38 protein-coding genes (1 of these 38 running past the window's edge) are annotated in these 43,795 nt (G+C 31.5%); 14 read left to right on the top strand and 24 right to left on the bottom strand.

What is annotated here, in order from left to right; all coding sequences use genetic code 11:
* Positions 1-134: 134 nt before the first annotated feature.
* The 8 genes from ACQY1Q_RS08440 to ACQY1Q_RS08405 are packed head-to-tail and all read right to left on the bottom strand — an operon-like array spanning position 135 to position 11,560.
* On the bottom strand, positions 135-1,904 hold the full coding sequence (locus tag ACQY1Q_RS08440; RefSeq protein WP_431004864.1) for a cytochrome c oxidase subunit I: 1,770 nt from the start codon (positions 1,902-1,904) through the stop codon (positions 135-137).
* A gap of 33 nt (positions 1,905-1,937) precedes the next feature.
* A complete protein-coding gene (locus ACQY1Q_RS08435) occupies positions 1,938-2,945 on the bottom strand; it encodes a cytochrome c oxidase subunit II (RefSeq protein ID WP_431004863.1) in 1,008 nt (335 codons plus the stop codon).
* Positions 2,946-2,979: 34 nt separating this feature from the next.
* A complete protein-coding gene (locus ACQY1Q_RS08430; protein WP_431004862.1) occupies positions 2,980-4,557 on the bottom strand; it encodes a quinol:cytochrome C oxidoreductase in 1,578 nt (525 codons plus the stop codon).
* Positions 4,558-4,581: 24 nt separating this feature from the next.
* Positions 4,582-5,127 (bottom strand): c-type cytochrome, encoded by a 546-nt coding sequence (locus tag ACQY1Q_RS08425; RefSeq protein ID WP_431004861.1) that lies wholly within the window; start codon positions 5,125-5,127, stop codon positions 4,582-4,584.
* A gap of 10 nt (positions 5,128-5,137) precedes the next feature.
* On the bottom strand, positions 5,138-5,665 hold the full coding sequence (locus ACQY1Q_RS08420) for a DUF3341 domain-containing protein (RefSeq protein ID WP_431004860.1): 528 nt from the start codon (positions 5,663-5,665) through the stop codon (positions 5,138-5,140).
* Positions 5,655-7,055 carry an NrfD/PsrC family molybdoenzyme membrane anchor subunit gene (nrfD, locus tag ACQY1Q_RS08415; protein WP_431004859.1) on the bottom strand — a complete coding sequence of 467 codons (1,401 nt, stop codon included), beginning with the start codon at positions 7,053-7,055 and terminating at the stop codon, positions 5,655-5,657. The genes ACQY1Q_RS08420 and nrfD overlap by 11 nt, the downstream gene beginning before the upstream one ends.
* Before the next feature lie 27 nt (positions 7,056-7,082).
* A complete protein-coding gene (locus ACQY1Q_RS08410) occupies positions 7,083-10,232 on the bottom strand; it encodes a TAT-variant-translocated molybdopterin oxidoreductase (RefSeq protein WP_431004858.1) in 3,150 nt (1,049 codons plus the stop codon).
* Positions 10,233-10,264: 32 nt separating this feature from the next.
* Positions 10,265-11,560, bottom strand: a complete 1,296-nt coding sequence (locus ACQY1Q_RS08405; protein ID WP_431004857.1) for a c-type cytochrome — start codon at positions 11,558-11,560, stop codon at positions 10,265-10,267.
* 215 nt (positions 11,561-11,775) lie between these two features.
* Here ACQY1Q_RS08405 and ACQY1Q_RS08400 point away from each other — a divergent pair, with 215 nt between their 5' ends.
* Complete coding sequence (locus tag ACQY1Q_RS08400) at positions 11,776-12,138, top strand: SPOR domain-containing protein (protein ID WP_431004856.1); 363 nt, start codon at positions 11,776-11,778, stop codon at positions 12,136-12,138.
* 28 nt (positions 12,139-12,166) lie between these two features.
* Here ACQY1Q_RS08400 and ACQY1Q_RS08395 read toward each other — a convergent pair whose 3' ends face one another.
* On the bottom strand, positions 12,167-12,694 hold the full coding sequence (locus ACQY1Q_RS08395; RefSeq protein WP_431004855.1) for a CvpA family protein: 528 nt from the start codon (positions 12,692-12,694) through the stop codon (positions 12,167-12,169).
* A gap of 101 nt (positions 12,695-12,795) precedes the next feature.
* Here ACQY1Q_RS08395 and ACQY1Q_RS08390 point away from each other — a divergent pair, with 101 nt between their 5' ends.
* The gene (locus ACQY1Q_RS08390; RefSeq protein WP_431004854.1) at positions 12,796-13,149 is read left to right on the top strand and encodes a hypothetical protein; all 354 of its coding nucleotides are present in this window, start codon (positions 12,796-12,798) and stop codon (positions 13,147-13,149) included.
* Positions 13,150-13,356: 207 nt separating this feature from the next.
* Complete coding sequence (locus tag ACQY1Q_RS08385) at positions 13,357-14,724, top strand: TlpA family protein disulfide reductase (RefSeq protein WP_431004853.1); 1,368 nt, start codon at positions 13,357-13,359, stop codon at positions 14,722-14,724.
* Positions 14,725-14,765: 41 nt separating this feature from the next.
* Here ACQY1Q_RS08385 and ACQY1Q_RS08380 read toward each other — a convergent pair whose 3' ends face one another.
* From ACQY1Q_RS08380 to ACQY1Q_RS08370, 3 genes are read right to left on the bottom strand one after another with little or no spacing between them, the layout of a single operon-like run.
* The gene (locus ACQY1Q_RS08380) at positions 14,766-15,125 is read right to left on the bottom strand and encodes a YraN family protein (protein ID WP_431004852.1); all 360 of its coding nucleotides are present in this window, start codon (positions 15,123-15,125) and stop codon (positions 14,766-14,768) included.
* A gap of 43 nt (positions 15,126-15,168) precedes the next feature.
* The gene (locus ACQY1Q_RS08375; protein WP_431004851.1) at positions 15,169-16,155 is read right to left on the bottom strand and encodes a S66 peptidase family protein; all 987 of its coding nucleotides are present in this window, start codon (positions 16,153-16,155) and stop codon (positions 15,169-15,171) included.
* Between the two features lie 3 nt (positions 16,156-16,158).
* Positions 16,159-16,602, bottom strand: coding sequence for a GNAT family N-acetyltransferase (locus tag ACQY1Q_RS08370; RefSeq protein WP_431004850.1), 444 nt, complete (start codon positions 16,600-16,602; stop codon positions 16,159-16,161).
* 164 nt (positions 16,603-16,766) lie between these two features.
* On the opposite strand from ACQY1Q_RS08370, the gene metG reads away from it, so the two are divergent.
* From metG to ACQY1Q_RS08355, 3 genes are read left to right on the top strand one after another with little or no spacing between them, the layout of a single operon-like run.
* Positions 16,767-18,821 (top strand): methionine--tRNA ligase, encoded by a 2,055-nt coding sequence (gene metG / locus ACQY1Q_RS08365; protein WP_431004849.1) that lies wholly within the window; start codon positions 16,767-16,769, stop codon positions 18,819-18,821.
* Complete coding sequence (locus ACQY1Q_RS08360) at positions 18,815-19,717, top strand: histone deacetylase family protein (protein WP_431004848.1); 903 nt, start codon at positions 18,815-18,817, stop codon at positions 19,715-19,717. The genes metG and ACQY1Q_RS08360 overlap by 7 nt, the downstream gene beginning before the upstream one ends.
* Positions 19,718-19,736: 19 nt before the next feature.
* Positions 19,737-21,314: a hypothetical protein gene (locus ACQY1Q_RS08355; protein ID WP_431004847.1), complete on the top strand. Its 1,578-nt coding sequence runs from the start codon at positions 19,737-19,739 to the stop codon at positions 21,312-21,314.
* Between the two features lie 388 nt (positions 21,315-21,702).
* On the opposite strand, the gene ACQY1Q_RS08350 is transcribed toward ACQY1Q_RS08355, so the two are convergent.
* Complete coding sequence (locus ACQY1Q_RS08350) at positions 21,703-22,323, bottom strand: 2OG-Fe(II) oxygenase (protein WP_431004846.1); 621 nt, start codon at positions 22,321-22,323, stop codon at positions 21,703-21,705.
* A gap of 92 nt (positions 22,324-22,415) precedes the next feature.
* Here ACQY1Q_RS08350 and ACQY1Q_RS08345 point away from each other — a divergent pair, with 92 nt between their 5' ends.
* Entirely contained in the window at positions 22,416-24,548 is a 2,133-nt protein-coding gene (locus ACQY1Q_RS08345) for a Tex family protein (RefSeq protein WP_431004845.1), read from the top strand.
* A gap of 138 nt (positions 24,549-24,686) precedes the next feature.
* Positions 24,687-26,759 carry a PAS domain S-box protein gene (locus ACQY1Q_RS08340; protein ID WP_431004844.1) on the top strand — a complete coding sequence of 691 codons (2,073 nt, stop codon included), beginning with the start codon at positions 24,687-24,689 and terminating at the stop codon, positions 26,757-26,759.
* Between the two features lie 23 nt (positions 26,760-26,782).
* Here ACQY1Q_RS08340 and ACQY1Q_RS08335 read toward each other — a convergent pair whose 3' ends face one another.
* From ACQY1Q_RS08335 to ACQY1Q_RS08310, 6 genes are all read right to left on the bottom strand, one after another.
* Positions 26,783-27,883 carry a slipin family protein gene (locus ACQY1Q_RS08335; RefSeq protein WP_431004843.1) on the bottom strand — a complete coding sequence of 367 codons (1,101 nt, stop codon included), beginning with the start codon at positions 27,881-27,883 and terminating at the stop codon, positions 26,783-26,785.
* Between the two features lie 927 nt (positions 27,884-28,810).
* The gene (locus ACQY1Q_RS08330) at positions 28,811-29,134 is read right to left on the bottom strand and encodes a hypothetical protein (protein WP_431004842.1); all 324 of its coding nucleotides are present in this window, start codon (positions 29,132-29,134) and stop codon (positions 28,811-28,813) included.
* Positions 29,131-29,661: a hypothetical protein gene (locus tag ACQY1Q_RS08325; RefSeq protein ID WP_431004841.1), complete on the bottom strand. Its 531-nt coding sequence runs from the start codon at positions 29,659-29,661 to the stop codon at positions 29,131-29,133. The genes ACQY1Q_RS08330 and ACQY1Q_RS08325 overlap by 4 nt, the downstream gene beginning before the upstream one ends.
* A 10-nt stretch (positions 29,662-29,671) precedes the next feature.
* The gene (prfH, locus tag ACQY1Q_RS08320; protein ID WP_431004840.1) at positions 29,672-30,364 is read right to left on the bottom strand and encodes a peptide chain release factor H; all 693 of its coding nucleotides are present in this window, start codon (positions 30,362-30,364) and stop codon (positions 29,672-29,674) included.
* A 129-nt stretch (positions 30,365-30,493) separates the two neighbouring features.
* Entirely contained in the window at positions 30,494-31,885 is a 1,392-nt protein-coding gene (locus ACQY1Q_RS08315) for an RtcB family protein (protein WP_431004839.1), read from the bottom strand.
* On the bottom strand, positions 31,870-32,556 hold the full coding sequence (locus tag ACQY1Q_RS08310) for a hypothetical protein (RefSeq protein ID WP_431004838.1): 687 nt from the start codon (positions 32,554-32,556) through the stop codon (positions 31,870-31,872). Before ACQY1Q_RS08310 ends, ACQY1Q_RS08315 begins: the two co-directional genes overlap by 16 nt.
* 978 nt (positions 32,557-33,534) lie before the next feature.
* On the opposite strand from ACQY1Q_RS08310, the gene ACQY1Q_RS08305 reads away from it, so the two are divergent.
* Positions 33,535-35,034 (top strand): hypothetical protein, encoded by a 1,500-nt coding sequence (locus tag ACQY1Q_RS08305; RefSeq protein ID WP_431004837.1) that lies wholly within the window; start codon positions 33,535-33,537, stop codon positions 35,032-35,034.
* Between the two features lie 85 nt (positions 35,035-35,119).
* Here ACQY1Q_RS08305 and ACQY1Q_RS08300 read toward each other — a convergent pair whose 3' ends face one another.
* The gene (locus ACQY1Q_RS08300) at positions 35,120-35,578 is read right to left on the bottom strand and encodes an LNS2 domain-containing protein (protein ID WP_431004836.1); all 459 of its coding nucleotides are present in this window, start codon (positions 35,576-35,578) and stop codon (positions 35,120-35,122) included.
* 154 nt (positions 35,579-35,732) lie between these two features.
* Here ACQY1Q_RS08300 and ACQY1Q_RS08295 point away from each other — a divergent pair, with 154 nt between their 5' ends.
* Positions 35,733-36,347: an HD domain-containing protein gene (locus ACQY1Q_RS08295; RefSeq protein WP_431004835.1), complete on the top strand. Its 615-nt coding sequence runs from the start codon at positions 35,733-35,735 to the stop codon at positions 36,345-36,347.
* Positions 36,348-37,373: a helix-turn-helix transcriptional regulator gene (locus tag ACQY1Q_RS08290; RefSeq protein ID WP_431004834.1), complete on the top strand. Its 1,026-nt coding sequence runs from the start codon at positions 36,348-36,350 to the stop codon at positions 37,371-37,373.
* An 86-nt stretch (positions 37,374-37,459) separates the two neighbouring features.
* Here the strand turns inward: ACQY1Q_RS08290 and ACQY1Q_RS08285 are convergent, their stop codons facing one another.
* The 3 genes from ACQY1Q_RS08285 to ACQY1Q_RS08275 form a co-directional block, all read right to left on the bottom strand.
* Positions 37,460-37,795 (bottom strand): single-stranded DNA-binding protein, encoded by a 336-nt coding sequence (locus ACQY1Q_RS08285; protein WP_431004833.1) that lies wholly within the window; start codon positions 37,793-37,795, stop codon positions 37,460-37,462.
* A 397-nt stretch (positions 37,796-38,192) separates the two neighbouring features.
* Positions 38,193-39,140 (bottom strand): KilA-N domain-containing protein, encoded by a 948-nt coding sequence (locus ACQY1Q_RS08280; protein ID WP_431004832.1) that lies wholly within the window; start codon positions 39,138-39,140, stop codon positions 38,193-38,195.
* Positions 39,133-40,050, bottom strand: coding sequence for an IS1595 family transposase (locus tag ACQY1Q_RS08275; protein WP_431004831.1), 918 nt, complete (start codon positions 40,048-40,050; stop codon positions 39,133-39,135). Before ACQY1Q_RS08275 ends, ACQY1Q_RS08280 begins: the two co-directional genes overlap by 8 nt.
* A gap of 396 nt (positions 40,051-40,446) precedes the next feature.
* On the opposite strand from ACQY1Q_RS08275, the gene ACQY1Q_RS08270 reads away from it, so the two are divergent.
* Together ACQY1Q_RS08270 and ACQY1Q_RS08265 are read left to right on the top strand one after the other, a co-directional pair.
* A complete protein-coding gene (locus ACQY1Q_RS08270; RefSeq protein ID WP_431004830.1) occupies positions 40,447-40,860 on the top strand; it encodes a lipocalin family protein in 414 nt (137 codons plus the stop codon).
* A gap of 299 nt (positions 40,861-41,159) precedes the next feature.
* Positions 41,160-41,513 carry a hypothetical protein gene (locus ACQY1Q_RS08265; RefSeq protein ID WP_431004829.1) on the top strand — a complete coding sequence of 118 codons (354 nt, stop codon included), beginning with the start codon at positions 41,160-41,162 and terminating at the stop codon, positions 41,511-41,513.
* Here ACQY1Q_RS08265 and ACQY1Q_RS08260 read toward each other — a convergent pair whose 3' ends face one another.
* Positions 41,514-41,981, bottom strand: a complete 468-nt coding sequence (locus ACQY1Q_RS08260) for a CBS domain-containing protein (RefSeq protein WP_431004828.1) — start codon at positions 41,979-41,981, stop codon at positions 41,514-41,516.
* A gap of 105 nt (positions 41,982-42,086) precedes the next feature.
* Between ACQY1Q_RS08260 and ACQY1Q_RS08255 the strand changes: the two genes are divergently transcribed.
* Positions 42,087-43,795 carry the 5' portion of a M20/M25/M40 family metallo-hydrolase gene (locus ACQY1Q_RS08255; protein ID WP_431004827.1) on the top strand. The gene runs 592 nt beyond the window's last position, so 1,709 of the gene's 2,301 nt are visible here — the first part of the coding sequence; its start codon is at positions 42,087-42,089; its stop codon lies beyond the right edge, outside the window.

Here is a 43,795-nt window from a genome sequence, read left to right as displayed (position 1 = left end):
TGTGTGCGCTTTTTCTTGTGTGGACTCGTATTCATAAAATAAGTCTAATTTGTGTCAACTTATTTTAGGACGGGACATAATGAAATAAAAAAGCCTTTCAAAAGAAAGGCTTTTTTACTTTTTAATTGATATTCTTAAGATGGTTCTTCACCAGCTAATAATGGTGTATTTTGTGGCACGAAATCTTTACCGTGAACATAATCACCATTTTCATTTGTTTTACTGTAATCATATGCCCATCTGTGAACTTCAGGAATAGCTCCTGGCCAGTTTCCGTGAATATGTTCAACCGGAGTAGTCCATTCAAGCGTATTAGAGTTCCATGGGTTTTGAGGAGCTTTTTGCCCTCTGTATATTGATATAAAATAGTTAGCTAAGAAAATTAACTGAGCAAAACCTCCAATGATAGCCATAACAGTCATGAAAACGTTAATATCAGCTAAATCATCAAACATTGGGAAGTTTGTATTTGTATAATAACGACGTGGTAAACCTGCTAATCCTATAAAGTGCATTGGGAAGAATACTCCGTAAGCAGAAATTATAGTAATCCAGAAGTGCCAGTAACCTAAAGTTTTATTCATCATTCTTCCATACATTTTAGGGAACCAATGATAAATTCCAGCGAACATTCCGAATAATGCAGATACTCCCATTACTAAGTGGAAGTGAGCTACCACAAAGTACGTATCGTGTACATTAATATCTAATGCAGAATCTCCTAAAACTAATCCTGTTAAACCTCCTGTTACGAATGTAGAAACTAATCCGATAGAGAATAACATGGCAGGGTTCATCTGTAAGTTACCTTTCCATAAGGTAGTAACATAGTTAAACGCTTTTACAGCTGAAGGAATTGCAATTAATACTGTTGTAAAGGTAAATACCGATCCTAAGAATGGGTTCATCCCAGATACGAACATATGGTGACCCCATACGATTGTAGATAAAAATGCAATTGCTATAATTGATCCAATCATCGCACGGTAACCGAAAATTGGTTTACGAGCATTTGTAGAAATAATTTCAGATGTTAATCCTAATGCAGGTAATAAAATGATATATACCTCAGGGTGTCCTAAGAACCAGAATAAGTGTTCAAATAATACCGGTGACCCACCTTGATAATGTAATACTTCTCCAGAAATAAAGATATCAGACAAGTAAAATGAAGTACCAAAACTTCTATCAAAAATTAATAATAATGCTGCTGATAATAATACAGGGAAAGAGATAACACCAATAATAGCTGTGATAAAAAATGCCCACATTGTTAATGGTAATCTTGTCATTTTCATCCCTTTTGTACGTAAGTTTAAAACGGTTACGATGTAGTTTAATGACCCTATTAAAGAAGAAGCAATAAATATAGCCATAGATACTAACCATAATGTCATACCTGTTCCTGAACCTGGAATTGCTTGTGGTAAAGCAGATAACGGAGGATAGATTGTCCATCCTGCAGAGGCTGGTCCTGCTTCAACAAATAATGAAATAACCATTACTATTGAAGATACGAAAAACAACCAGTATGATACCATGTTTAAGAAACCTGAAGCCATATCACGTGCTCCGATTTGTAATGGAATTAATAAGTTTGAAAAAGTACCACTTAATCCTGCAGTTAATACAAAGAATACCATAATAGTACCGTGTATTGTCACTAAGGCTAAGTACATATCCGGGTTCATTACTCCATCTGTTTGATGATGTCCTAAAAATGCTTCAATGATTGAAAAAGAAGTATCTGGCCAAGCAATTTGTAAACGGAATAACATTGACATGAATACTCCAATAATCCCCATAAACATCCCTGTTATTAAGAATTGTTTTGAGATCATTTTATGGTCTGTACTGAAAATGTATTTCGTTACAAATGTTTCTTTGTGATGATGATCTGACATAATCTATATCTTTATATCTATTTTAAAAATATCTTATTTAATAACTTGAGCTAACGTTTTTTGTTCTGATAACCATTTTTTGTAGTCAGCTTCTTCTACAACAGTAATTTTCATTTGCATGTTGTAGTGAGAGGCTCCACAAATTTTGTTACATAATAAAAGGTAATTAAACTCATATGGCTCTTCACCTTTAGCGGTTCTAATTTTGTTAATTCCATTAGTTTTTGCCATTACCTCAGGATTCTGACGCATTTCTTCCGTAGTAAATTTTGGAGTAAATGCAAATTGAGTAACCATACCAGGAACACAGTTCATTTGTGCTCTAAAGTGAGGCATGTAAGCAGAGTGTAATACGTCTTGCGAACGGAATTTGAATAATATCTTTCTTCCTTTCGGTAAATATAATTCTGTTACTTGTTTATCGTCTTGAGCATTAGGATCTGTCATATCAACCCCCATTGTGTTGATTCCTTTTATAAAGTTTACATTTCCTAAACCTAATTCATTATCTTCTCCTGCATATCTGGCATCCCATCTAAATTGTTGTGAATACACTTCAATTACAATTGGATTTTCATCATCACCAACATACATAACATTATTCCATTGCCATAATCCGTATCCGATTAACAATACAATAGTTACAGCAGGAATGGTAGTCCATAATAACTCTAATTTGTGACTATCTGCATAGAATAATGCTTTTCTATCTTTATTTCCTCTATACTTATATGAAAAGTAAAAGATTAAGAATTGCATTCCAAATTGAACTATCCCAATTAGCCAAAAAGTAATGTTAAATAAATTATCGTCATGTTCTCCTTCAACAGAAGCAGCTTCCGGTAATAAATACACATTCATGGCAATTAGACAGTATATCATCATGGCATAAAGTAAAACTAAAAACCCTAAAGCTATTTTACCTTGTGTTTCATTGTCTTTATCTGTAGCAATTACAGAACGGAAATTCATAATACGAGTTATCTGCCAAAAGCTAACTCCTATTGCAACTGCTATAAAAATGTAAAATAAAGCGAGCATAATATTTAAACTATTATTGTTTTTAAATTATTTATTAATGATGATTACTATCTTCTCCTCTGTGTTCGATATTATAGTAATGGTGTGTTTCACTTTCGTGTATGAAAGGATGTCCTTTTGGAAGTGAACTTGCATTAGCAAATGCACTAAAGGTTGCAAATATAAACAATCCGATAAAGAATAATATTGCACTTAACTCACCAATACCGAATCCCCATTGACCTCCAACAGTTCCAGGCATAATCATTACAAATAAATCTATGTAGTGACCAATTAAAATTACAATACCTCCTAAAATTACTAACCAAGGAATACTCTTAAAGTCACTATTGATTAATAATAATACCGGGAATACAAAGTTTAATACAACCATTCCTAAGAAAGGCAATTTATATTCGTTAAAACGTTGTGCAAAATAAGTTGTTTCTTCAGGCATATCAGCATACCAGATTAACATAAACTGAGCAAACCATAAGTACGTCCAGAATACAGAGAAACCAAACATGAATTTTGCTAAATCATGAATGTGGCTATCATTTACAAATGGTAAAGCTCCTTTAGAACGTAAGTAAATAGTTACTAAAGCTATTATTGTTAATGCAGACACTAATAATGTTGCTAATACATACCAACCAAATAATGTAGAGAACCAGTGTGGATCAATTCCCATAATCCAATCCCAAGACATCATTGATTCAGTAATCATAAAGAATACTACGAAACCAACACTGATGTTGTATAAATTTTTGTGTAATTTTAAATCTCCGTTATCTTGTTGAATAGATTTTCTTCTGATGATAAATCTGAACGTATTCCATCCTACAAGGTAAATTATACTTCTAATTGCCCATCCCGGAACATTCATAAACCATTTTTTACGATCAATTATAGGATCATAATTAGGACTTTGAGGATCAAATACTCCATCAGCCATCCAAGGGAATAAGTGGTTTTGGTGCATAACGGTTAAAACAATAAATACTATCATAACCACACTCACATAATGCAAGTTATTCGTGATTGCTTCCATCACTCTGAATAATACTACAGACCAACCTGCCTGTGCTACTCTTTGAGCTGCATAAAAAGCCATAACTAATAATGATACACCTAAGAAGAATAATAAAGCTACATAAAAGGCAGACCATGGTCTGTTTTGCATTTGATGAAACACATGTTCAGCATGAGCATCATCATGAGCATCGGCTGCTGTGTGACCTTCTGCTTTATGTTCAACAACTTCCGCTTTATGAACTTCTTCTTTGTTTGATGCTGTACTATCTGCAGTATGTACTGTCTCAGCATGTACAGTATCTTTTACTTCTTCTGCTTGTTGTGTTTCTTCATGAGTTTCAGCGTTAGCTTCTTCAACATGTTTTGTTGTTTCGTTATGCGCTTCTTCTTTATTAGCATCAACGTGTGCTTTAGATTCTTCATGAGATACTGCTGCTTCACCGTGCCCTCCATGATGTGAATCATGTTGTTTTGCTAATATTTCTTTTGCTTCTTCAAGAGTACTAGGAGTCGACATAAAATTGTAAACAGTACCTAATAACCCTACTACCATTAAAGCAAGCGCAAATATTTTTAATTTTCCTGTAAACTGATACATATCTTTAAACTATCTATTATAGACTTATTTTAATTCGCTTCTTAATTTTTCAACGTACTGAACAACTTGCCAACGCTCTTTGTATCTAAGCTGTGATGCATGAGACCCCATAAGGTTTTTACCATACATAATAACATGATAAATACTACCTTCTGTTAATTCTCTGTCTTTGTAATTTGGAATTCCGTTAAATTTCTCTCTTTGAGATAAAACTCCATTTCCGTCACCTTTAGTACCGTGACAAGCTGAACAATAAATAGTGTAAAGCTCTTTACCTTTAGTTAAATTCTCTTCGTTTTTTTCTAAAGGGCTCTTTAATTCTGCTTTTGCTTTTTCATATCCTTCATTAGTATCAGGAATATCATAAGCAACATCTCCATTTCTATTTACTGTACCAGCTACTGGTAATCTATTTACTTGTTTTCCTCCTGCAGAGGTAACTCCGTTGGCATCATAAGGAACTGAAACATACATATCTGGCATGTATTGTACTTGCGGAGTTCTTTTGTTATTACAAGAAACGATACTTGCAACTACTAATAAAGCTAAAACTATTTTTAAACTTTTCATACTTTCCTTATTAATGCTTTTCTACTACGTTTATTTCTACAGCTCCAGTGGTTTCTAACAATGCTTTTAACTCATCTTCATTTCCATGAACAGGAATTTCCATTAAGAAATGATCATCTGTTGTTCTTGGATCCGGGTTTTCTGCTTCTTTAAAAGGCCATAATCTACTACGCATATAAAATGTAATTACCATTAAGTGTGCAGCAAAGAAAACTGTTAATTCAAATAAAATCGGAACAAATGCCGGCATGTTTTCAGCCCATGAAAAACTTGGTTTACCACCAATATCTTGTGGCCAATCAGCAATCATAGTATACCATGTTAACCATATAGCAACTGCTGTACCTGTAATTCCGTATAAGAAAGCAGTAATAGCTAAACGTGTTGGTGCTAATCCCATTGCTTTGTCTAATCCGTGAACTGGAAAAGGACAAAATACTTCTTCAATATGATGATGTTCTGCTTTTACTTTCTTAACGGCATCCATTAAGATATCATCATCATTATATAATGCGTGAATTACTTTATTAGTGCTCATTGTTCTCTTCTCTTAATTTTTTATAATTCTCTCCTGAAGATTTCAAGATTGTTTTTACCTCGGCTTGTGCTATTACAGGGAATGTTCTTGCATATAATAAGAATAATACAAAGAAGAATCCTATAGTTCCAATAAAGATACCTACATCTACAAAAGTAGGCTCGAAACGCCACCAAGTAGAAGGTAATTGTCCTTTACTTAACACAATTGCAATGATATCAAAACGCTCAAACCACATACCTATGTTGATGGCTATAGACACTAAGAATGATACGATAAAACTTCTTCTTAATTTTTTAATCCATAAGATTTGAGGTATGATGATATTGAAAATCATTAACGACCAGAATGCCCATCCGTAAGCACCGGCTTCTGCACCGAATGATAAATAAGTGTAGTTTTCATAAGGAGATCCGGTATACCATGCAATAAAGAATTCAGTTGCATAGGCTACGGCTACAATTCCACCCGTTAAAATAATTACAATGTTCATATATTCAACATGTAAACGAGTAATGTAAGCCTCCATATTAGTTACTTTACGCATTACCCCTAATAAGGTTTGTACCATTGCGAATCCTGAGAAAATAGCTCCGGCAACGAAATAAGGAGGGAAAATTGTAGAGTGCCATCCCGGGTTTACAGAAGTAGCAAAGTCAAAAGATACAATGGTATGTACAGAAAGTACTAATGGTGTTGCTAAACCTGCTAACACTAATGATACTTCTTCAAAACGTTGCCAATCTTTTGCTCTACCAGACCATCCGAAAGATAATAATGCATAAATTTTCTTTTGGAAAGGTTTTACCGCTCTATCACGAATCATAGCAAAGTCAGGTAATAAACCAGTCCACCAGAACACTAATGAAACCGATAAATACGTTGAAATTGCAAACACGTCCCATAATAACGGAGAGTTAAAGTTAACCCATAACGATCCGAATTGGTTAGGAATTGGTAATACCCAATATCCGTTCCACGGACGTCCCATGTGGATAATTGGGAACAAACCTGCCTGGAATACTGCAAAGATAGTCATGGCTTCTGCAGAACGGTTAATTGCCATTCTCCATTTTTGACGGAATAACAACAATACCGCAGAGATTAAGGTTCCGGCGTGACCAATACCTACCCACCATACGAAATTGGTGATATCCCATGCCCAACCAATGTTTTTACTTAATCCCCATACACCAATACCTGTACCTACGGTGTAGAATATACATCCAAATCCCCATAACATTGCTGTTAAAGAAATATAGAATGCTATATACCAATTTTTATTTGCTTTGCCCTCGATAGGCCTAGCTATATCCTCAGTAATGTCGTGGTAACTTTTGTTCCCCAACACTAAAGGCTCTCTATAAGATGATTCGTAATGAGACGACATAATCTATATACTTAGTTTATTTTATTATTAAGCTTCGTTTGTATTTCTTACTTTCACTTGATACACTACATTTGGTTTTGTACCAATATAATCTAACACATGGAAAGCTCTTCTATCTTCTTTTAAATGTGCTACTGTATCTTCAGAATTGTTAACATCACCAAACACCATAGCTCCTGTTGAACAAGCTTGAGAACATGCTGTTTCAAATTCATTCTTTCTAACAGGTCTTCCTTCTCTCTTCGCTTTTAAGATAGTAGCTTGAGTCATTTGAATACACATAGAACATTTTTCCATAACTCCTCTTGAACGAACAACTACGTCTGGGTTTAACACCATTTTTCCGTATTCGTTGTTCATGTTGAAGTCAAACTCATTGTTCTCAGCGTAGTTAAACCAGTTGAAACGACGTACTCTATAAGGACAGTTGTTTGCACAATAACGAGTACCTACACAACGGTTGTATGCCATATGGTTTTGTCCTTGGCGACCGTGAGAGGTTGCTGCTACCGGACATACTGTTTCACATGGTGCATGATTACAGTGTTGACACATCATTGGCTGGAATGCTACTTGTGGATTCTCAGCAGAGTTTTCTAAGGCGTCAAACAAGTCTCCTTTGCTTAACTCTAATACTTTTTCAGTATATCTTCTTTCAACTTCTTGATTTGGTATACTTGGGTTTTGAGCTTTAAACTCTTCAATAGTCATTGCTACCCCTTCGTTATACTGCTTATCAACTACTGTAGAAGAATAATAACGATCAATACGTAACCAGTGCATATCTCGACCTACACGTACTTCATCTTTACCAACTACAGGTACATTGTTTTCAGCATGACATGCTATAACACACGCCCCACATCCTGTACATGAAGTTAAATCAATAGATAAGTTGAAGTGGTGTCCTAAACTTCTGTCATGGTCATCCCATAAATCTATCTTACTTCCTTCAACTTCTTGATGATCGTAAGAAACCATAAATGGTTTATTCCATGTATGCTTAGGGTCTAAGTTTTTATCATTTACTTCTTTTAAAGTAGCTTCTCTTAAAATATCATGACGTCCGGCTAATGTACTTTGTACTTGAATACAAGCAAATTTATGCCATCCAGATGCTTTTTCAATAGTTACATTGTATTGAATGTTATTATTGTTTTTATAGAAAGGATAAGCGTTTACCCCAACTTGCATCTCTTCTTTTAATCCTTGCTTTCTACCATATCCTAAAGCTAATCCTAATGATCCTTTAGCTTGACCCGGTTGTACAATAACAGGGATATTGTTAATAGTAACTCCGTTTACAGTTACGTTTGCATAGTTACCATCAATAGCACCGTTATCTTTTACAGGGTTTTCAAAACCTAACTCTTTGGCATCAGCCATAGACATAGTTAAGTAGTTATCCCAAGAAGCGCGAGTTATCGGATCAGGTAATTCTTGTAACCAAGGGTTATTAGCTTGTTTACCATCTCCTAATGCTGTTGATGAATATAAGTTTAATTCAAATCCTGATGAATTACTTGCAGCTCTAACTAATTGAACTGCTGAAGCATTTACATCAACTGTAGATTCAAATGCTACTGCTTCAGTTTCTTCAACTTCCGGTTTAAAGAATCCATCATGTAATGCTTGATTCCATGATTTACCTCCTAATACGTTAGTGTTCCAAAACTCTTTTAAAGTATCATAGAAGTTTGTTGTACTACCAGACCACTTTAATAAGATATCTTGTATTTGACGCGTATTAAATAAAGGTTGAATTGTAGGTTGCATTAAGCTATACACCCCTTTTACTGCCATTACATCTCCCCAACTTTCTAAGTTATGCGGAGCTGGTAATGTATATTGAGTAGCATTAGCTGTAGCATCATTTTGAGTTGATATAGCAACTGATAATGCTAATTTTTTCAATCCTGATTCAAAATCAGCTCCATTAGCTAAAGTATAAACAGGATTTACGTTATACGTGATTAAACCTTTAACGTTTCCTGCTTTAACATCTGCTACTAATTGAGTTACCTGAGCATCGTTTCCTTGACGAATTAAGCTAACAGCTTTAGTGTCTATAATCTCACTATTTAATGCTTTATTGATAGCTAAAGCAATTAACTGTGCATTTTTATCATTAATTCCGGTAACCACGACTCCTTTTGAACCCGCCTTCTTTAAATCAGATGCTAATTTTTTAACTTCAGCATCAAAAGGGGTTGCTTTAGAAGGAACGTTTGTTCCGGCAATAGCATTGTATAAGTTTAATAAAGCATATACTTGGTTAGATGGCTTAGCTACGATTCTTTTATCCGCACTAGCACCTGCCAAAGACATATTACTTTCTATTTGAACATGGTAAGACATTTTACCAGTTTCTGATCTACGACCATCTGCGTATGATTTTTCAAATCCTCCTTGCCAATCTCCAACGATATCAGCTCCGAAAGACACGATAACTTCAGCTTTACTAAAATCGTAATTTGGTAAAGCTCTTGTACCATACATAGCTTCAAAAGCATCTGCTGCTGCACTTTCTGAAATAGCATCATATACAACATGCTTTACGTTTGGATAAGCAGTAATAAAATCTGCAACAACTTTTTCTGTTGAAGGACTTGCTAATGTTCCTGTTAACAGAACCACTGGCGCGTTAGCTTCTTTAAGTTGATTTAATTTTGCAATAATTTCTTTATCTGCATCAGCCCAAGACAACTGAGTTTCTCCTTTTCTTGGTTCTTTTAAACGCAATCTATCATCATATAAAGATAAAACAGACGCTTGTGTACGTGCATTGGTAACCCCACCTGCCTCTTTGTTTGGCATGATTTGGATTGGACGCCCTTCGCGTGTTTTAACTAATACGTTTGCAAAATCAAAACCGTCAGCAATAGTAGTTGCATACCAATCTGCAACACCCACTACTATATCATTAGGTTGAACTACATAAGGAATTGATTTTCTTACCGGACCTTCACAAGCCGCTAATGATGCTGCTGCAGTTGTAAATCCAACATACTTTAAGAAATCTCTACGTGAAGTTGATGAAGCTTCTAATGTTTCTTTGTCACCTAAAAACTCATCTGTAGGTATTTCTTGAACAAACTCATTATTACGTAGCGTTTCAACAACAGAACTATCTTTTAGTTCTTCAACACTTTGCCAGTATTTTTTGTTTGAAGCCATTTATATACGTGTTTTTCTACTTTCTTAATTGATTAATAGTGGCATTTACCACACTCTTTTCCTCCTAACTGGGCAATTGTAACTTGCTCCACACCGTACTTCTTAGCTAAATCCTCATGAATTTTAGCATAGTACTCATTCCCTTTCAAGTCTACTTTAGTTGCCTTGTGACAGTCTATACACCAACCCATAGTCAACGGAGAGTATTGATATACTTCTTCCATTTCCTCTACAGGACCGTGACATTTTTGACAAGCTACACCTGCAACCGTTACGTGTTGAGAGTGATTGAAGTAAGCAAAATCCGGTAAATTATGAACTCTAACCCACTTTACTGGTTTAGTATTACCTGTATACGCTAATTTATCAGCATCCCATCCGGCAGCTTCATAAATTTTCGCAATCTCTTTATCTAAATCTTTCTTAGTATACACTTTATCATCCATCACTACTTTAGTATCCTCAGCTACTTCAGAAATATTCTTATGACAGTTCATACAAACATTTACTGATGGGATTCCTGATGTTTTACTATGCTTAGCTGCAGAGTGACAATACTGACAATCAATTTTATTATCTCCAGCATGAATTTTGTGTGAGAAAGCGATAGGTTGAATTGGTTGGTAACCCGTATCAACACCTACTTTAAATAAAGTTCCAAAAAGGAAGTAAGCAGCTACTAACGCCCCAAAAATCACAGACAACACATGTAAAAATGTATTTCTCTTAATACCTTCCCATAATTCAGCAGACTGACCTAATAACCCAGGAGTTTTAGGTGCTCCCTTTAATTCACTGATAGTCTTCAGTAAACTACCAATAATTAAGAAGGCAACAACAATAGCAGCCGCTAAAATATAGATTAACCATTTTGGCGCTTCTCCTTTAGTTGTAGTCACTACATCACCTGTAGTTGCTACAGCTCCGGCTGGTTTAACTTCTCCAACAGTTGTATAATAAAGAATATCGTCGATATTCTTATCTGATAACTGAGGGAAAGCAGTCATGTTTGAACCATTAAATTCTTCATAAATGGCATTTGCATCTTTATCACCAGACGCTCTTAAAGCAGCATTATCTCTAATCCAAGCTTTTAACCATTCATTTTCTCTTCTACTTTCAACACCACCTAAAGCTGGTCCCACAAGTTTTTTATCTAACTTATGACAAGAAGCACAAAGAGATTTGAATAATTTTTTTCCTTCCTCTTGACGAGCCTTATCAACATCTTGCGAATAGGCTGAAAAACTTAATAAAAAAACTAAAAAGAAAGCTAAACTCTGTAAGAGTGTTTGAGTTAATTTACTGTGATGTTTCACACTTTTCATACTATAAAATATAAGTTTTGTATCTATTTTGGTACAATTTTTTCTGTAAAAATGCTAGAAAACAGATTACAGAAAGTTGCACAAAAGTACTACTTCTGTCTAAATTGTGAAATGTTAAGAGTTTCCTAATTTGTAATTTATATTAATTCTAAATAGTATATTTAAACAATCTATTATTTAACAAGTCGTTACTTTTGTAAAAAGTCTATTATCACATGAAAAATAAGCAAAGAATATTATTTGTACTACTGGTATTAGTTATGGGGGTTTTTGCTTCAAATGCACAATCTAGCTACAACAATACTAAAGCTATTAAAAAACTAATTGAAAAGAAGAAAGAGTATAACAAAACAAACAAAACAGGTTATAGAATTCAGTTGTATAATGGTCTTGAAAAAACTGCTAAAAGTCTTAAATATAGGTTTCAACTTGAATTCCCAAATGTAGCAACTCACTTAGGGTATGATGCACCTGAATGGAAAATTCAAGTAGGCTATTACAAAACAAGGTTAGATGCAGACAGAGCGTTGAATGAAATTCGTGAAAAGTTCTCCGGTGCTATTGTGGTACCCATGTAATTATACAATTCAAAAAAGAAGAGCAGGTTTACACCTGCTCTTCTTTTTTGGTTTCTTCTTTTTTATTCTCTGTTTCATCTTTTATAATCGATGGAAATATTGTGGGAGCAATTTTTTTTACCGGCTTATATAGTATAGACTCTTCTAAACTTTCCTGACTTACAAAAGGAAAAACATTATTCATTTTACCAAAAAAGATAAAAAGCACACTTAAAATTAAGCCTATTTTTAAAGCTCCAAAAACACCTCCTAAAATTTTATTCAAAATACCCAATGCAGCAAAGTCTGCAATTTTTGTTAAAATTTTTCCTAGCAAAGCTATCACTACTATAATTACTACAAAAGTACCTGCAAAAGCAGCTAATGAAATATATTTTTCACTCCAACTAACACTATCTTTTAACCAATCTCCAATAAAATATGAAAAATGTATAGCTCCATATACTCCTGCAACTAAGGCTACAAGAGAAGCCACCTCAACAAAAAGTCCTTTCATTAAACCTCTTACAAAGCCAAACAAGAGTAAAGCAGCAATAATTATATCAAAAGTATTCATGGGCTAAATTTAATTTAAAAACTTAATAATTTAATTTATAACACCTATAAAAGTTTACACAAATATAAGTAACTCATTTGTATCTTTGCCTTTTTGATAAAATGAGCAAAAAGGAAGATTTAAAAATAAAATGGGATACTCTGGTAAGTAAATTATCTATACAATTTGCTGACGGAGATACGTTAGATGTTGATGCTATACTATATTTAATAGGTGTGCAAGAATTAGGTAAAGGTTATCAAACTTTTAAAAAAGATGAAAAAATCAACCTAATGCATATAGCTATTTGTAAACTCCTAGAACCATATGGTTACTACGAATTTGATTACTTTGACAACGATGGTTGGCCACATTATAAAGTTATAAATGAGCTTCCTCATTTAAAACCCGGAGAACAATCTGTACTTATCAAAGAAGCTATTGTTAGCTATTTTTCTAACCTTGATTTTTTTTAACGGGTTTATTTAACTCACATTAAATTGTTTCAATTATAAAGTAAAATATATTGTTTTTCAGATAAACTGTTATATATTTACTGGGTAATTTCGTTGTTTTTTAAACCATAAGTAACGTGAAATAACAACTTTGGTACACTTCTTGAAAAGAAGATGTTAAACAACATGTTTTAAACCCTTAATAATAACTTTATCAAAACACTTATGATGAAAAAATTACTAAGTTTAGTCGTTCTCATAACATCAATTGCCAACGCCCAATATTCAATTAAAGGAACTATGACTCCTCCTGAAAAAGGAGATTGGGTAATGCTTCACAAATTGCAGGGTGTAAAGCCAAAGTATATTTCAAACACTACTATTAAGTTTGACACGATAAGTGTAGGAGCTGATTCTCAAATTTTAGGAAAATTCGCTTTTGAATTACCTAACAATGCTGAGCCCGGAGTGTACAGAGCAACATATAGAAACAAAGGTTCCGGATTTGTTGATTTTATTTTCAATAAAGAAAATGTCGAATTTATTTTCAATCCAAAATATCCGGATCAATCCATTGTTTTTACAAGTTCAAGAGAAAACAAAGTATATAGTGAATACTTAGAAGCTGTTGCTAAACTTCAAAATAAAATAAACGCACAGCAGATGGAGTATTTAAAAAATCCATCTAAAGATGTTAAAAAAGCCTATAAAAAGGAAATAGATGAGCTTGAAAAACTTCAGGAAAATTATGAAAATAAATCTGAAGGTATGTTAGCTAATAATTTTATTAAGGCTTCTAAACGTTATAACTCTTCTAGTATAATAGATAATATGGAAGAGTATGTAGCTGAAACTGTTAACAACTTCTTTAAGTTTGTTGATTTTGACAATGAAGCGTTATACAATTCTTCTTTCTTGATTGACAAAGTAAACGATTTTGTTTTTTACCTAAATTATTCAGATGACCAGGTTACTCAACAAAAACTACATAAAGAGTCTATTGAAAAAGCAATGAAAGCAATTACCAATAAAAAGGTAAAAAAAGAAATCATTGAGTTTTTAGCTACTTCTTTTACAGATAAGAGAAACTCTGAAATAGTTGATTGGTTATTTAGCGAATATTATGATAAACTTTCAAACAAAGATGATGAGTTTAAGCAGAAAAAATTAGATCAGTTAAGCGTGTCTGTTGGTAGAGAAGCTCCGGATTTTTCATGGAAAGAAGGTGATGAAGAATTAAAATTATCAGAATTAAGTGATGGTGAAAATTATCTTTTAATTTTCTGGAGTACCGGATGCCCTCACTGTACCAGAGAAATTCCTGAAGTTCATGAATTCATGAAAGAGTTTCCAAACACTTCTGTAATTAGTTTTGCTATAGAAGAAAATGAAGAAGAGTTTAACAAATTTAAAGAGAAGTTAGGTGGATGGCATAATGCAATTGGAACACATCCTGACTACAAATTTGACAACGAAGTAGTGAGAAAATATAAAATTGACGCTACACCTACTTACTTTGTATTAGATCAAAATAAAAAGATTATTGCCATTCCTAATTCAATAGACGATGTGCATAAATACTTTAAGAACAATTAAATAAATACAAAAAGCCAACATTTCTGTTGGCTTTTTTATTACTAGAAATGTAAAAAAGCATCTTCAATATGCTCTATTAATAACTTTCCATTTTTTTGAAGTATTGCTATAATGTCAAATCTTACTTCTACATCAATATCTCTTTCTTCTATATATTTATGAGCAGCCGCTACCAATAGTTTTATTTTCTTGGTATTAACAAAATCTTCCGGGTTTCCATAATAATCTGTAGATCTTGTTTTAACCTCAACAACTACAAGCGTATCTTCTTTTTGAGCAATGATATCAATCTCGGCTTTTTGATATCGATAATTTGTTTCAAGAATTCGATATCCTTTTTGGACTAAAAATCCTTTAGCTTGTTCTTCTCCTTTTTTTCCTAGTTCATTATGTTGTGCCATTGGTTCATCTTTATTTCATAGCTTTTTAATATAAAGCAAATAGTTACTTAAATTGTAAAGTAGACCTCCCTATAGTTTGTATAGACAGTTTTACATCTCTTCCCATAATTAAAGCCCTATTATCAGGTTCGTGACCGGCCGGAAAATTAAACATTACAGGAATGTTTTTAGGAAGCACTTCTAAAATTAATTGTTCAATAGAACTTCCCCAAGGAGTCGTATTCTTTTTAATTTTAGTCATATCTCCTACTACAACTGCTTTTACTTTGGCAAAATAACCTGCTCGTTTTAAACTTTGTAACATTCTATCAATCGAATATTTATATTCGCCTATTTCTTCAACAAACAACACTTTACCTGCGATAGAAATTTGACTATTAGACCCCAGCATTGACGTAAGTATAGCAATGTTTCCTCCTACTAACTCACCTTCAACCTTACCCTCTCTGTTATATTTTGAAGATAGTATTGAATACAATAAGTTTTCTCCAAACAATGCTTTTCTAAAGGTTTCAATGGTTTCAGCAATTTCTTCCGGTTTATCTTGCATGCTGGTACCCATCATAGCGTGTAGTGTTTCTATACCTAAATTATGAATATGATTGTGGAAAGCTGTAATGTCAGAATAACCTATAATCCATTTAGGATGTTTTTTAAATTGTGTAAAATCCAGTTTATCTAAAATTCGCACAGAACCATACCCTCCTCTTGCACTCCAAATAGCTTTGACACTTGGATTATCTAATGCTTCCTGGAAATCTTGACAACGTTCATCATCAGTACCTGCAAAATGGTGATTCTGATTAAACAAATGTTTTCCATACACTACTTTGAGTCCCCAACTTTCAGCTAAAGCTTTCGCTTTATCAATTATCTCTTTTCTATTCTTTAAAATTCCTGCCGGAGCTACAATAGCTATTGTATCACCTTTAGTAAGATACGGTGGAGTTATTAACTTCATATGTGAATTTTGTCCATTAACTTTTAAACCTATAAATATCAGCAGTAAACAATAAAACTTCTTTCTCATATTTTATGATTGTTTAGATAGTAAAAGTACTTTTTTTAAATAGATTCCGCCAGTATTACACCATTCATGTTTTGCTAACACTTCTTGAGGAGGCTTTATTGATGATTGCATGAAGCCAAACTTACCATAAAAGTTTTTCAAATTTTCAAACGGCAAACACCAAATAACGGCATTTGAATATGGATTATTAATACATAAAAAACTTACAATAGCTTCTGCAATCCCTAACCCTCTATATGAATTAAAAACGTAAATACCTCCTAGTTCCGTATGATGTTTATTAATTTTCACCAATCTTCCTAACCCACATTTCTTTCCTTCTATTTCAGCAATAACAATATATTCATTATTAAATTCAGACGGTTTAAAAGCTATCTCTGCATACTGTTTATTAATCCAATTTATCTCCTCTTCAACAGCTTGCCTAACCTTAATTTTACTACTCATAAAAATACTATCTCATTAATTACTAAATAATAGTTGAATAAAATGTACAAAAAACACTTGAAAGTACATGGATAAACACCACTTAATAAGTAAATGTATTTATTTCTACTCTTAGAAAAACTGCTTTTTTGTACTTTTGCGCTTTAATTTTTAGCGTAAGATACATGAATACACCAAAAAGATATACAATTACAGCAGCATTACCTTATACAAACGGTCCCATTCATATTGGTCATTTGGCCGGAGTATATGTTCCCGGAGATATTTATGCGCGTTATTTACGTGCTACCGGTAAAGATGTGGCTTATATATGCGGATCAGATGAACATGGAGTAGCTATACCTATGCGCGCTAAAAAAGAAGGAGTTTCTCCACAAGATATTATTGATAAATACCACGGAATTATCAAAAAATCGTTTGAAGATTTTGGTATTTCTTTTGATAACTACTCACGTACCTCAGCTGAAATTCATCATAAAACAGCTTCAGAGTTCTTTAAAAAACTTTATGAAGATGGTGAATTTATCGAGGAAGTTACGCAACAATTGTATGACGAACAGGCAAATCAGTTTTTAGCGGATCGTTTTGTGGTTGGTACGTGTCCTAAATGTGGAAACGAAGAGAGTTATGGTGATCAGTGTGAAAAATGTGGTACCAGCCATAATGCTACCGATTTAATCAATCCTAAATCGGCTATTACCGGAAATGTTCCTACTTTAAAAGAAACAAAACATTGGTTTTTACCTTTAGATAAACATGAAGCCTTTTTAAAAGAATGGATTTTAGAAGGACATAAAAATGATTGGAAGCCTAATGTACTAGGGCAAGTAAAATCATGGATAGATGACGGGTTACGCCCTCGTGCCGTTACCCGTGACTTAGATTGGGGGATTCCGGTACCAGTTGAAGGAGCAGAAGGAAAAGTATTATATGTGTGGTTTGATGCTCCAATCGGTTATATTTCGTCTACCAAAGAATGGGCAGAACGTGAAGGTAAAAACTGGGAAGATTACTGGAAAAAAGACGATACTAAATTAGTACACTTTATAGGGAAAGATAATATAGTATTTCACTGTATCGTATTTCCTGCCATGTTAAAAGCCCACGGAAGTTATATTTTACCGGAAAATGTACCGGCAAACGAGTTTTTAAATTTAGAAGGTAATAAACTATCAACCTCTAAAAACTGGGCTGTTTGGTTACATGAATATTTAGAGGAGTTTCCTAACCAACAAGATGTATTGCGTTATACGTTGACAGCAAATGCTCCTGAAAATAAAGACAATGATTTTACATGGAAAGATTTTCAGGCTAAAAACAACAACGAATTGGTTGCCATTTTTGGTAACTTTATTAATCGTGTAGTCGTTTTAACCAACAAATATTACGATGGACAAGTACCTCCTGCGGGTGAATTTTCTGAAGCTGATGAAAATGCCTTAGAACAATTAAAGCAGTTTCCGGATGTGATAGCAAAATCTATTGAACGTTATCGTTTTAGAGAAGCCTCACAAGAGCTAATGAATTTAGCTCGTTTAGGAAACAAGTATTTAGCAGATGAAGAGCCTTGGAAAGTTATTAAAGAAGATGAAGAGCGTGTAAAAACCATTATGAACGTAGCTATACAAATTGCTGCAGGATTAGCGGTTTTATCTGAACCTTTTTTACCTTTTACAGCCTCTAAATTACAATCAATTTTAGCTATTGACACTTCATTAACATGGAATGATATTGCTGAAAAAGAGGTTCTTTTAGCTTCAAACCATCAAATAAATAAAGCGGAGTTATTATTTAGTAAAATTGAAGACGCTACCATTCAAACGCAGTTAGATAAGTTAGAAGCCACTAAAAAGGCCAATGAAGCAGAAAACAAAGTAGTAGAACCTCAAAAAGAGACTATTGAGTTTGACGACTTTTCTAAAATGGACATAAGAGTGGGTACTATTATTGAAGCTGAAAAAGTAGCGAAAGCTAAAAAATTATTAAAGCTTAAAATAGATGTTGGTCTGGATGTTCGTACCATTGTTTCCGGTATTGCAGAAAGCTTTAAACCAGAAGATATTATAGGGCAACAAGTAACTGTTTTATGTAACTTGGCACCGAGAAAAATTCGTGGTGTAGAAAGCCAAGGAATGATTTTAATGACAGATACTCCTGATGGTAAACTAGCATTTATGGAACCTAAAGGAACTGTTAACAACGGATCTCAAGTGTGCTAAAAATAGCTTATCACGAACTCTACAATCATCCGTTACCTGACAACCACAGGTTTCCGATGCTTAAATATGATTTATTGCCTCAACAATTGCTTCATGAAGGAACTTGTGTTGAGGCAAATTTCTTTACTCCTGAAATTCCTAATAACAAGCATTTTTTTAGCGTTCATACTCCGGAGTATTTTTTTGATTTGCTCAATATTACCCTTTCTAAAAAAGAGGAACGTAAAATAGGTTTTCCTTTAACAGAGCAATTGGTTGCCAGAGAAATGATTATTGCAGACGGCACTATGAAAGCGGTACATTACGCTTTTGAACATGGTATTGCCATGAACATAGCCGGAGGTACTCACCACGCTTTTACCAATAGCGGCGAGGGCTTTTGTTTGTTAAATGACCAAGCGGTTGCCGCTCGTTATGCTCAGCAACAAAAACTGGCTAACAAAATTCTCATAATAGATTTAGATGTACATCAGGGTAACGGAACGGCTGAAATTTTTAGAGAGGACACTTCCGTGTTTACCTTTTCTATGCACGGAAAAACAAATTATCCGTTTCATAAAGAACAATCTGATGTAGATATTGCTTTAGAAAACGGAACTGAGGACACAGAATACCTCAGTCTTTTAAAAAGTACTTTACCTAAACTTATGAAAACCCACCAACCTGAGCTTGTTTTTTACCAATGTGGTGTAGATATTTTGGCTAGCGATACATTAGGAAAATTGAACATTTCTTTAGAAGGTTGTAAGGAACGAGATCGTTTTGTACTACAAACCTGTCGTGATGCTTGTATTCCTGTAGTTTGCAGTATGGGTGGCGGCTATTCCAAAGATTTAAAAATTATTGTAGAGGCTCATGCTAATACCTTTCGCTTGGCGCAGGAGATTTATTTCTAACACAAAAACGACCTGTTACATGTTAAAAAAAATGCTATTTATTCTTTTTTGGATATTCAACATCACTAAAATTACTTCTCAAACAGAAGTTGCGAATTTTCAACTTGATTTAAAAACAAACACGTCTTTAATTCTACGATCCTTTTCTATTTTCAATGATTATAATGGTAAAACGGCAACTTTTATCATGGAAAAGAAAAGAGCTTATATCTATTTATTAAACAAAAATCTTGAAGTAGAAGCAAAATCAGAAATTGAAAATCTTAAAAAAAGATATGTTCATATAGTAGGGAACCTTTTTGATGATAAGGACAACTATACTTTAGTACTAAGTAATGAAACCAAATCTAAATTTGCCAGTATTCATTTTAATTTGTCATCAGGTAAAATTAGTTATGAGGAGGACACCTATAATTTTAAGAACCATCTATTTCTTCAAAACCTCCTTTTTGCTAATGAAAATCACTTGCTTTTTTACGATACCAAAAGTTCAAATATCATAGCTCGAACTTATCGTATTGGAAAGCCTTGTAACAATTCTATCTTTAAAATAAGTAAAGAAACATTTTACGCTAATGAAAAAAAAGAAATAGCTCTTAAAGAACTCTTAGCAGACTATTCAAATCCAAATTTTAGAGATATAAAAAATCTTGAATATGAGTTAACAAAAATCAGTGAAACTCCACTTATTACTACCTCCACGCCACAACCTTTCCCTTCCAAAAGGATGGTGGTATTACCTACTTCTATAGAACTTGCCTCAAAACTTAACAAAATTTATATTTCAGGTGATTCTGCCATAATTACTTTAGATAAAAACAAGTTTTTTACCCAAATACTCACACTAAACTTAAAGAATAATAGCTATCATCTTCAGAAAATAAAAAAGCCTTTATTTAAAGAAAAGGCTATGTTAAAAGCCTCTAATTCTTTTATTAACGACCATTTTATTTTCTTAATTGCTTCTTCTAATGACAGTCTATCCATTCATATACGTGATTTAAAAACGAAAAGAATAGTAAAGAAATTTGAGGCAAGTGCAAATGACCAATCAATTGATTTTATAAATACTTCTTTTAAGCAGAAAGGTGGAGCGTTTGATGAAACCAGGACTATTACCGGAACACATAACTTTTTAAGAAAAATTACCCAAAGTAATATTGGTATTTCAATCTTAAAAAACAGTAATAGTTCTCAAATGACCATAGGAAGTCACAAACAAGCTTTGAAAGGTATTTCTACCATTTACCTAGCCTCCGGACTCTCTCATGCTGTTTCTTCTAAGCAGGGGAATTTCCAAATAAGTTTTTCTAATCTCAACAACTCTTTTAGCAGCTATTTCACCACTAAATCTATTCAATCTCAAGCTATTTTAGATAAAGACTTTAACTATATAACAGACACCATTCCAACCAATGTATTTGACGAAATCACCTCTTTTTTAATGCCTCCTGAAATTAACGAGGATGGGGTTTATTTCGAAAAAGATCAATTTTCCCCCGAAAAAACAGCCATTGATGTGGTAAAAATTAATAACCAAATTATGTTAGGCTACTTTATTGCCCCAACAAAGACATACCACTTTGTTAGCTTTTAAAAAGAAATCTCCTAAATACAAGACCCGCCTGTAAAACACCTCCAATTTTCTTTCCAGGACCCCAATGCACACGTGCAACAAGGGTCTGTAAGCATTAAAATTGGCATTACACACGTGCAACAGGGTCTGAAATAGAACAGAGGGCTGTTGCACACGTGTTTCAAGGAATTTGAGGTCTAAGATGCGAACGCTCCGATACGAATACACGGAGTCTTATAAAAGAATAAGAACCTTATTTTCAAGTACACATCAATCCTATTTTAAACAAGACGGCTTTATGACAAATTGATAAGAAACCAAAGCTAGCCAATTCCTATTCCTTGAAAACTATCATCAGCTGGTTTTAATACAAGTTCAACCCATAAAAAAAGAGGTCTATACCTCTTTATTACACATTTTTCATCCACCCAACAATACTTAAACGCGGTTTGGTTAAAGCTACTTTTACCTCATGTTCGATTACATCGCTTTTAAAAAAAGCAACTCTTCCTCCTATTGGTAAAATAATTTCTGTTTGTTGTTGAGTATATAGTACCAACTCTCCTCCATCATTAAACTGCCAATTATCATTCAAATACATTACAAAAGAAAACAAACGTCCGTTATCATTTTTAAACTGATCTACGTGTCGTTTATAAAAACTCCCAACATCGTAATATGCATAATGAAATTCAAAAGCATTAATACTGGTATAACATGTTTTGTTGAGATACTCTACAAACTCGTTCATTTTTTGAATAAAAAGCCTCTCTGTTACATTCTCAGATTTTTCATCTATCCAACAAATAACATCTCTTCTTATTTCTTTGTCTTTCGTATATTCTGAATCTTTTCCTATTCCTGCTCTGTACATAATACCCTCTTCATAGTTGTTCAGTAAATTTTTCCGAAGTTCCTCAATAATATCGGCAGAAAAAAAGTTGTCGCAAATTCCAAATTCATTGGATATTAAACCAGTAATCAATCGTTCATACTGTTGTTCATGTAATTCATTTACAATTGTTTGCATTAATAAATTTACTATTAGACCAACCGCGAAAGGTAATTGAAAAACATATAGATTGTACACCCCCAATTAAAAATTTATCTTTGTTTTATTTTATGAATATATTAGTCTATATACAATCTCACACCAACCTATCTTCCACATCAATTGAAAACACAATTGAACTGTTAAATGAAGATTGTACCGTTCCGTTTATTGCACGTTACCGAAAAGAAAAAACAGGAAACTTAGATGAAGTGCAAATAGGTGAAATTTTGCAATTAAAAGATCAGTTTGAGGCTCTTGAAAAAAGAAAGGCGACTATTATAAAAGCCATTGAAGAACAAGATGCCTTAACAAATGAGCTGCAAACTATATTAGAAAAAGCTACTACACTTACTCAACTTGAAGATATATATCTACCTTATAAGAAAAAGCGTAAAACCAAGGCAGAAACGGCTCGTAAAAATGGTTTAGAACCTTTGGCTAAAATTATTATGAGTCAACGTTCTGACGATTTAGATTTTGTGGCTCAAAAATATACTAACACTAATGTTCCATCAGTTGAAGATGCTCTGGAAGGAGCTCGTCATATTATTGCTGAATGGATTAATGAACGTAGTGATGTACGTAATTTAATCCGAAGAGAACTCGAACGCTTTTCAACCATTAACACCAAAGTTATTAAAGACAAAAAAGATGCTGATGACGCTCAGAAATACAAAGATTATTTTGATTGGTCTGAAAATTTAAATCGTATTCCTTCTCATAGAATGCTAGCCATTTTACGTGCAGAAAAAGAAGGATTTATTCGAATAAAAATAGAAATTGATGAAGATAGTGTACTACAAAAAATAGACACTAAAATCATCAAAGCAAATAATGAATGTGGGGTAGAAATTCAATTAGCTATTGATGATGCTTATAAACGTTTATTACTTCCGTCATTAACTACGGAAGCAATGAACAGTGCTAAAGAAAAAGCAGATGAGGCAGCCATTAAAGTATTTGCCAAAAACCTACAACAACTTTTACTAGGCTCTCCCTTAGGTGAAAAACGAATCTTAGCTATTGATCCTGGCTACAGAACGGGTTGTAAAGTGGTTTGTTTAAATGCGCAGGGAGATGTTTTGCATTATGAAACCATTTTTCCTCATGCTCCGCAAAACAAATCTTCTGAAGCTTCTTATACCTTAGAGCATTTAGTAAAAAAATATCAAATAGAAGCTATTTCTATTGGTAACGGAACTGCCTCTAGAGAGACTGAACAATTAGTTAAAAAAACTTCGTTTAGTACTCCTGTTGAAGTTTTTGTAGTAAGTGAGGCCGGTGCTTCTATTTATTCGGCTTCTAAAATTGCTCGTGATGAATTTCCTGATTATGATGTCACCGTTAGAGGTGCTGTTTCAATCGGTCGTAGGTTAGCTGACCCGTTAGCAGAATTGGTAAAGATAGATGCTAAATCTATTGGTGTTGGGCAATATCAGCATGATGTAGATCAATCTAAATTAAAACAATCTTTAGATACCGTAGTAGAACACTGCGTAAATAAAGTAGGAGTAAATATTAATACCGCCAGTGCATCTCTATTAAGTTATGTGTCGGGCATTGGTCCTAAATTAGCGGAAAACATTGTTAGTTACCGAAATGAAAACGGTCCTTTTTCTAACAGAACCGCCATTAAAAAAGTACCTCGTTTAGGAGGGAAAGCTTTTGAACAATCTGCCGGATTTTTACGTATTAAAAACGGGAGTAATCCGTTAGATAACTCTGCCGTACATCCTGAACGATACGATTTAGTAAAACAAATGGCTAAAGATGCAGGTAAAAAAGTAGATGATTTAATAGGAAATACGTCAATACTAAAACAAATCAGACTTCAACAATATGTAACTGATTCTTATGGATTACCTACCCTACAAGATATTGTAAAAGAGCTAGAAAAACCAGGATTAGACCCTCGCTCAACTGCTAAAGCATTTAGTTTTAATGAGCATATTAAAACTATTGATGATGTAAAAATCGGTATGGTTCTTCCGGGTATTGTGAATAACATTACCAATTTTGGTTGTTTTGTAGATATAGGAATTAAAGAAAGTGGATTGGTTCATGTATCTAACCTTTCTAATGCTTATGTACAAGATATTAATGAGCATGTAAGTCTACATCAACACGTGCAAGTAAAAGTATTAGAAGTAGATACTACTAGAAAGCGCATTCAACTAAGCATGAACTTCAAAGATATTTAAACAAAAAATATTTTCATTAGAGATACTGGCATAATTGCGTAGTTTTTGTTAACTTAATCACACAAAAAACTCAATGCCAGCATCTTATTTTAAGATGTTTAAAAGTATTTTTTCATGGTATGATTTAAGCCCTCAAATATGGATGAAAATAAAATACGAGTTTTAGAAGAATCACTTGCCAATGAAAGGATGGCTCGTAAAAAAACTGAGGAAGTTCTAAAGCAAAAGTCGTTAGATTTAGAGTATAAGAATGAAGAATTAGAAGCAACAAAATTAAGTCTTTCAAAAATTGTTAATGAAAAACAAATTGAGCTAAACAATTTGTTTAAAACCATTATAGATCCGTACATTCTTATGGATTTGTATGGTAACGTTATAAAAATGAATCAGGCTTCTATTGATTTTTTTGGCGTTGATAATAAAGAAGAGCCTTTTAATGTAATGACTACTGTTCATGAAGATGATGTTGAATATACTAGAGATGCTTTTCAAAAATTCCTGGAAAAAGGAAGCTTCAGAAATTTTCAGGCGCGCCTTTTTAACAAACAAAAAGAGCTTAAATGGGTTGATATCAATTGCAATGTCATATATGATACCGATGGTAACCCTACACTTGCTCAAGGTATTATTAGAGATATTACAAATCAAAAAAAGCAACAGCAAGTTTTTAATGAACAAAAAAATCAACTGGATGTAATTGTTGAAAATTCTTCTTTAGGAATTGTATTAACTAAAAACGGTAAAATATTAAAAAGTAATACTGCCTTTCAGAATTTATTGAATTACACAGAAGAAGAGTTGCTTTTACTTACAGTTGCTGATTTATCTTTAAAAGAAGATAGGAAAAGGTCTTATAAGTACATGCAAAAACTTGATAAGGGTAAAATAAATCAATTTTCAATTATTAAAAGATATCGTACTAAACACGGTAAAATAATTTGGGCTAAAACTAATGTGTCCGGAATTAAAACAAACCATAAAAATATTGACTATCAGGTAGCTCTTATTGAAGATATTACTGAAGAACTCCATAATCAGTCTTTATTAAAAGCACTTAACCGATTAATGTCTTCTATTTTAGGAAAAACGAACATTAATGATATCGCTTGGGAAATAACAGCTAACTCGGCTAATCTTTTAAATTTTGAAAATTGCTCGCTTTACCTCATCAATTATAAAACGGATAAATTACAGCAAATAGCCTCTTATAAAGAGAACAAAAAAGAGGTTATAACTATTAATGAAACAGTTGCCAACCATTTAATTGAAACCGGAAAATCTGAAATTATAGATGATATTTCAAAAGACAGCAGATACCTGAAAAATGATGCTTATTTATCCGAAATTTTAATTCCTATTATTGCTAGTAATGAAGTAATTGGTATTATTTATTCTAAACATTCTAACAAAAACTTTTTTACAGACCATCATTTAAGAACACTTAAAATTATAGCTAACCTTGCGGCCACTCAATTAAAAAATGCTTTAAACTTGCAATTATTAGTAAAAGCTGATAAAAAAAATAAAGCCTTATTAAAAAATTTACGACAAAGTAATAAAGAGCTTAAAGATTTTGCACATGTAGTTTCCCATGATTTAAAGTCTCCTTTGCGAAGTATGGATGCTTTAGTTAATTGGATTCAGGAAGAAAATGCAAAGTCTCCTAATAAAGTAATTGAAGAAAATATTCAATTACTGCTCAAAAAAATTGACAAAATGGATCATCTGATTAATGGAATATTAAAATATGCCAGTATTGATCAGGTAAATTCAAGTAAACGAAGAATAGATCTCCATGAATTAGTGAAAGATTTAATAGATACTATTTATATTCCTACTCATATTACCATTCATATTTTAGACCAACTTCCTGAGCTAAATGTTGATAAATTCAGATTACATCAACTGTTTCAAAACCTGATAAGTAATGCTATTAAATATATAGATAAAGAAAAAGGTACTATTACCATTAGATGTATAGAAAAAGAGAATTTTTGGGAATTTAGTATTGAAGATAACGGGATGGGTATTCCGGAAAAATACCATCAGAAAATATTTGAAATTTTTCAAACTTTAGGGGGTAATAATGATGCTTCTACCGGTGTTGGACTGTCTATTGTAAAAAAAATTGTAGATATGTATGAGGGTAAGATATGGCTTACCTCTAAAGAAAATGTAGGAACTACTTTTTATTTTACCTTACCCAAGTAAAACAAAAGCCCCCTAAGGGAGCTTTATTTATTTGTTGTAAAAATTTCTTTTAACTGCTTAATTACATTACCATTTCCTGACACTGTAATTTCACCAATTTTATCGGCAATTTTTTCTACATATTCCATTTCCTTTAATTTAAACAACATTTCATTGTCTTCCATTAATTTAGCCGTATTTAATAAACTTCTGGTAGATGCTGTTTCTTCTCGTCTGGTAATAATATTTGCCTGTGCTTTCTTTTGTGCTACTAATACCTGATTCATAATTTCTTTCATGTCTCCGGTTAAAATAACATCTCTAATTCCGCAGTTAATCACTTTTACTCCTAAAGCATCAGCTTTTTCCTTCACCTCATTAAAAACTTCTTTAGCAATATCTTCTTTTCTTTCTAGCAATTCATCTAAGGTATAGCCTCCAATATATGTTCTTAAAATTAATTGCATGGCAATATATAATTGCTTCTCATATTCCTTATTTTCTAACAAGGCTTTCTCTATATTGATAACTTTATACTGTGTATAAAAATTAATTCTAATGGTTGCCTTATCTTTAGTTAACAATTCTTGCCCGGCAATTTCCAATTGTAACTGACGCATATCTACTTTTGCAATTTTAATGGTGGTATCATTTTTCCAATATCTATATACTCCTCCTGTCAAAGTTTTTGTATATACATCATTTACTAATAGTACGGCTTTTTCATAAGCAGCTACTTCAAAAGTTCTAATATTTTTATTTACTTCATAATTTGCGTACAACGTTGTATCAAAATCCTTACCTATTTCAATTGAACTTGTATCAACTATAGTAACTTTTCTAGCCATCAATCCTTTCCAAAACACATAACGTCCTGCGTACAATACTCTTTTAAAGTTTCCGTTTTCATATACCAACGCCAACTCAGCATCTTTTACTTCTACAACTTCTAACATTGCTGCTAATACCTCATCAACTAACAAAATTTCTAATGCTATAGAAGTATAAAAATCTTTGGTTACATCATATATTTTTACTTCTTGATTAAACCCTAACCAATAAGCTCCTTGTGTAATTACTTTTACATAATCACCATTTTTAAAAACCAATCCTACATTTCCTTGGTTAATTCTTACCCTTTTCATTGTTTTTAATTTTTAATTATACTTCTTTTATATCAATTTTTAAAATTGAACTCTTTTACTTTATAAAAGTATTGAATGTTCATGCCTATTAACATACGGAAATACTAAGTGTTTGTATAGTTACCGTTATTAGTTATCAGATGGATCATTACTCTCTAATTCTACATAATAATTGACCTGTTAACATCAAACGTATTGCTTACTTCCATTTACCATTTCAAGGTATTTTAATAAGTGTTTATTAAAAAACTCATGAAACACTCGTTACTTTTACCATTAGTTTTATAAGATAATGAGCTTACTAAAAAAACCTACGTTATGAGCGTAGTGCTCTAACCAACTGAGCTACGAAGCCTATTTTTTGGTGGCTCCGACAGGAATCGAACCTGTGCAAAAAATACAGACGTGAAAGGTCTGCGAGTTAAAGGATTCTTAGTCCTTCGCATTCAACCGCTCTGCCATCCTGAATTTCAGGAGTGGGATTCGAACCCACGAACTCTATCTATTGCTTTACCTGACTAAGCTACAAAGCTTCCTTCTTGAAGCCTTGACAGGATTCGAACCTGCGTATATAGAACAATGATTATTTTTTGGCTAACAATCAAAACCTTCAAGTCAAGTTGCACATAAAACACTTATACATTACTGCAAGGTTTTATACAATGGTGCTATACAGAAACACGCAACAAGACTTGCTTGATATTTTTATATTATATAAACTTTTTCTTTGTTACTATAACTTACGGGTTATAGTTCTTTTTCTTTGCAATCTTCCCACTTTTACGGTGTTCTTTTTCAATTACACTGCAAATATTTCAGCTTACTACGCATTGTTTTTGCGTATTAAAATTATTTTTACTTTTTCTTCATTTTTATTTTATTTCTGAATTAATCAGTAATAATTTATCACTTATCACCTTATTGATATTATGCTTTTTTACGGTCCAATTCATACTCTTTATCTCTTCTATCTATTTCAGCAAGAGGGCTTCCTTTAAAAACACGTATGTTTATAAAACCGTTTTCTTCTGTAATTAACGATTCTGATTCTTTTACCGCTCCTCTGCGCACATTACCATAATCTCCGGTTAATTTTTTGGTTGCCGGATCTACATCTCCCCACAATTTATCCGGTTTTCCATTGTCAATAGGTTCAACATAATATGTTATTCCAGTAACTTTAGAGGTTACAATAAATCTTCCTGTGTGGTCTGTTCCTTGTAAAAATCTGTTTAAAATTTCTTGTCTCATGACTTTTTCTTTTTATGGTTATTCTTCGTTTCTTTTTTCCTCTTCTTTTTAGGCATCTTTCCCCTTATTCGTTCTTCTTCTCTTTCTACATCATACATATAATCATTATTGTAGGTATGTATTTTAGCTTGTTTTAAACTTTTTAGTGCTTCTTTATACTTCTTCTCTTGCTCAAATAATTGTGCTTTAGCTACATATATAGCAGCCTTATCAGCTCCTTTTATTGTTAATGCGAATTCTATAAGCTTTCCGGCTTCTTCATAATCTTCATTCCATATTAGTACTTTAATATAGTGTGGATATACTTCAAAAGCATTCATATTATGAACCAATGCCTCAGCATATATACTTTTAGCTTTTTCATATTCTTTTAAAACTTCTGCATGTATTCTTCCTAATAACAGTAAAGCCGTACAGTTTTTTTCATCATAGGCCAAAGCATAGTTTAATGCTTCAACTGCTTCTTCTAGTTCATAAGGATATGCATCTAGTGCCTTGAATATATAATTGTTTACTAATGTTGCCATTGTTAATTTTTTAATCAAGTTGTTTTCGTAAATCGTTTTTTAACTGATTTCGTTTTGTTTTATACGATTTATTCTCTTTTTGTTGTTTGAAATCTGTTCCTTCAAATATTCTAACCGGATTTCCTCTTTGCAAACTCAAGTGGTTTTCCCAATGCGTTTTTTCCGTATTCTTAAGCTGCTCTAAATATTGCTCTGCTATTTTCTCTTTTAAGCGTTCTACAGCTATTTTTTTATTTTGATGTTGTGAACGACTTTCACTCACCAACACCTGTATTCTCGTAGGTATGTGTTTTGCTCTTATAGCCGAACTTACTTTGTTTACATGCTGTCCGCCTGGTCCGGAACTTCTGATCGCTTGGAATTCAATATCTGCTTCTTTTAACTTCTGTTCTTTTACATCGGTTATCTCAAAACAACCAATAAACCAATTTTTTCGTTTATGGTATTTTCTGAATGTAGAAGTTCCTAACCACTGAATAGTTCCTAACCAATTTTGTAAAAAAGTCTCTAGTTTTAAACCTTCCAGTCGGATTAATACTGATTGCACTGTGCCATTTTCTGTTCCGTTTTCCTTTTGAACAATTTCATACAAACATTGTTGTTTTTGTACTTCTTGTATAAATATTTTTAATACTTTGGCTACAACCCACGCACATTCTGCCGGGCCTTTGGCCGCTGTAAATTGTATTAATTTGGTATCCATTTTAATTTTACTTTATATTCCCTAATTTATTAATTGCGTTAGGGATTGAGGTATTTGTTGGAGCTCCTCAGAGAGAGCGACTACCGAAAGCCCGACCCAACGGGGGAACGCCCAACAAATACTTTTTATTTATTTATCCATTCTCACAATTTTAGGAGTGAACATTCCTAAAACTTCTACTAATTCTTGCTGATTAGCCATTACTTTTTTAATGTTTTTATACGCCATAGGAGCTTCATCAACACCTCCGCCCAGTAAGGTAACCTCATGCATTTGTAATTGATGTTTGATATCACTTTTCGTAAATTTTTCCTTACATTTTCTTCGGGAATGTTTTCTTCCAGCCCCGTGCGAAGCAGATTGCAAACTTTCCTGATTTCCTAAGCCTCGGACAATAAACCCCGGTGCTGTCATAGAACCCGGAATAATACCTAACTGATTTTTGGCTGCAGGCGTTGCTCCTTTACGATGTACAATTTGTTCTTGACCGTTTACCACTTCTTTCCAAGCAAAATTGTGGTGATTTTCTATGTTTACGATAGCTTTACATCCTAACAACTTGCTTATACGAGCATGAATATTATCGTGACATGCCTTGGCATAATCTCCGGCTAAGTTCATGGCTAACCAGTATTCTTGTCCGTCATGCGTGTTCAAATCTAACCACGCTAAATGTTGAACATTTTTAGGCAATGGACATTGCTTACCTGCTAAATAGCTATAATGTTTAGCTATATTAGCTCCTAAAGCTCTGCTTCCGCTATGCGTTAACAATCCAACATACTCACCTACGGGCACCTTAAATTCATTATGCTCATCTGTAATTTGAACAACCCCGAACTCTACAAAATGATTACCGCTTCCAGAAGTTCCTAACTGATTATAGGCTTGCATTTTTAACTTTTTAAGCAAGGGAATTTCTTCAAATTCCGGTCGTTCAAACAATTCATGATCATGCTTTTGACGATGTGTTTCGTACATTCCAAACTTGGTATGTTCTTTTAGTATATTTTCCAACTGGTGTTGCTTACCTTTTATATAGCTCGCTTTCATTGGATAAATACTTAAACTCATACGGCAACCAATATCTAATCCTACTCCATACGGAATTACAGCATTGTCTGTTGCTAAAACTCCTCCAATGGGTAATCCATAACCTGCATGTGCATCCGGCATTAAAGCTCCGGCAGTGGCTATGGGTAATTTCAAAGCATCATATAATTGAAATTTTGCCTGTTCATCTATTTCATTTTCACCATAAATACTAAACGGAGCACGTGTGTTTCTTAACTTGTGCATTTGTACCTCAACTGGTTTTATCAATCCTTCCACTACTTTTCCCCAAATGGCATTTCCTTGAAACTTTTCAGGGTTTTGTAGTACTTCTTTAGCTTCTTCTAAAATGCGCTCTTTTTTCTCTTTTTTACGATATCTGTGTATTTGCCCTAAAGCAATATTGATACTATTATTTTGTGGAAACCCTATATTAATAAGGTCTTTCCCTTTTAATTTTTTTCCCATGATAGGTCTTCTTTTAAAAGTTGGTCAATTGTATGTTTAGTATACATATGTAATTGACATTTTATCTTTCTTCGTTGCCTTCTAAATTCGGTGTCATCGTAATACTTATAATTCTCTATCTTCTTTTTAGCTTCGTAATATCCATTTTTTAAAAGCCTGTTATTCAATAGAGCAACTTCACTTAACAATACGGGATCAATTTTTTTAGCATGTGTTATATAAGCTTTGGTATACTTAATTTTATATACTCCTTTAGGAATTCTTATATAAAATCGAAACTTAAGCTTTCTTCTTCCGTCTTGATAATAGAACGAAGTACACATGGCTTTTGCAGATTCACTTAATTTCTTGAATACTCTTTTACTTATTGTGGGAAAATTCTTGTAAATCAAATGTTCAGATACATGAGCATCCCATTTTTTATTAGCCAGTTCTTTGGTTCTCCCCCAAAACATATTTTCAACCACTTTGAAAAGCTCTTCTATAGCTTCTTTATTTTTGTAGCGTTCAATACTTTGAGTAATTTCTATTTCTTTAAACCAACCATGACGAATAGGTTTTTCTAATTTTCGATATCCAAGGTTTCTTAGCTCTGCATAAATTTCATATTGTCTTTTCAGAATACGACGTACCTCTTTTTGTCTTATAGACTTAAGATGTTCTGGTTTCAAAAAAATTGTTTATTGATTAATACCTGATTCGGAGTTTTAATCAATACTTCTCAAGTGAAGTGTATGCATAAAAAATCCGAAACGTTTAGGGCTTCGGATTACTTTGCATATATGTTAAATGTATTATTTATATGAAAAAGTAATCACGAAGCAACTGTTTTTTAGATCCTAGATCTATTTGACAGCTATAGTTGTTTTTTATTGCTTCAAACATTTTTACTTCGTTTAATAGGTTACTGCATTATTGCGGTGCAAATATGTAGGTTTTTTTTCAATTACACAAACAAAAATTTAATTTATTTTATTGATTATCAGTTAATTAACTTGAAATAAAAATAATAAAAATCCTGTCCGCCATATGCAGATTTATTAATTTATTGATACTTTGCTATGTAGATTTTTTAGTTCACTGTTCAATTTGTGTAATTGTTTTTAAAATTTTTTCACAAAAAAAGCGTCCAAAAAAATTTGGACGCTCCTTTTTGCTTTTATTTTGTGAATTTCTACCTAAAAAATACCTCACAGCCTAACACTTTTGCGTCCTGATATGTGAATTTTAATTGTATCATTAGGTATAAATTTTTGTTTTAGTATTATTTTCTGCTGCAAATATGTGCTTTTTAAATAGAACTTTATGTAATAATTGTCTGAAATTATTTGTTTTACTCCTAATTTAGAATTATTTTTAAGATATTCTTCATTAGTTTTCATGATGTTTTACTTCAACATATTCAAAAAATAATACGCCAACAGTCAGCTAAAATTAAAATCATATATTATTTTGACTAATGTCAGATTTATAATTTTACAGTTATTTATTTATAATCAATCGAAGTTATTTACATTTGCCTCGCAAAATTTATTTGAAAGTTTTTAAGAAGACCTTAATGAAAGATTGCTCATTAATAATGTCTAAAAATTATTTCTTATTTTTTAAATAGATTTTTCACTAATAAAAATTAATATAACTAAATTACTATGAAAAAATTATTCGCTCTCTGCGTTCTTGTAATGTCAAATTTTGTTTTTGCACAATCTCCTACTCAATTAAAAGTAACAGAAAGTAACGTATTTAAAGACTATTTAACTTCTTATAATATTATAACAATGTACTCTGCGGCTGAAGGAAAAACCGTGATTGCAAGAAGTGGTAAAAAAAAGTTTCTTTTTGATGTTTTTGATGCTGATTTCAACAAAACTTTTTCTCAAGATATTAAGGTTAGCAGAAAAGAGATTTTTGTTGGAGAGTTATTTTATAATAATAAGTTAAAACTATTTACTGTTTTTGCTCCTAAAAAAGATGAACGAATTGTATATTGCCATACAGTAGATTTAACTACAAATTCCTATAATAAAACGACCATTTTTGAAACAACTGTAGAAAAAAAACAGGATTTATTTGGTTCAAGAAAAAATCATAACACAAGTTTTGCACTATCTCCAAACAATGAATATTTAGCCATAGCGACAGACAATATTACAAAGAATAAGAACTCTTATACTATTCGAGTTTTTAGTGCTAAAACAAATGAATTGATTTATAAACATTCTTATCAAGAAAGTGAAGAACGTTCTTTTGAGCACAATGATTTATATATCGATAACAGCGCTAATGTTTATTCTTTAGGTAAATTATTTATTAAAGGAAATTTTAATAAAAACACAAAAGGAGAGGCTAACTATCAATTCGTTCTCAATAAAATTTCCAAAGAAAAAAATACAGAATTAGCACTTAATTTAGAAAAAGAAGAACATATTCAATCTTTACGTATTGTTCCGTTAGACAACCAATTACAATTAATAGGTTTTTATTCTGAGTTAAATGTTGACAGGGTTAAAGGTTCTTGTAGTTTTTTAATTGACACCCAAAACTTTAACTTAAAAACAAAACATAAACAGAGCTTAACAAAACAGGTTTATGAAGATTTATATGGTTATAGAACCGGAGACAGAAAAAGTAAAAAGAAAAAAGAGCTTAGAAATTTCGAAATTGATCATGTTTTAACAGACAACAATGGAAATACATATATAATTGCTGAGGAGTTTTATATTACCAGTACTTATGTAAATAATGGAAACATGGGAGGGTATTGGACGACTACTTACCATTATGATGATATTCTAATTTTAAAAAACACACCTGATGGCAAGTTAGCTTGGGGAAGAAGTATTTTTAAGAGAGCTACTTCACCTTCTTATAATGCTTTTCTAAAAGATGATCAACTCCATATTATTTTAAATTCCGGTAAAAACTTAACTAAAAAAAATGATGGTAGAATAAAAGTATCCAGAGGTTGGTTTGAATCTACTTCTTTATATGACATTGAATATTCCTCAAACGGAGATGTTTCTTATAACAAAATTCAAGACAATAAAAATAAAGAGTTTTATTTTCCTTTCTTTGGAACTTATGATGGTAATAAATTTATAATGATGAGTTCTAACAAATCAAAAAAACGATTTATGATTTTAGAATAACTTAAAAAAGACTCCTTAAATTTAATATTTTAAGGAGTCTTTTTTATAAAGCTTTCACCTTCTATTTTTAGATATAATTTAGCGATTAAAAATCTCCATAAAAAACTTGAAAACAAGGTAGTTTTAATTTCTTTCTCCATAAATCAACTACTTGATCTCTATCGTCTAATACAAACTCAATATAAAACTTATCTTCAATGTTTTTAGTAAACAACTCCTCTTTAACAATAGCATCTTTTCTGTTGTCATTTTCTTCTCTCATCCATAAAACATCATATGGTATATTAAATTTATTTAACCAAGATTTTGTTTGTTCTTTGTATTTTATATTCCTTCCTGATAAAAACAATATTTTATAGCCTAGTTTTTTATAATTTTTCACCAAATTAACAACAGGTTTATTGGGTAAATCTTGTGCACATTTACTTCCATCAAAAGGACTTCTATTGTGAATTAAAGCTAAGGTTCCATCTAAATCACAAATTATTGCTTTTGGTAAAAATTCGTCCTGTTTTCTTATTGTATTTTTTATTGTATTCATCATTATTATTCTTTTAAAATTATTTTTTACTTCCTTTTCTTACAATTCTCCCACTTTTTTCGGCATATTTTGTAATTACTCTGCAAATATTACTCATATTTACGCAATGTTTTTGCGTAGATTCTGTTATTTTATATTTTTATATAAACTTTTGATTTTGATATTACAACATCGCTTCAACAATCTTATTGGTAACTATACAAATAATCAATCTTTGATTGATAAATTATGGTCAGAGCTTTTTACACTCTATAACGAAAAATACAGAGCTTACCATAATTTAACTCATTTAGAGGAATTATTTAATTATTATGATGTTTATAAGGACAGCTTATTAATGCCGGAAATAGTTGCTTTTTCTATTTTTTATCATGACATAGTTTACAATATTTGGAAAAAAGATAATGAAGAAAAAAGTGCTGACTTTGCACTAACTGTTTTAAAAGAAATTAGCCTTCCTAATCATTATTATGCAGACATAAAGAATCAAATATTAGCCACAAAAACCCATAACGCTTATTCTGAAGACACACAATTTTTAATTGATTTTGATTTAGCTATTTTAGGGCAGTCGTTAGATATTTATATAAACTACACTCAAAAAATAAGGAAAGAATATAAATTAGTTCCTAATGTATTATACAGAAACGGAAGGAAAAAAGTTTTACAGCATTTTCTAAAAAAAGAAACGATTTATGCTACTTCTATTTTTAAAGAATTGTATGAAAAACAAGCAAGAAATAATTTAATGTACGAACTAACAATTTTATAGATGGCTTCTAATAAAAATGCTCTTATTCGATATAAAACTATAGATCAATGTTTACGAAATACCATGCGAAAATGGACCTTAGATGATCTTATTGAAGCTTGTTCTGATGCCTTGTATGAATATGAAGGAAAAGATGTGTATGTAAGTAAACGCACTGTACAACTTGATATTCAACATATGCGCAGTGACAAGTTAGGATACAATGCTCCTATTGAAGTTTACGATCGTAAATACTATACGTACACTGAAGAAAACTACAGTATAAAAAACATTCCGGTAACTGAAACAGATATAAAAGTAATGAATGAAGCTATTGCGGTACTACGTCAGTTTAAAGACTTTTCTCTTTTTAAAGAAATGGACGGAGTTTTGCAGCGATTAGAAGACTCTGTATATTCATCTCAAAATACAAAAAGGGCTATTATTCATTTAGATAAGAATGAAAATTTAAAAGGTCTTGAATATATAGATCCTATATATAATGCCATTAGAAGTAAATTTGCCATTAGAGTTACTTATCAATCTTTTAAAGCAATAAAACCTAATGATAAAGTTATACACCCACAACTATTAAAAGAATATAATAATAGATGGTTTATTTTAGCTATTCACAAAAACAGTTATATAACTTTAGCATTAGATAGGATTCTTAAACTATCTATAGAAGAAAAAACGGTTTATAAAGATGTAAACATTGATGGAGATACTTTTTATAAAGATGTTATTGGAGCAACTGTCCCTAATTCCAGACCTCAACGTATACAATTTTGGGCAGATGAAAAAATGGCACCTTATATTATTACTAAACCTCTCCATCGTTCGCAACGTCTAATTAAACATACTGAAGATGGAGTTATCTTCAATATTTTTGTAAAAACAAATTTTGAATTAGAACGACTGCTTTTGGGTTATGGTGAATCTATTGAAGTATTAAAACCTGAAAAACTCAGACTTCAAATTCATCATAAATTGAGGAAAGCATCAAAACGATATGAGGACAATCTTATAAATGAAGAAGACCACTAAAATTTAGCAGTCTTCTTTATCTTTCTTTTTTCTTTTATGTTTGAAGAATACAATTCTTCTAAAATGGTTAATAGTAATTTTCCCACTTATTTATTTCCTAACATTAGCAGCTCATTACAAACCACCTCCGTTACATAACGTTTATTTCCTTCTTTATCTTCAAAAGATCTAGAAGTTAATTTTCCTTCAATCATAATTTCACTTCCTTTTTGTAAAAATTGTTCTACAATTGAAGCTGTTTTATTCCATGCAACAATATAGTGCCATTGCGTATCAGTTACTTTTTGACCTGATGAGTTTTTGTACGTTTCATTAGTTGCTAAAGAAAACTTAGCCAATTTTTTACCACTTTCTAAAGTGATAATTTCCGGATTATTCCCTAGGTGCCCAATTAACTGTACTTTGTTTTTTAGTGCATTCATAAATTATTTATTTTTTTATTAAACAGTTAAGATTTTGTCATTCAATTGAATTGACGATGCAAAGATGTATCACAAGAGAATTAAAAAATGGTTAGTAAACATTTGTTTTCGTTTGTAATTGAATGTAATCGAATAATGTTTATATTTACAAGTAACTATATATAATTTTACACTAAAAAATAAAGTTTAATTTATTAAGTACGAATGTACTTTTTAAAAAATAAGTAAGCATTTTATTCTGCGATTAAAAGTTCAATATTACAACAATCAGAGCGCAAGTTATCACCGACTAAAAAAAGTCTGAATAAAACCTTACAAGTATAGGAACGTGACGCACTGTTAATGTTATCTCCTTGAGCTTAACCCTAACTAAACAGCCAAAACTGATGCTAATTGATTACTTTTCTTCTTTAGGATTGTAATCTAGTCCTTTTTTTAGTTTTTGATTGAAATCTGATAGTTTTTTTAATTCTTCTTCTGATTTATTTTTTACGTCAATATAAGTCGCATTAGAATACTTTTTTAGTGATTTTATAATATCTATTTCATCTAATGTTTTTCTTTGTTCTTGTACCGTTTTAGATAGAATTCTTAATCTATTTGCTTTAGATATGTTGTTGGATATCAATGTAGAGCTAAGACTTTCAATATTAGAAAGTATAGCTAACTCATTTATACTTGCCATATCTCTAATATTTTCTCCATTCAAAGCTCTTGAGGGATTAGCTTCTTTCCATTGCTTTGCTGTACATCCAAATAAGGCTATATTTAGCAAATCAGCTTCATCTGCATATTCTAGCCATTCCTTAGCTGAACTATATCTAGTTTTTGGTATTATATGCTTTTTTACAGCGTCAGTATGTATTTTATAATTAGTTTTACTTAATATTCTTCTTACATCCCATTCTAGTCCATATTGGTTTGATTCAATTTCTTTTAATCTTTGATACTCTTTTACAATATAAAGTTGAAATACTGGACTAATCCACATACCGAAATTAAAAGCTATATCTTTATGTGCATATGTACCTCCATATCTACCTGCTTTCGCTGTTAAACATTTAATATTTGTCTTTTCCATTAACTCCTTAACACTTATTTTAAAAGAGTTAGAACCAGCAGATTGTCTAATTATGGCGAATTCGCCATAATTAAAATCTTTGTTATTCATTGATTCCCATGCAGCGATATAATCTAATGTGTTAGCATTTCTTAACCAGTCGCTTATAAAGAAATCCCCATCTTTAGCCTTAACCATATCTGTTAAGCTAATATAGTCTTCTTCATTTGATGTAATTATATTTATAATTGTTCCTTGAACTGTTATAGAATTATTTTTAGCCATTTATTAATTCCTTATAAGTTATTCTATTTTCAATATTATTCAAAAGTAAATTAAATCTTGTACTTTCTGTTCCTTTTCTTGTGTTATATCTAAACACAAATTCATCAACATACATTTGTAAATGTTTTTTTGAAGTAAAATGATAAATTCCAATAATACCACGTTTTAAAAGCGACCAAAACCCCTCTATTGTATTAGTATGAATTCTACCTTTAACATACTCTTTTCTATTATGCTTAATAAAACTATGATTATATATTAATTCTAAACCTCTATAACCTAACCATTCATCAGAGTATAGATTAGCGTTTTTCTTAACGTTTTTAACAACTTCTTTAGATAATGTATTAGCTTTTACATCTTTAATAACTTTAGCCTTTACATTACCTTTTCTTTCAACCATTCCAACAACAGGAGTTTTTTCAACTGAACTTCTACCTTGTGTGTTTTTAGATTTTTTATTAGCATGTTTATTTTTCTCTTTACCTCCAATATATGTTTCGTCAACTTCAACTTCATTATCTAATTGGTTATCATTATCTATTCCAAAACAATTTCTAATTCTCTGTAGCATAAACCAAGCAGATTTTTGAGTAATATCAATATCTCTACTTAATTGAAGTGATGAAATACCTTTCTTATGTGAAGTAACTAACCATATTGCTAGGAACCATTTTTGTAATGGTATTTTAGTATTATCAAAAATAGTATTTGTTTTAACATTGAAATATTTACCGGTATTTTTACACTTGTATTTATTTCCTTTGCAATTATATACTTTTGAACTACTATCAAAAGGACTAACAACATATCCATTCCAACGAAGTTCCTCTAAATGATCAATACAAGATTGTTCATTAGGAAAGGTTTTTATTAATTCTAAAATTGAGTTGAAGTCTTTGTTAATCATTTGATTATTGTTTTAACAATACAAATATAGTAGTTTATTACACTAAAAACAAAAAATTAGTGTTTTTTAGTATATAAAAAATAAACTCAAAAAAGATTTAGTTTTAAAAACTAAATAAAGTATGTAAATTTGTTAGATACTCATTTGAGTATTATATAAAATTTTGAAAATATAAATAAAGCGTTAGCTTTCATTCTGTCTAAAGAAATCTGGTAAATTTCAAAAACGCAACAGAATAGAATAGTTGATGCTCACGCTACTTGCGTGGGTGTTAATGTACCTATTCATTGCGTAAGGTTTACCAGAACCTCTTTAGATGTTTTAGGCTACAAGCCCACGCTTCTTTTTTTTATTAACTTCACTTTGGGTTTGAGTGAAATAAACCTTTTAAAAATTATGAAAATAATAAACAAAATTATCGGATTAGTATTAATTGTTTCATGCTCTAAAAATGAATCAAATGAAGTTAATTACCTATATGGTAAATGGAAATTAGAAGCTCAATTTAAAGAAGATGGTACAAATAAGAATATAGATGAGTGTTCTAAAAAAACTAATGTTACATTCAATGAAAATAATACTTTTTTACATGTAGGATATAGCGTTAAAAATGGAATATGTATTAGTGATAATAATTCTAATATTATATCATTTAATATTTCAGGAGATCGAATGTTATTTAATGATAAACAATTAAAGTTAAATTTTATTAATGAAAATAAAATGGAAACTATCGAAGTTTTAGATGAAAGAAACGGTCAATCCGGAGAATGGTTTACAAATAAAGATGTTTGGATAAGAGTTAAATAAATTATGAACGATTATTTTTTAAAGAAATATAATAGACGAAAGAATATTTACTTTTATACTCTATTAATTTTATTTGCATTAGGTATATTATTAATATCTATACACAATCAATCAAAACCAAAATGGTGGTATTTTTTAATTGCATTTTTTGTGAGTAGAGGACTTACAAATTTTTTAATGCATTTATATATTAGAAAATAAAAAAAGCCCTATTTATTTAGGGCTTAAATTTAATTTTTTTACTAATTTAGTGTAAAATAGTATGTAGTTACCTATTTACACATACTAAGTATTTATTTATGAGCAACATAAAAAATTGTTTGGAATGTGGAGAAAAGGTTGTTGGACGTATTGATAAAAAGTTTTGTTCAGATTATTGTCGGAATGCTTTTAACAATAAAGTTAATAAAGAGAGTAAAAATTTAATTAGAAATACAAATAATCGTTTACGTAAAAACTATAAAATCTTATCTGAACTCAATACCTCAGGAAAGACAAAAGTTACCAGAAGAAAATTATTTGATAAAGGATTTGATTTTAATTTTATCACAACGCTATATACCACAAAAACAGGAAACACCTATTTTTATGTATACGACCAAGGTTATTTAGAGTTAGAAAACGAATGGTATTTACTCGTCAAGCAAGAATAATCATTTCCATGTACTTCCTTTTAATTTCATAGCCGCCTTTAATACATCTTTCTGGCTAATTTGCCCTACCAATTTTCCGTTTTCAACAATAGGAAATCTTCTTAATTTTGATGCTAGAAATTTATTAGCAGCATCAAAAATATTCATACTACCATCAATAGTTTCAACCTCTCGTATCATTGCTTTCCCTACAGTACTATTTTTATCAATAGGTAAATTGTAATAACGACTTTCTGAAATTTGTTTCATACAATCACCTTCAGAAATAATACCTATCAATTCATTTTTATCATTCACTACAGGTCCACCAGAAATTCTATTGTTAATTAAAGTTTCAATAACCTCTTCTATCGGTTGATCTTCTTTAAACGATATAATTTTTGTGGTCATGTAATCAGAAACCAAAATAGGTTCAGCTTCATTTTTTAATACCGAAGTACGTTTCCCTTGAAAGTTAATAATTCCCATAATAGTTAGTTTAAGTTATTAAATATACTGATTTTTAACAACTTATAAATATTTTAAATCATAACATATTATTTGATTACATTTATAATCACAAAAAACCAACCAATGAAAAGAACCTATAACCTGTCTGCTATTCTTCTAATTACCCTTACTATTTTTTGGAGTTTTAGTGATAGTATTCCTTCAATCTCTATAGAAAAAGAAATAAAAAAACATACTGGTTTTTCTATGGATAATGCTTTATATCATTTAAAAAACATTTCTCAAAAACCACATTATACAGGAAGTAATGAGCATAAAGTAGTACAAGAATATATTGTAAACGAACTAAAAAAAATAGGATTATCTCCTCAAATACAGCAACAAACAGCGATTAATAAAAAATGGAAAGCGAGTACCACCGTTGAAAATATTCTTGTAAGAATTAAAGGAACTTCTGCAGGAAAAGCTTTGTTGTTATTAACACATTACGACTCTAATCCTCATTCTTCATTAGGAGCTAGTGATGCCGGATCCGGAGTTGTTACAATCTTGGAAGGTATCAGAGCTTTTTTAGCTAAAAACAAACAGCCTAAAAGTGATATAATTATCTTGTTTTCTGATGCCGAAGAGCTTGGTTTGTTGGGAGCACAAGCTTTTGTTGAGCATCATCCTTGGGCTAAAGATGTTGATTTAGTTTTAAATTTTGAAGCTAGAGGTAGCGGTGGTCCTAGTTTAATGTTGATGGAAACAAACGGTAAAAACAAAAAACTTCTTCAAGAGTTTATGGCTTCTAAACCTAAGTATCCTACTTCCAATTCTTTATTATACAGTGTGTACAAAATACTTCCTAATGATACTGATTTAACTGTATTTAGAGAGAATGGAAATATTAACGGTTATAATTTTGCATTTATTGATGATCATTTTGATTACCATACTGAACAAGATTCTTATGAGCGATTGGATAGAGCTTCTCTTTTACACCAAGCAGAATATTTAATGAGCTCGTTAGCTTATTTTTCTTCCAACGATTTCACTAACCTAACTAGTGATGAGGATTTTGTTTTTGTAAATTTCCCTCTTATTAAACTACTTTCGTATCCTTTTACTTGGATTATCCCTATGCTAATTTTTGCTATTATTATCTTTTTTACCATCGTTTTTATAGGTATAAAAAATCATAAAATATCAATTGCAGGCAGTTTAAAGGGTTTTATTCCTTTTACAGGAGCTCTTTTAATCTCGGGGTTTGTAAGTTATTTTTTATGGAAATTACTTCTCATAATTCATCCTCAATATAATGACATCCTACATGGGTTTACCTACAATGGTTATCAATACATTGCTGCATTTTCTTTACTAACTGTATGGATTCTTTTTAAAGTTTACAGTTATTTTAATCACAATAAAACTACCGATTTATTAATTGCTCCAATTTTCTTTGGTTTAGTCATAAATGGTTTTATTGCAAAATTTCTACCGGGAGCCGCCTTTTTTATTATTCCTGTACTTATCTCCATTTTAATACTGAGTATTTTAGTTTTAATGGATATTCAAAAAAAATCTAAGGCCTTATTATTTGCTCTGCTATCCATTCCAACAGTTTATATTATTATTCCTATGGTGAAACTTTTTCCTGTTGGATTAGGATTAAAAATGCTCTTTATTTCATCCATTTTAATAACCTTAACTTATGGTTGGATGTTACCCGTTTTTATACAACAAAAAAGAAAAAGTGCTTGGCTCTTTTTAAGCGGTTTAGCAACTATTATTTTATTTGTTTCAGCTACTTTTAATAGCGGTTTTTCAGTTGATAAAAAAAAGCCTAACAG

This window comes from Tenacibaculum sp. TC6 (assembly GCF_050606265.1).
Taxonomy (GTDB): Bacteria; Bacteroidota; Bacteroidia; order Flavobacteriales; family Flavobacteriaceae; genus Polaribacter.
Note: the sequence above shows the minus strand (reverse complement) of the source record. Positions and strands in the feature narration are given on the sequence as shown.

Excerpts from the sequence above, each read along its gene's own strand:
- ACQY1Q_RS08440 (WP_431004864.1), bottom strand. The coding sequence starts at position 1,904 with ATGTCAGATCATCATCACAAAGAAACATTTGTAACGAAATACATTTTC.
- ACQY1Q_RS08435 (WP_431004863.1), bottom strand. The coding sequence starts at position 2,945 with ATGCTCGCTTTATTTTACATTTTTATAGCAGTTGCAATAGGAGTTAGC.
- ACQY1Q_RS08430 (WP_431004862.1), bottom strand. The coding sequence starts at position 4,557 with ATGTATCAGTTTACAGGAAAATTAAAAATATTTGCGCTTGCTTTAATG.
- ACQY1Q_RS08425 (WP_431004861.1), bottom strand. The coding sequence starts at position 5,127 with ATGAAAAGTTTAAAAATAGTTTTAGCTTTATTAGTAGTTGCAAGTATC.
- ACQY1Q_RS08420 (WP_431004860.1), bottom strand. The coding sequence starts at position 5,665 with ATGAGCACTAATAAAGTAATTCACGCATTATATAATGATGATGATATC.
- nrfD (WP_431004859.1), bottom strand. The coding sequence starts at position 7,055 with ATGTCGTCTCATTACGAATCATCTTATAGAGAGCCTTTAGTGTTGGGG.
- ACQY1Q_RS08410 (WP_431004858.1), bottom strand. The coding sequence starts at position 10,232 with ATGGCTTCAAACAAAAAATACTGGCAAAGTGTTGAAGAACTAAAAGAT.
- ACQY1Q_RS08405 (WP_431004857.1), bottom strand. The coding sequence starts at position 11,560 with ATGAAAAGTGTGAAACATCACAGTAAATTAACTCAAACACTCTTACAG.
- ACQY1Q_RS08400 (WP_431004856.1), top strand. The coding sequence starts at position 11,776 with ATGAAAAATAAGCAAAGAATATTATTTGTACTACTGGTATTAGTTATG.
- ACQY1Q_RS08395 (WP_431004855.1), bottom strand. The coding sequence starts at position 12,694 with ATGAATACTTTTGATATAATTATTGCTGCTTTACTCTTGTTTGGCTTT.
- ACQY1Q_RS08390 (WP_431004854.1), top strand. The coding sequence starts at position 12,796 with ATGAGCAAAAAGGAAGATTTAAAAATAAAATGGGATACTCTGGTAAGT.
- ACQY1Q_RS08385 (WP_431004853.1), top strand. The coding sequence starts at position 13,357 with ATGAAAAAATTACTAAGTTTAGTCGTTCTCATAACATCAATTGCCAAC.
- ACQY1Q_RS08380 (WP_431004852.1), bottom strand. The coding sequence starts at position 15,125 with ATGGCACAACATAATGAACTAGGAAAAAAAGGAGAAGAACAAGCTAAA.
- ACQY1Q_RS08375 (WP_431004851.1), bottom strand. The coding sequence starts at position 16,155 with ATGAGAAAGAAGTTTTATTGTTTACTGCTGATATTTATAGGTTTAAAA.
- ACQY1Q_RS08370 (WP_431004850.1), bottom strand. The coding sequence starts at position 16,602 with ATGAGTAGTAAAATTAAGGTTAGGCAAGCTGTTGAAGAGGAGATAAAT.
- metG (WP_431004849.1), top strand. The coding sequence starts at position 16,767 with ATGAATACACCAAAAAGATATACAATTACAGCAGCATTACCTTATACA.
- ACQY1Q_RS08355 (WP_431004847.1), top strand. The coding sequence starts at position 19,737 with ATGTTAAAAAAAATGCTATTTATTCTTTTTTGGATATTCAACATCACT.
- ACQY1Q_RS08350 (WP_431004846.1), bottom strand. The coding sequence starts at position 22,323 with ATGCAAACAATTGTAAATGAATTACATGAACAACAGTATGAACGATTG.
- ACQY1Q_RS08345 (WP_431004845.1), top strand. The coding sequence starts at position 22,416 with ATGAATATATTAGTCTATATACAATCTCACACCAACCTATCTTCCACA.
- ACQY1Q_RS08340 (WP_431004844.1), top strand. The coding sequence starts at position 24,687 with ATGGATGAAAATAAAATACGAGTTTTAGAAGAATCACTTGCCAATGAA.
- ACQY1Q_RS08335 (WP_431004843.1), bottom strand. The coding sequence starts at position 27,883 with ATGAAAAGGGTAAGAATTAACCAAGGAAATGTAGGATTGGTTTTTAAA.
- ACQY1Q_RS08330 (WP_431004842.1), bottom strand. The coding sequence starts at position 29,134 with ATGAGACAAGAAATTTTAAACAGATTTTTACAAGGAACAGACCACACA.
- ACQY1Q_RS08325 (WP_431004841.1), bottom strand. The coding sequence starts at position 29,661 with ATGGCAACATTAGTAAACAATTATATATTCAAGGCACTAGATGCATAT.
- prfH (WP_431004840.1), bottom strand. The coding sequence starts at position 30,364 with ATGGATACCAAATTAATACAATTTACAGCGGCCAAAGGCCCGGCAGAA.
- ACQY1Q_RS08315 (WP_431004839.1), bottom strand. The coding sequence starts at position 31,885 with ATGGGAAAAAAATTAAAAGGGAAAGACCTTATTAATATAGGGTTTCCA.
- ACQY1Q_RS08305 (WP_431004837.1), top strand. The coding sequence starts at position 33,535 with ATGAAAAAATTATTCGCTCTCTGCGTTCTTGTAATGTCAAATTTTGTT.
- ACQY1Q_RS08300 (WP_431004836.1), bottom strand. The coding sequence starts at position 35,578 with ATGATGAATACAATAAAAAATACAATAAGAAAACAGGACGAATTTTTA.
- ACQY1Q_RS08290 (WP_431004834.1), top strand. The coding sequence starts at position 36,348 with ATGGCTTCTAATAAAAATGCTCTTATTCGATATAAAACTATAGATCAA.
- ACQY1Q_RS08285 (WP_431004833.1), bottom strand. The coding sequence starts at position 37,795 with ATGAATGCACTAAAAAACAAAGTACAGTTAATTGGGCACCTAGGGAAT.
- ACQY1Q_RS08280 (WP_431004832.1), bottom strand. The coding sequence starts at position 39,140 with ATGGCTAAAAATAATTCTATAACAGTTCAAGGAACAATTATAAATATA.
- ACQY1Q_RS08275 (WP_431004831.1), bottom strand. The coding sequence starts at position 40,050 with ATGATTAACAAAGACTTCAACTCAATTTTAGAATTAATAAAAACCTTT.
- ACQY1Q_RS08270 (WP_431004830.1), top strand. The coding sequence starts at position 40,447 with ATGAAAATAATAAACAAAATTATCGGATTAGTATTAATTGTTTCATGC.
- ACQY1Q_RS08265 (WP_431004829.1), top strand. The coding sequence starts at position 41,160 with ATGAGCAACATAAAAAATTGTTTGGAATGTGGAGAAAAGGTTGTTGGA.
- ACQY1Q_RS08260 (WP_431004828.1), bottom strand. The coding sequence starts at position 41,981 with ATGGGAATTATTAACTTTCAAGGGAAACGTACTTCGGTATTAAAAAAT.